The following is a 56,755-nucleotide window of genomic DNA, read 5'->3' on the forward strand; positions in this document are numbered from 1 at the left end:
TACGGACGCACCGACGCCGAACCCACCGCACGCTTCCACACCCTCTGGAGCGGTGACCGCACCGAAATCCAGGCCTAGAGACCGGGCCGCTGGCAATGTGACACGCCAGGTGGGGGGCCCAAAGACAGCGGAACTCCCAGCGGATGAACTGTCCTGCACGACACCATCTCAGCTGGGGGTTCCGCTGTCGGCTTTTGTATGGCGACCGAAAATCGGTGGCCACGACGTCCTCTCATGAGAACGAATTGTGCTGCCGCGGGCCGGAACTCGTCGGCGCCGCGGATCGACCTACCCAATACACACGGACCAAATCGGCCTTGCTGCACTGTTATTCGTGCGGCAAGGCCGATTCGGCGAACGCTCAGGATGCCCAAGTCCAGACTGGCTTGAGCGCCGTCCCCGCCCCAGCACTGCCCGTCCTGGACTGTGCTGGGGCGACGATCGGAATCAGCGCATCTGCCCTGCGCCGATGTACGGGAACGGGCTCTTCAGCAGCTTGCCTTCGGCGAACCGGGACAGGCGGAAGTCCTCGGCCGGGATATCGGCGTCGGAGCTCGTGCCGTCCACGACCAGGTCGGCGATGAGCTTGCCGACCGCGGGGGCAATCTTGAATCCGTGACCGGAGAAGCCCGCAGCGACGATCAGGCCGTCGACGTCGGTCTTCGAGATCGCGGGGTTGAAGTCCGGGGTCACGTCGTAGCAACCGGCGTAGGTCGATGCGATCGACGGGTTCTCCAGGCCGGGGAAGCGGGTGCCGATCTTGTCGACCGTGAGGTCGATGAAGTCGTCGTCGGCGCGGTTGAGGTAGTTGTCGGGGTCAGCCGGCTCGAGAACGTCGAGCGCGGAGTTACCGAACAGGATCTGGCCGTCGGAGCCTTCCGGACGCACGTACTGCAGCGACACCAGGTCGGAGAACACGGGAACCTTGCCGAGGTCCTGGCCCGGATCGAGGAGCACGATCTGCTCGCGGTGCACGGTGATGGGCAGTTCGATGCCGTGCTGAGCCAGCAGCGCGACCGACCAGGGGCCGGCGGCCAGGACGACCGTGTTGGCGGAGACGACGCTGCCGTCGGTCAGGCGCACGCCCGTAGCCTTGCCGTTCTCGACGATGATCTCGCTGACCGTGGTGCTCTGGCGCAGGCGGACGCCCTTGCGGCGAGCGGCAGCGGCGAAGCCCTGCGCGGTCTGGTAGGCGTCACCGTATCCACCACGCTCTTCCCATGCGAACGCGGCGAACGGCTCCAGGTCGGCAACCGGCCACAGCTTGGCGACCTCGGACTTGTCGATGTCCTCGGTGCGCACGCCGACGGCGCGCTGCGCGGCCATGGAGTCCTTGATGGCCTGGACGTTCTGCTCACCCACGCCAACCACGTAGCCGGTCTGGTGGAAGCCCACATCCTCACCGAGGATCTCCTCGGCGTTCTCGAAGAGTTCGAGGCTGCGGGTCGCCATGGCGGCCAGCGAGCTGACGCCGTAGTGGCAGCGCACGACGCCGGAGGACTTCCCCGTGCCGCCCGAGCCGACGGTGTCGCGCTCCAGGATGGTGACATCGGTGATGCCGCGCTGGGCCAGCGACCAGGCTGCTGAACAGCCTTCCAAACCGCCGCCCACGATTACGACGTCGGCCGTGGTGGGAGTTTCAGACATGATGATGACTTTCTGCCAGGGGTGTGTTGGGTTGGGTGCGGTCAGGGCTGCGTTGCGGACTCAACGGGTTGTGAGGGGTTATAGTCGGCGGGCGAACACGATCGAGCACACGATCGCGCGTTGCCCTCCGCCAACTGACGGGGTGAGTTGGCGGACGACACTTTCCAGAAGGACACGGTGATCAACGCCATGTCGCTTCCCTTCGCGCAGCGGTAGTACTGTGAGTTAACAAAATCCACCGTGAGTGGATTGGAGTTAACGCTACTACTGTTTCGCGGAAATAAACAGTATCTAATGGAGGGAAATCTTCTCTCAATCTCGCTTTCTTGTGGGCCGCCCAGATTCCGCTGTCACGCTCCCCCACCGGCCCGCAAGTTCAGATCCGCCTTCCTCCTCCCCCATCAGCCCTACTGACTCGGATTCGCGTGTGTGGCTGAGGTTTCCGACGGCATCACGCGTCGACGCCCTACACAAACGGGTAGATCGAACCATCCGGATTGGCGTTCCGCGTCGACGCTATTGGCGCGACTCTGGATAGACGTAAGGCCCCGACTTCTGGAGGAGGACGAATTATGACCGCCACGACGGAACCCACCTCGGAAGTACACCGGCACGCCCTCGTCAGGAACGCCCCGAGGGCGAGCCGGCCTGCCACGCTCCGCAACAACGGTGCCTGCACCGGGCGTTCGGCGGCGGCTTCCCGGGACGCCTCGATCGCCCGAATCGACGAAATGCTCTCGCGCAGAAACATCGTCAAGCTGAGCGATGACGACCTGGCCTGGCTGCGTCCCGGCGACCGACCGGCAGATGCGATCCGCTGGGTGATGTCCCGGGGCCCGGCGATCCTGATCGTCACCCATGGCGACGCCGCAGCCACGGGCTACATCAGGGGCGGATCCGTGCGCGTACGCGGGGCCGCGGTCAGTGATCCCGCGCAGTGGGCGGACGCCTTCGTGGCCGGCTTGCTACAGGCGCTGACGGCCCGCGATCTGTTGGACCGCGGGACCGACCAGAATCTGCGGTCCGTCAGCCTGGAAGACCTGCGAGGAATCCTGCACGACGCGAATCTGCATGCGGCACAGGCGATCACCTCGACCGTCGGACATTAGGGCGCTACGCGCCGCGCCAGGGGCCGCTAAACGTGCGTGTCGGGGAAAGTGATCACCGACAGGAACCTGATGGGCATCTGAATCAGGTCCACGGGCCCGTGCGTGCCTTCGCCATCGATCAACAGCGAGTCGCCGGGGTGCAACCGGTACACCGAGCGGCTGTGGCTGTAATCCATCACGCCTTCGAGCATGTAGATGAATTCGGTACCCGGGTGCTGAAACAGCGGGTAGGTGCGGCTTTTTCCGGTCAGCTCTACGTGCAGGCATTCCAGCCGCTTGTGTTCACCGCGCAGCGAGCCAAGCAGCTGGTACTCATGGCCTTCGCGCGTGCCGTCGCGCGCGATGCGTGCGCCGGTACCGGCTTCGACGAATGCCGCGGGGCGTGCCACGTCGGAGCCGCGGAACAGTGACGTCACGGGCACATCGAGGCCCTTTGCGAGCAGCGACAGCGTCGACAAGCTGCACGAGGTCTGGGCATTTTCGATCTTGGACAGCATCGCCTTCGAGATGCCTACGTTCGCAGCCATTTCGCCGAGGGTCAGCCCCTGTTGCTGGCGCAACTGCCGAACATTCCGAGCAATGGCCGTCTCGAGTTCGAGCTCCTCGATCGACTCGTCCGGACCGCGATCCCTCGCGATGCCCGAGACGTTACGCAAAAGCGGGGCTTCGGTCACCAGTTCACTGTAGTTTCTGCGACTATTCTCGCGGTAATACTGGTACGCACGCGACTGGTCCCCTCATCGCCGACGGCACAGGTTGGGGGCAGGTAACGGATGGTGCAGCAAAACACAATACCCCTCCAGAACTCGCCCCACCACTCCAGTTCCGTTCAATTGTGTTCCACCGCAGCCTGATTCATGAATCTCGACGCCGCGCGGTGCAAGCGCCGAAGGCGGTGATCTCACCGCCCGGGGTCAACCGGACGGTGAAATCACCAACCCTTGCTCAACTCAGTAGGCCGACGTTCCCGGGACCCACGAGGTTCCGGCGAGCGGGATGCGAGACATCGCCGCAGCCTCGACCGTCAAGGACACCATGTCCTCGGGCTCCAGGTGCTGCACGTGAGCCTTACCGCATGCGCGTGCGATGACCTGGAGTTCCAGGGTCAGCACCCGCAGGTAGTTCGCCAACCGACGACCACCCTCGATCGGGTCGAAGCGGGCGGCCAGCTCGGGATCCTGCGTGCTGATGCCCGTCGGATCCTTTCCGTCCTGGAAGTCGTCGTAGAAGCCGGCGGCACTGCCCAGCTTCTCGTACTCCTCGGCGTACCGAGGATCGTTGTCGCCCAAGGCGATCAACGCAGCGGTTCCGATGGCCACCGCATCGGCGCCCAGCGCCAGTGCCTTGGCGACGTCGGCGCCGTTACGAATACCGCCGGAGACGATCAGCTGCACCTTGCGGTGCATGCCCAGCTCCTGCAGCGCCTGCACTGCCAGCGGAATCGCTGCCAGCGTCGGGATGCCGACGTGCTCGATGAACACATCCTGGGTTGCCGCGGTACCGCCCTGCATGCCGTCGACGACGACCACATCGGCACCGGCAGCGACAGCCAGCTTCACGTCGTAGTAGGTGCGGGTGGCACCCACCTTGACGTAGATCGGCTTTTCCCAGTCGGTGATCTCACGGATTTCCGCGATCTTGATGGCCAGGTCATCCGGGCCGGTCCAGTCGGGATGCCGCGACGCCGAACGCTGGTCGATACCCTGCGGGAGGGTACGCATGCCGGCAACACGCTCGGAGATCTTCTGACCGAGGAGCATGCCGCCGCCACCCGGCTTGGCGCCCTGTCCGAGCACGACCTCGATGGCATCTGCCTTACGCAGATCATCGGGGTTCATGCCGTAGCGCGACGGGAGGTACTGGTACACCAGGTTCTTCGACTGGCCCCGCTCCTCCGGCGTCATGCCGCCGTCACCGGTCGTGGTGGAGGTGCCCACCGCGCTGGCGCCGCGGCCCAGGGCCTCCTTGGCACGTCCGGACAGCGCACCGAAGCTCATGCCTGCGATGGTGATCGGAATGTCAAGCTTCAGCGGGTATTTCGCGAACCGGTCACCCAGCACGACGTTGGTGGCGCACTTCTCGCGGTAGCCCTCGAGCGGGTACCGAGAAACCGATGCGCCGAGGAACAGCAGATCGTCGAAGTGCGGCAACTTGCGCTTGGCGCCCCAGCCACGGATGTCGTAGATACCCGTGTCAGCGGCCCGTTGGATAGCGGCGATCGTGGTCCGGTCAAAGGTGGCGGACTCACGCAGGCCGAGCCTGGCCCGGTCGTCGTCTGTTTGGCTCATCAGTATGCTCCGGCGTGATCGACGTGGAAGTGGTAGAGGTTGCGGGCAGACCCGTACCGCGTGTAGGAGGCAGTGTCGTCATCCTCGAACCCTGCCGCCTTCAGCAACTTGGCGAGCTCCTCGTGATGCTCGGCCCGCATCTCCTTGGCGATACAGTCAGCGCCCAGTGATGCGGCGTTGCCGCGCAGGTAGATTCGCGTCTCGTAGATCGAGTCGCCAAGTGCTTCACCCGCGTCGCCGCGGATGACCAGGCGTCCGGCCTGCGCCATGAAGGCGCTCATGTGGCCGACGTTGCCGCCCACCACGATGTCGACGCCCTTCATCGAGATACCGCACCGCGCCGAGGCGTTGCCCTCGATCACGAGCAGGCCGCCGTGCGCGGTCGCACCCGCGGACTGAGAGGCGTTGCCCTTGACCCACACGGTGCCGCTCATCATGTTCTCGGCGACGCCGGTGCCGGCGTTTCCGTTGATGATGATCTCGGCCTGCTGGTTCATCCCCGCGCCGTAGTAGCCCAGGTGTCCGTCGACCGTGATCTTGACCGGTGCGTTGACACCAACCGCGACGTTGTGCGCCCCGGCCGGGTTCTTGATGAGGAATTCACCGGACAGATCGGCTGCATGCAGGGCGGTGTTGACCTCCCGCAGCGGCGTCTTCTCCAGGTCGAATGTCAACGGCTCCATGCGTACACCACCTCGGGCTCCGGTTCCCAGATCTTTGCGTTCTCGACACCCGGCAGATGTGCCAGGGCGCGGTACTCACTCGCCATCGCGACCCAGTCGGGGGTCTCGGCGATCACGGCAGGCTTGCACGAGATCGCGTCGCGCACAACGGCGAACGAGTCATGGTTCGACACCAGCAGGGTGTAGAACCCGTCAAACGTCGCGCACAGTTCCTTCAGTGCGGTTTCGACGTCACGACCCTGGGCCAGCTGATGAGCCACGAAGCGGGCGCCCACCTCGGTGTCGTTCTCGCTGTCGAAGGTCACACCTTCGCGACGCAGATCGCGGCGCACGGTGGCGTGGTTCGAGAACGAGCCGTTGTGCACCAGGCACTGACCGGTACCCACCGCGTAGGGGTGGCACCCGGCCGGGGTGACCGCAGACTCGGTGGCCATGCGGGTATGGCCCACACCCTGCCAACCCTGAGCCTTCGGCAGGCCCCATGCGTCCGCGAGGGTCCGCGGAGCGCCAACGCCCTTGAGCACGGCGAGGTCTGAGCCGAAGCCGGCGACCAGCGCGGTGGGGAGGGCCTCGCGAGCGGCGGCGAGCAGCGCGTCGGACTCGATCGACGCGGTCAACAGGTAGGTCGCATCGAGGATGCGCACGTTGACGGCGACGCCTGCCTTCTCGCTGACGGCAGCCGCAACCTCGTCAGCCGGGGCGTCAACCTCGAGCAGCGACACGGCGCCCTGCCCGGCGGGTGTCCAGTTGGGGTCGCCGTAGACGGCCACACCCGCTGAATCCATTCCGCGGTCGGACATTTCGCACAACATCCCGGTGAGCAACTCGCCCAGCCTCGGATACAGTTCGGGGTTGCGCAGATGCAGCCCCACAATTCCGCACATTGTTGGTCTCCCTTCTTAAAATGCCGTCAGGTACTGATCGATTTCCCAGGAACTAACCTGGCTGTGATAGGTGAAGAACTCGTCGCGCTTGAGGTCGGTGAAGTACTTGGAGACACCGGCGTCACCGGCCGCATCCAGCACTTCCATGATCACGGGATCAGCCTCAAGCGTTTCCACGGCGTGGAGCAGAGTGACCGGCAGCGCGGGCCGCGAGGTCGCCTGCGCGCCCATCTCGCCCGGATCGGTCTTGTTGGCGATTCCGTCCAGCCCTGCGCCGATTGCCGCCGCGGCCGCCAGGTACGGGTTCGCCGATCCGCAACCGCCGCGCAGCTCGATGCGCTGGTTGTCGGGAATGCGGATGTAGTGGGTGCGGTCGTTGCCACCGAAGGTCGGGCTGTTCGGGGCCCAGGAGGCGCCGGAAGTCACGGCAACCGCACGAGTGCGCTTGTAGGAGTTGACCGTCGGCGCGATGACAGCCTGCAGGGCACTCGCGTGCTCCAGGATGCCGCCGATGAAGTTGTAGGCGGTATCCGAAAGGCCGAGGCCACGCTCGTCGGTGTCGGACGGGAACACGGGCGTCCCACCACTGGTCAGAGAGATGTGCAGGTGCAGGCCGCTGCCGGTGCGGTCGGAGAACGGCTTCGGCATGAACGTGGCGATCATGCCGCGCTCTTCGGCGCTCATCGCCAGCAGGTAGCGCAGCGTCACGACGCGGTCGGCGGTCACCAGGGCCTCGGCGTACTGGAAGTTCTGCTCGAACTGGCCGTTGCCGTCTTCGTGGTCGTTGGCGTAGTTGGACCAGCCGAGCTGGTTCATCGCCTTGGAGATGCCCGAGAGGTGCTCGTACATACGGGTCAGCCCGCGGACGTCATAACAGGGGTTCGCGGCCAGGTCGTTCCGGTCGGCGGTGTGCAGGGTGCCGTCGGCGTCGCGGTTGAGCAGGTAGTACTCGACCTCAGCGCCCATCCACGGCTCGAAGCCGGCCTCGGCGGCGCGCTTGATCATGGCCTTGAGGATGTTGCGGGGGGCGTACGGCCACAGCTTGCCTTCGACGTATACGTCGCAGTGGACCAGCGCCAACCCTTCCTTGACGAAGGGGATCGGGGTGAACGACACCGGATCGGGGACGGCGATCAGATCGGGGTCTTTAGGCTCCTGCCCCATGGCCCCAGCGGCGTAACCGGCGAAGCCGACGCCTTCCTTGGTAAGTTCGTCGATGGCTTCGACCGGCACCAGCTTGGCACAGGGCTTTCCCCGCAAGTCAACAAACATTGCGAGAATGAACTTCGTTCCTGACTGTTCGGCCAGGGTAGCAAGTTCGAGGTCAGGGGACATATTTATGCACCTTGTCTCGTGGTAGGAATCTTCGTATACCGCTAGTAAACACCCGCCGAAACGTTTGAGCAAGAGAGTTGGGCAAGGGAATTTCTCGGCCGCCCACCGGAGCTCCCAGTGCGGGGGATCAGGTCACGCGGCCGGCCACCATTTGATATACGCAAGCGCCCGAGTCCGTTGCGAAGCGCGTCGCCCGCAGGCCCGACGGCACACGCCTGACCTCGGGTTTAGCCGCAATCGCCGGACCGGCCGGTCCCCGGTGACGCAACGGCCGATGAGCCACCGCCAGGCCGCTCGACCACCGGTTCGGATCGCGTCGCCGGACCCAGGCCCAAAGGGTTCAGCGGGCACTCCCAGCAAACAAATGGCAGCCCATGACGGCAGCGGTCCTAGGTCGCTCGGCAGGGTCCGATATGCGTGAACATCGGTGTGCTACACCGCTTATCGCGTCAGATGTGAGTTGAGAACGGCCCAGCGAGGGCCGGTTCGCGTGGATGACGCATGCCATACCGCGTCTCAGGATGCACGAATATGCTTGCTGTACAACGCTATTCGATAGCTCCGCGGTTACGCTCGGCAGGCCGGGGGCCGCTTCGGCGACACACTTCCGAACCGCTGCGCCCAGCGGCGGTGTGCCGTGGGACACACCTACCCGCTGGTGTGCCCCACGCCACAGCGCGGGGCCACTGCATTGGTTCATTGATCATGCACCACAGTGCATCTCGACTCAAACAGGGCCGAGAAGCCGGCACGCAGCCGGATGTCCACGCGCAGCGCCGCGGGGCCGGCCGGATGCGCTTCGTGCGACTGTATTTCGTGCGCGAGTTCCGCCCGCTGCCGACGACTTTGGTTAACCGAGCGAGGCGGTATGGAAAGAGTTCCGCGGTGCCCTCCGGCCCGTGCCCGGCTCTGGCGTCGTAACTGCGCCGCAGGGCCACGGCGCCCTCCAAGGCAGCGCATCCGGCCCGCAGGTGCGGTTCAATAGGCGGCTTACACCCGCAGATGCGGTTGTTCTGCCTGGCAGTCGTCGCTAGGCTGGCGCCGTGCCGACCATCCGGATCCGAGAGGCAGCCGAGTTGCTCGGGGTCAGCGACGACACCGTGCGCCGCTGGATCGATGACGGTGCGTTGATCGCCGAACTCGACGCGTCAGGCCGCAAGGTGCTCGACGGCGCTGCCCTGGCAGCGTTCGCACGGGCCAATGCCAGTGCGGCACCGAAGGATCCGTTGGGTATCGGGAGCTCGGCACGCAACCGGTTCGCCGGGCTGGTCACGGACGTCATCGTCGACGGGGTGATGGCACAGGTGGAAATCCAGTGCGGGCCGCTGACGGTGGTGTCGCTCATGAGCAGTCAGTCGGTGCGTGAGCTGGGGCTCGAGCCCGGCAGCGTGGCTGTCGCGGTGGTCAAGGCGACCACCGTGATCGTGGAAACCCCGAAAGGAATCTGATGCTCCGTGCCTTGGCCGTCTGCGGTGTGATGGCGCTGGCAGTGACCACCGCCTGCCAGTCCAACTCCCCGTCACAGCCGAGCCCGTCCCCGTCGGGCGCCGCCATCACGGTGTTCGCGGCGGCATCGCTCAAGTCGGCGTTCACCGAGATCGCCGACCAGTACAAGACCGATAACCCGGGCTCATCGGTCGAGTTCTCCTTCGCGGGGTCCTCGGACCTGGTCACGCAGCTCACCCAGGGCGCCACCGCGGACGTGTTCGCCTCGGCCGACACCCGCAACATGGACAAGGCCGGACAGGCGGGCCTGCTCGCAGGCAACCCTGTCAACTTCGCCACCAACACGCTGACCATCGCCGTAGCACCGGGAAATCCCAAGGGCATCACGTCATTTCGTGATTTGACCAAACCCGGCGTCAGCGTCGTGGTGTGCGCCCCACCGGTGCCGTGCGGCGGAGCCACGCAGAAGGTCGAACAGGCCACCGGCGTCACACTGGCTCCTGTCAGTGAAGAGTCCTCGGTGACAGACGTGCTCAACAAGGTCACCACGGGCCAGGCCGACGCGGGCGTCGTCTATGTCACCGATGCGGCCGGTGCGGGCGACAAGGTGACGGCGGTGTCGTTCCCCGAAGCCGCGCAGGCCGTCAACACCTATCCGATCGCGGTGCTCAAGCAGTCGAAGCAGAGCGCGGCGGCTCAACGCTTCGTCGACCTGGTCACGGGCGAGGCCGGCCAGAAGGCGCTTGCCAAGGCGGGGTTCGCCAAACCCTGAGTTCAGGAGGTCGGCGGCGCCGCTGCCGGGGGCGCGTTGGGTGGCGGCGCGGACGGCGGTGGCTGCTTCGCGGCCGCTGACCTGGCCGCCAGCGCTCCGGCGATCGACGTCGTGGCGATGGTGATGAGCGCGCCGAGCATCATCGCCGACCCCTCGCCCGGCTTCAGCAGGTGCTGCTCGGTGCCCAGGGTCGCGGCGGCCACCGGCACGCCGAGTTGGGCGGCGGAGAACACCGCGAGCGGCAACGGCTGGCCCGTCAACCGGCCTGCCGCGTGGGCCAGCACGGCACCGAAACCCAGACTGGCGCCCAGCACGATGAGCCCGGGATTCTGACCGAGTTCGCGTACCTGCAGTGATGCGCCCAGCCAGACGAAGAACAGCGGGGCGAAGAAGCCGTCGGTGATGCCGAACAGTTGCCGGGCGAGCCGGCGTGGCTCTCCGATGGCCGAGATCACCAGGCCGAGCGCGAACCCGGCCAGCATGACCGAGACGTGCGTGGCGATGGCCACCGCCGCCAGGGTGAACAGCAGGATCAGGCTGATCCGCAATTCGAGGGCGAACTGGTGGTCCTCTGAATAGTGGTGCAGACGTTTGCGGTAGCCGGCCCGGTCTCCAGCGCGCAGAAGCACGAACAACACCACCGCGCAGCCGGCGATGGCCAGCGCCCCCAGCGCGGCCCGCGGGGCCCGCTGGATGTCGATCACCAAGGGCAGCAACACAATCGACGCCGCATCGGCGATGGCGATCTGCGCGGTGACCGACAGCACCTGGGGGCCCTGCAACCGCAGCCCGTCGATCACCGGCAAGGCCAGCGCCGCCGACGACGAGGCCATCAGCACGGCGTACAGGAGCGCGTGGCCGGTGCCGAATGACCGGGCGAGCACCACACCGAGGATCGCGGCCACCGCACCCACCAGCACCGCCCGGGCCAACGCCTTGGGAATCGCACTGTGCAGAGAGGTATCTCGCACCGGGACGTGAGTGCCCACGACGAACATCACCAGCGCGAAGCCGATGTTGGCCAGCAGCGAGAACGTAGGATCGGTGTGGTCGATGATGCCGAATCCGGTTCTGCCAAAGATGATCCCGGCGATCAGCTCACCGATGACCACCGGGATCCGCAGCCGCGGCACCGATGCCAGCGCCGGGCCGGTGAGCCCGATCACCACGATGAGTGCGAGCGTGCCGAAGCCGATGCCCGCCATGTCAGCGCGTCACGGTTGCCACGACACCAGACGGCACGGAATCCCGGTGTTCTCGTCGGTGAGGTAGCTCGCGCAAACCCGGTGATAGCCGTCGGCCACCTGCAACTGCGCGCCTTTGCGACCGTCGCCCCGCACCAGCAGGATCGGCGACAGCTTCTTGCCGCCGCTGATCTTGAACAGGTCAGCGCGGACATGCGCGTTGGTCTCCGGCAGCAGCGCCAGGCCGGCTGCGCGCAGGATGTCCTTGGCCTTGCGGGTCACGGGCGGCGCCTTCTTCAGCGCCGCCACCGTCTTGTCGACCGCGTCGCTCTCGGCCAGCAGCGACAGGTAGTCCGCGGCCGCGTCGAAATCATGATCTTCGGGCTTGTCGAGCCATTTCACCGCCATGGCCCGATACGTTACTTATCCGGTGATCCAGTTGCCGTGAAATCCATAGGGAACACGCTGCGGCAGCGCAATTTTCGCCACCGGCTTCCCAGCAAAGTCACAGGCATCGAGGATGACGAGATCGCTGCCGTCACGCTCGGGATCGTAGACGTAGCCGAGATACCACCCGTTGCTCTCGTCGGCTGCGCCCGCACCGGGAACGAACACCGCCTCGCCGGGGCCGCCGGACCCCAGGTCGTGGCGCACCCCGGTGCCCGTGGCCAGGTCGTAGCGGATCCAGCCATTCGAGCCGACCGCCACGGAATAGCGCGCATCGAGGCCTGCGAGCCGGTCGTCGATGCGCGGGAACTCGACGCCCGCATCGTCGAGTTGCCGCTCGGCGACTGTTCCGGCACTCAGGTCGATACGCCACTCCCACAACACGCCATCGGCGTCGAACCCGCCGTTGTCCCGCCACAGTTCCGGATACCGAACCGCCTGCAGCACAATCACATTCCCTGATTCGTAAGCATTGGCCACATGGAAGACGTAGCACGGGTCAATGTCGAACCAGCGGATCGGCGCGGTGGGGTCGTCACGTCGCATGACGCCGAAGCGGGCCCCGTAGTCATCGCTCCAGCGGTAGGGCATGTCCCCCTCGCCCTTGATGGCGACGTCGAGGTCGAACACCACTGGGAGGTCCATGAAGACGACGTGACCGGAGGTCATCGCGAAATCGTGCATCATGGTGTGCGCCTTGACATCCACGGGCTGATTCACGATCAGTTCGCCCGCGGCATCGGCCCGGTGATAGGTGACGAAGGGCTCGAAAATGCTGCCGTAGCCGAAGAAATGTAGTTCGCCCGTGGTGGGGCAGATCTTCGGGTGTGCCGTCATCGAATCGACGAGCTTGCCGCCGAAGTCGTAGGCGCCCAACGTTTCCAGCTCATTGGTGATCTCGTAGGGCAACGAGCTCTCCACCAGCGCGAGGGTGCGGCCGGCGTGGTTGACCACATGGGTATTGGCGACGGCGGCCCGAAGGTTGCGGCTGCCGTCGGCGTTGTAGAGCGGGAAGTCCTCGATGAAGCTGTCGGTGCGCACCCACCGGTTGCGGTACCACTTGGCGGCGCCGCCTTCGATGCGGACGCCGTGGATCATCCCGTCGCCGGTGAACCAGTGGGCGGTTGCCTGACGGGGATTGGGTCCGTTGCGCAGGTACCAGCCGTCCAACTCGGGCGGGATGGCACCTTCGACAGGCAGGTCGTATTCGGTGAGTTCGCCTGCGACGGGCGCGTAGTTGCCGCGCCGGAAGAAGTCGGTTTCGCCGATGGGCAGGGCTGAGGTCATGCCATCTACGGTGACATTCCACTTCTGACATGTCAATAGTGGAAGCTAAGCTGTCGCCATGAGTTTGCGAATGGCCGCGCTCGGCCTGCTGGCGAAGCACCCCGGCAGTGGATACGACCTGCTCAGACGGTTCGAGAAGTCGATGGCCAACGTGTGGCCCGCCACCCAGAGCCAGCTCTACGGCGAGCTCAACAAGCTGGCCACGGCGGGCCTGATCGAGGTGTCTGCGATCGGTCCGCGCGGGCGCAAGGAGTACCGGGTCACCACGGCGGGCCGCGACGAGCTCATGCGCTGGATCCGCAACCCGGCCGACGACCCACCCGAGCGCAGCGCCGAACTCCTCCGGGTCTTCCTTCTCGGCGAACTGCCCCCCGACCAGGCGCGCGAGCACCTGCTGACACTGGCTGACCATTCCACCGCGGAGATCGAGCGGCTCACAGCGCTCGAGGCGTCGATCCCCTGCATCGAGGACGACCTCTACGGGCATGCGGCGTTGGTGTACGGCCTGCGCTTCAACGCCATGCAGGCCCAGTGGGCGAAGTGGGTCGTCGACCGACTCGATGAACGCGACTAAATCGACCGTTGCATCGCGATAGATTCCGATATATCGTTACTGCATCGGAAGCGCGTACGGCGCTTCCCGTCGAAAGAGAGAACCTCACCTATGAACACCCCATTCACACCACCCAATCCCCCGTTCGGCCCCGGCGGCTTCGGTTTCGGCTTCAGCCCCGACGACCGCCGCGCCCTGCACGATGAGCGGCGCCGCGCCCGGCGCGAGTTCCGCGATCACGTCCGCGAAGAGTCCGCGGGACATCACGGCCCGTTCGGCCGCGGCTTCGGCGGCCCCGGTTTCGGTCCCGGCTTCGGCTTCGGCCCCGGATTCGGCCCTGGCTTCGGTCCCGGTTTCGGCGGCGGACCCCGTGGCCGCGGCCGAGGCGGACGCGGCGGCAGCCGTGGCCGACGCGGTGACGTCCGTGCCGCGATCCTCAAGCTGCTCACCGAGCGGCCGATGCACGGCTACGAGATGACCCAGCAGATCGCCGAACGCAGCAACAACCTGTGGCGGCCCAGCCCCGGCTCGGTCTACCCCACCCTGCAACTGCTCGTCGACGAGGGCTTGATCGCCCCGGCCGCCGAAAGCGAAGGCAGCAAAAAGACTTTCGAGCTGACCGATGACGGCCGCGCAGCCGCCGATCAGATCGAGACCGCACCCTGGGACGCCATCGCCGAAGATGCCGACCCCAATGCCGTCAACCTGCGCGCCGCCATCGGACAGCTGATGGGCGCCGTCGCACAGTCGGTGCACACCGCCAGCGACGAGCAGCAGCAGCGCATCCTCGACATCGTCAACGGCGCACGCCGCGAGATCTACCAGATCCTCGGCGAGGAGTAAGTCCACGGGGACGGTCTGCGTAGGCTGACCGGCATGCAGACCTTCCCCCTGGGTTCGTTCGCTGTGTCGCGCGTCGGGTTCGGTGCCATGCAACTGCCCGGGCCCGGCGTGTTCGGCCCGCCCCGAGACCGCGAGCAGGCTCTGTCGGTGCTGCGGCGGGCAGTCGAATTGGGCGTCAACCACATCGACACCGCACAGTTCTACGGGCCCGCCGTCGCCAACGAGTTGATCCGCGCGGCGCTGCACCCGTATCCGTCCGACCTCGCATTGGTCAGCAAGGTCGGCGCGCGCCGCGACGAGCAAGGGCAGTGGCTACCCGCCCAAGAGCCCGACGAATTGCGCCGCGGGATCGAAGAGAACCTGCGGACCCTGGACACCGACCGGCTGGCGGCGGTGAACCTGCGCGTGCACGACGGTGACGGCATCGGCGTTCCCACCGCCGTCGACCATGACCTCTTCGAGCGGCAACTCACCACGATGATCGCGGCCCGCGACGAAGGCCTGATCGACGGCATAGGCCTCAGCAACATCTCTGCTGAGCATCTTCGGATTGCCTTGGGCCACACCGCAATCGCGTGCGTGCAGAACGCGTACAACCTGGTCGACCGCAGCGCGGCGCCGGTGCTCGAGCGCTGCGTCGAGCACGGTATCGCCTTCGTCCCGTTCTTTCCGCTCGGCTCGGCTTTTGATCCGAACAGTCCTGTGCTCGGCAACGACACTGTCCGGCAGGCCGCGGCGGACCTCGGCCACACACCCGCACAGATCGTGCTGGCGTGGACGCTGTCGGTCGCACCCAACGTATTGCTGATTCCCGGAACGTCGTCACCGGCGCACCTGGAGGAGAACCTGGCAGTGGCGGACATCTCGCTACCCGACGACATCAAGAGCCGGCTCGACGGGCTGGGCGGATAAGGGCATGACCGAAGAGATCACCGCATACGTCGTTCCCGCGCTCGTGGCCGTGCTTGCGGCTGCCGGCTCCACCATCGGCATCCAGTTCCGCGATGTCGACGCCTACGAGCGTCGGCGCGGATTCTGGCAGTGGCTGCTGGTGTTGCTCGCCGCGTTGGCGACCTTGGGGGCCACCAACTCGGCATCCGGTGCCGGGAACCTGCTCGAGGCCAGCTTGTTGTCGGTGCTGGCGATGGCAGCCGTGATTCTCGGGCACGTGATGTGGCGCAGGCGAGTTCCCGATGCCGAACCCCGCACCCAGCGGCTTGCGGTGGCGGCCTCAGCCCTGGCCGTTGTCGTCGTCGCGGCTTCGGTGACACTCACCTACATCTCCGGCAAGGGCTGTCGCCAGGCCCAACCCCTGGTGGAGTCCAGCCGGGCAAGCTCTGGCCTGATCCTGCCGTCGTTCGCCGCCAACCAGGGCCCGACGGTCGGCGACTTCAACGAGTGGGCCAAGGTGATCGGCGATCAGGCCAAGCAGGTCACCTCGGGCAAGGCCGCCGAGCATGCCCACCGGCTGGGTGAGTTGGCCGGCCAGATCGCCGACGCCGAGCGGACCAACGACAAGGGTCGCCACGCCATGCTGGGCGTGCAGTACTACGACGAACTCAAGGGTCTGCTGATGACCTGCCCGCCGCCCCGGTGACTCAGTCGATATCGACCCAATCCAGCGTGCGCTGAACGGCTTTCTGCCACCCGGCGTACCCACTGGAACGCTGATCGTCATCCCATTGCGGGGCCCAGCGTTCGCCTTCCTGCCAATTGGCGCGCAGATCGTCGGCGTTGCGCCAGAACCCGACCGCAAGCCCGGCCGCATAGGCCGCACCGAGCGCGGTGGTCTCGGCGACCACGGGCTTGACCACGTCGACACCGAGCACGTCTGCCTGGATCTGCATGCACAACCGGTTGGCGGTGATACCGCCGTCGACCTTCAAAACCTCAAGGTGCACACCGGAATCGGCCTCCATCGCGTCGACCACGTCGCGACTCTGGTAGCAGATGGCCTCTAGCGTCGCGCGGGCCACGTGCGCGTTGGTGTTGAACCGCGACAGCCCGACGATCGCGCCCCGTGCGTCCGAGCGCCAGTACGGCGCGAACAGGCCAGAAAACGCGGGCACGAAGTACACGCCGCCGTTGTCGGCGACCTGCCGGGCCAGCGCCTCGCTCTGCGCAGCACCGCTGATGATGCCGAGCTGATCGCGTAGCCATTGCACGGCCGATCCGGTCACCGCGATCGAACCTTCCAGGGCGTAAACGGGTTTCGCCGGGGTTCCATCGGCGGACGCGAACTGGTAGCACACCGTGGTCAGCAGGCCGTTCTCGGACCGGACCATCTTCTCGCCGGTGTTGAGCAGCAGGAAATTGCCGGTGCCATAGGTGTTCTTGGCCTCACCGGCATTCAGGCACACCTGCCCGACCATCGCGGCCTGCTGGTCACCGAGGATGCCCGTCACCGGCACTTCACCGGCCAGCGGCCCGTCGGGGCGGGTCAGACCATACGGGGTGGGTGACGAGGACGGCCTGATCTCGGGCAGCATCTGCCGCGGAATCCCGAAGAACGACAACAGTTCATCGTCCCAGTCGAGGGTCTCCAGGTTCATCAGCATGGTGCGGCTGGCGTTGGTGACATCGGTGACATGGACGCCGCCGCGATGGCCGCCGGTCAGGTTCCACACCAGCCAACTGTCGGGGTTGCCGAAGATCGCGTCACCGTTCTCGGCGGCGGCCCGCACCCCGTCGACGTTCTCCAGGATCCACTGGATCTTGCCGCCGGAGAAGTACGTCGCGGGCGGCAGCCCGGCCTTGTGCCGGATCACGTCGCCGCGGCCGTCGCGGTCCAGCGCGGCGGCGATGCGGTCGGTGCGGGTGTCCTGCCACACGATGGCGTTGTGGTACGGCCTGCCGGTGTGGCGGTTCCACACCAGCGTGGTCTCCCGCTGGTTGGTGATGCCGAGCCCGGCGAGATCCGCAGCGGAGAGTCGGGTTTTGTTCAGCGCCGTCATGATGACTGCCGCGGTGCGTTCCCAGATCTCCACCGGATTGTGTTCGACCCATCCGGCGCGCGGCAGGATCTGCTCGTGCTCGAGCTGGTGGCGGCCCACCTCGGCACCCGCGTGGTCGAAGATCATGCAGCGGGTGCTGGTGGTGCCCTGGTCGATGGCTGCGACGAAATCGGCCACTGTGGTCCTTTCCCGAGTCGCTGTCGCTCCTACCCTCCGAAGCGTCCATCATGGCTTACGTGGCACCCAGATCTGATTCTCTTCGTCCTCGCGGCACGTCGGCCAAAACCGGTATCGAGCGCATGCCGCGCGGTGGCTACGACGCATCCTGCCTGGACCGGCTGCTGGAGACCGACCGGTTGGAGTACATCGACCGGGATGACGGTCTCGATTCGCGCAGGCAACAGGTCATCGATGCCCTGGATTGGACCGGCCGGATCTTCCGCAATCACGAGAAGTTCGCCCGCATCGCTCTGGACCTGGTCGCCGACGTGCCCGATCCACGGATTCTGGAGCTTGGCGCAGGCCACGGCGGACTGTCACGTCAGCTGCTGGATGACCATCCGTCGGCCCGCCTCACCGTCTCCGACGTCGACCGCGCATCGGTGGACGCGCTGGCCGCGGGCGAGCTCGGCACCCACGCCAGAGCGCAGGTTCGCGTACTCGACGCGACGGAGATCGACGCCGCCGACGGCAGTTTCGACCTGGCCGTGTTCGCGTTGTCGTTTCATCATCTGGCTCCCGCGCAGGCGTCGAGGGTGTTCGCCGAGGGCACCCGCGTCGCGGACACGCTGCTGATCATCGACCTGCCGCGCCCGCCCGCGCCGCTGCATCTGCTGAGGCTCGCGACGATGCTGCCTGCCGCGCCGTTCATCCCGTTCATCCACGACGGCGTCATCAGCTCGCTGCGCTCCTACAGCCCCTCGGCGCTGCGCAGCCTCGCCCTGCACGCCGATCGGAACATCCAGATCGAACTGCGCAGCGGACTCACGCAGCCCCAGATCGTGATCGCGCGCCGCGGCTAGCGTCGCGGCCGGGTCAACCGGTGCAGCAGCCAGGCCGGCGGCACCGTGGCCGCCAGCGTGGCAGCGAACAGCACGACAGCCGATCCGGTGTAGACGGGCCACCGCAGCACGAGCGCCATCACCAGGTCCATGACCACCACGTGCAGCAGAAAAATCTCGTACGAGATCTCCCCCAGCCACACCAGTGGCCTGCTGCCCATCAGCCGGGCATACCAGCCGGAATCACCCAGCGCGAGCGGTGCCACCACCAACGTGGCGATCACGGCGTAGAGCACCGTCTTCGACACATCTTCGGACAGGGTCAGCGTGACGGCGGTGGTCCGACCGGCGATCGGCGTAGACACCACCAGATAGCAGGCCATGGCCAACGGCAGCACTGCCAGCGCGTAGCACCGCACCCCCATGGCCGAAAGCACCGCGAGCATCATGCCCCCGGCGAACCAGGCCAGGTAATGCGGCAGCCACGTTCCCGCGCCGACCGGCAACCAGTGGGTGTTGTGCAGGATCACCAGCCAGGCCGGGCTCACCGCGGCCATCACCACCAGGCTCGCCAGCAGCAGCACCGGCCGGAACCGGCGTCGGCACAGCAGCACCAGCAGCAGGTAGGCCAGCAGTGGCAGCACCGCGTAGAACGCGACCTCCACGGCCAGGCTCCACATCTGCGACAGGCCCTGATGCAGGTAGGCGGTGAAGTAGTCGTCGCTGTATATCTGGGTCAAGGTCAGGTTGCGCAGCAGGCCGGTCCAGGTGTGCCCGGGGTTGGGGTGCACGGGACGCACCTGGTAGATCCCGAACACCAGCAGCACCGTCACCACGTACGAGGGCGCGATCCGGCGCACGCGGCTGCGGGCATAGCGCGGTACCGACGGCTGCCGGCCACCGGTCACCGCGGCGCGCACCCAGGGGCGGAACAACAACAAGCCGGACAGCACGAAGAAGATCGGCACCCCGATCTCCAGCCGCGCGCCCAGCAGCCCCACGTAGCCGTGGGTGAGCAGCCCGGTGCCGTAGGACGCGTGGGTGCCCATCACCGTCATCGCGGCGACGGCCCGCACCCCGGTCAGCGCGGCGATCCGGTCGACGCTGCCGACCTGTTCGAGCCCGCCCTGGTCCTCGTCAGCTTGTCGGGCACACAATTGCCGAGCCTATTACGCAATTTTCCTGCGCACGTCGTCCCCGACGTTGTTGCATCGGCGTGTGGGCGAAGAGGTCAGCAATACCGAGTACACCCGGGCGCACCGGCAGGAGTACCGCCGCAAGGTGCAACTGTGTCTCGACGTGTTCGAAACCATGTTGGCGCAGTCCCGCTTCGAGTTCGAGCGGCCGTTGACCGGGATGGAGATCGAGTGCAACCTGGTGGACAACGCCTACCAGCCGGCGATGATGAACCAGGATGTCCTGACCTCCATCGCCGACCCGGCGTACCAAACCGAATTGGGCGCCTACAACATCGAATTCAATGTGCCACCACGGCCGTTGCCCGGGCGTGCGGCGCTCGACCTCGAATCCGAGGTGCGTGACAGCCTCAACGCCGCGGAGATCAAGGCCAACCAGAACGGCGCCCACATCGTGATGGTCGGCATCTTGCCGACGCTTATGCCGGAACATCTTTCGGCCGGTTGGATGAGCGAGTCGACGCGGTACCAGGCTCTCAACGACTCGATCTTCACCGCGCGCGGCGAGGATATGACGATCGACATCGGCGGCCCGGAGCGGCTGTCGCTGCAGGCCGCGTCCATCGCCCCGGAGTCGGCATGCACCAGCATGCAGTTGCACCTGCAGGTCTCACCTGCCGATTTCGCCCGCAACTGGAACGCCGCCCAGGTGCTGGCGGGCCCGCAGTTGGCCGTCGGCGCCAACTCGCCGTATTTCTTCGGCCACCACCTGTGGGCCGAGACGCGCATCGAACTGTTCGCCCAGGCCACCGACACCCGGCCCGACGAACTCAAGACCCAGGGCGTGCGGCCGCGGGTGTGGTTCGGCGAGCGATGGATCACCTCGATCTTCGACCTGTTCGAGGAGAACGTGCGGTACTTCCCGTCGCTGCTGCCCGAGCTGTCCGACGAGGATCCGGTGGCCGTGCTGGCCGCGGGCCGCGCCCCGCGACTGTCGGAGTTGCGGCTGCACAACGGCACCATCTACCGGTGGAACCGGCCCGTCTACGACATCGTGGACGGCCTGCCGCACCTGCGGGTCGAGAACCGGGTGCTGCCCGCCGGGCCGACCGTCGTGGACATGATGGCCAACTCGGCGTTCTACTACGGCCTGCTGCGCACGCTGTCCGAGGAGGACCGGCCGATCTGGACCAAGCTGAGTTTCGCCGCCGCGCAACACAATTTCGAATCCGCTGCGCAGCACGGCATGGAAGCCCGGCTCTACTGGCCCGGCGTGGGCGAGGTGACGCCCGACGAACTGGTGCTCCGTCAGCTGTTGCCGATGGCGCACGAAGGGCTGCGCCGCTGGGGTGTTGCCGGCGAGGTGTGCGACCGCTATCTGGGGGTCATCGAGGGACGGGCGAAAACCGGGCAGACCGGTGCGGCGTGGCAGGTCGCGACCGTCCAGAAAATCGAAGAAGGCGGCGTGTCCCGGCCCCAGGCGTTGGCCGAAATGTTACGGCTGTACGTCCAGTGGATGCACAGTAATGAGCCCGTCCACAGCTGGGAATGACTCGCGTACGTTGGATTGCATGGCATCTGATCAGGTTTTGGATTGGGACGGCGCCTATCGGGGTGTAGGTGATTTCGAGGGTCCGCCACCGTGGAATATCGGCGAGCCGCAGCCCGAGTTGGCGGCGCTGCACCGAGCCGGGAAGTTCCGCAGCGACGTGCTCGACGCCGGCTGCGGGCACGCGGAACTGTCGCTGGCCCTGGCCGCCGACGGCTACACCGTGGTGGGCATGGATCTGAGCCCGACCGCGATCGCCGCGGCCAACCGGACCGCGCAGGAACGCAACCTGAGCAACGCCAGCTTCGTGCAGGGCGACATCACGTCGTTCCGCGGTTACGACGGCCGGTTCAACACCGTCATCGACTCGACGCTGTTCCACTCCCTGCCCGTGGCAGGGCGCGACGGCTACCTGAGTTCGATCCACCGGGCCTCGGCTCCCGGCGCGTCGTACTACGTGCTGGTGTTCGCCAAGGGCGCATTCCCGGAAGGGCTTGAGACCAAGCCCAACGAGGTCGACGAGGACGAGCTGCGGGCCGCGGTGTCCCAACACTGGGTGGTCGATGAGATCCGCCCGGCGTTCATCCACGCGAACGCGGCGGCCATCCCCGGCACCCCGGTTGAGCCACTCCCGCACGATCAAGACGAGAAGGGCCGCATCAAGTTCCCGGCCTTTCTGCTGACCGCCCACAAGGGCTGAGCCAGCGGCCACTGGCCGTACCCCCTGGCCGACCGGGTAGTGATCGCCCGCCCGGTCGGCCCACAATCCCGCCCGGTTGGTGCGGGCGCGAGCAGGTCTGCCACCAATAGCCTTGTGTGGCATGACAGTTGCACTGCTCGACCGCGTAGAGGTCGACCCGCTCGCGCCCGCACCGCGCGGAACGTGGAGTGCCCCCGGAGTTCAGGTGCGACGCCGTCGCGGGCCCCACCGACCGCATTCCGGCACGTGCACTGCCCGGTTCTGCGCGCGGCGTCGCGGCGACTGTTTGACCGTCGATCACGATTTCACTCCTGCCGAGCTCTCCGATGAACTCGCCGTCCTGCTGACCGATCAGCTCGGCGGGATACTGCGCGGCCAAGCGGATTTCGAGCTGGTCTTCACCGGCATCGTACGGTCCACGATCGACGGAGCGCTCCCGGCCTGGGTGCGGTTCTACCGCAATTCCCTCACCGCACTCGAATCAGGTGCCGCCGCGTTCGCTCCCGTTCACCGGCGCGCAGGCGAGCTGGCGACCGGGCCCAAGCTGCTGGATCTCGGCTCGTGCTTCGGGTTTTTCCCGCTGCGCCTGAGCCGGCTCGGATTCGAGGTGACCGCAAGCGATCTCAGTGCCCCCACGATGGACCTGCTGGCCCGGGTCAGCGGGCGGCTGCACCGCCCGGTGCGGACCCTGGCCTGCGACGCCACGCGGGTTCCGTTGCCCGACAACGTAGCCGACACTGTCACCGCACTACACCTACTGGAACATCTGCCCGCCGCCGCGGGTGATGCCGTGCTCGCCGAGGCCCTGCGCCTGGCGCGCCACCGCGTGGTCATCGCAGTGCCATTCGAAGACGAACCGCAGGCCTGCTACGGGCACATCCGGCGGTTCGACACCGCCGAGCTGGTCCGATTGGGTGAGCAGGCACGCGAACTTCACCCGGGCGTGCGCGTCACAGTGTCCGAACATCACGGCGGCTGGCTCGTTCTGGATTTGAGCTGACCCGCACCGCGAGGTCCCCTAGCACCGCGAGCGTGCGCGTCTGTTGCCCGACGCGCCGTGAACCATCGGCATTTTCGTCACCCTCGCGCGCCGCGAGGTTGTGCCTTGTGTCGACACGCGGCGGCGTGTTGCCCAGCAGACACGCACGCTCGCGGTGCTAGGTGCTAGATCAACCCGCGCTTGCTGGCCGCGTAGACCGCCTCGGCGCGACGGCTGACCTGGAGCTTGCGCATGATGTTGCTGACGTGGAACTTGGCTGTGGTGGCCGAAATATACAGTCGCTCACCGATCTTCACGTTGGACAGGCCCGCGGCCAGCAGCCGCAGCACTTCGAGCTCCCGGTCGGTGAGTTGCTCGCGGGGCTCGCTTCTGCCGCTCAGCGTGCGGACCACCGCGGCGGCACTGCGGGAGTCGAATGCGCTCTCGCCCGCGGAGATGGCCCGGATCGCACGCACCAGCTCGGTGGTGTCGACGTCCTTGACGACGTAGCCACGCGCTCCGGCATGCACGGCGCGAACCACCAGATCGTCGTCGAGGAACGTCGTCAGCACCAGTAGCCCGACCTCGGGATGAGCCGCGGACAGCTTGGCGCACAACGACAAACCCTCGAAATCGGACCCGGCGGACAGCTTGAGGTCCAGCAGCACCACGTCGGGCCGCATGGCGGCGACCATCGCCTCGGCCTCCGGCTCGGAGGCCGCCTCACCGACCACCACGAGGTCGTGCTCGCGCTCCAGTACCGATCGCAGGCCCTGTCGCAGGATGGCGTGATCGTCGACCAGCGCCAGCCGGATCGCTCTGATTTTGGTGTCAACCGTCATCGCGGTCTCCTTCCGATCCGTCCCTGGGGATGGTGGCGACCACCCGTACCCCGCCGAGGCGGGACCGTTGCACGACGAAGGAGCCACCCCGCTCGCGGCACCGGGCCTGCATGTTGGCCAGTCCGCGATGGTGGCCGTCGACGTCCGTGCCGTCGGCCAGGCGCAGCATCAGCCGCATCTTGTCGGGGTCACCGGTGCCGTCGTCGGATATCGACAACGTGACGGTGGTGGGCCGGTACCGCAGCCGCACGATGGCCCTGGTGGCGTGCCCGTGCATGGCAGTGTTGAACAGGGCTTCGCCCGCCACCCGCAACAGCGCATGCTCTGCCGCACTGGGCAATTCGGTGGCAGCGCCCTCGACCTTGAGGGTCACCCGGAGATCCTCGGGCATATGTACGGTCGCCAACTGTTCCAGCATCTCCGGCAGGGTAGACCGGCCCGCGTCGCCGGGCTGGTTGAGCGCGTAGATCGCTGACCGGAGCTGTTCGGTGGCCGAGCGGGTGAGGGTCTTGGCGGTGTCCAACCGTTCGACGAGATCGGGTGCCCCGGCCAGGGACTGAATCTCGCTGCGGCACACCTCGATCTGCATGCCTGCCGAGAGCACCGTCTGTGCGACGCTGTCGTGCAGTTCGCGTGCGATGCGGTGCCGCTCGGAGTCGAGAACCTGATGGCGTTGTGCCGCACCGAGTTCCCGCTGAGTCGCCAGCAGTTCGGCGTTGCGGGCTTCGGACTGGGCCAGCAGCGCCTGCAAGCGCTGGAACAGTTCGCAGTTGTGCAGCGCGACGGCGGTCTGGCTGGACAGGATCCGCATGACGGTCTCGTCGGTGCCGTCGAGCATGCGGTGGCTGGGCGTCCAGGCCGCGAACGCCCCGATCACGCCTCCGTCCAACTCGATCGGCACGTGCGCGTGGTGAGGTTCGATGACCGGTAGCCGGAACTGGGCCAACTGGCCACGCAGGATGTCGTTGAGCCGGTTGAGCACCGCGTCGGGCAGGTGCGGCACCGGATGCTTTGCGCCGGAAAGCCCTTCGAACGAGTAGGCGTTACCGTCGGCGTCGAGGATCAGGTGCCGCGGGCGCGCCCCGGGCAGCGCGCCGTCGGCCAGCGCCAGCAGCACCCATTCGGCACCGAGGTGCGTTCGGGCAGCCTCGGCCACCGCACGGACCAGCTTCTCTGGGCCGTTCACGGTCTGTACCAACGCATGTGAGATCGTGTCGAGCGCCGCGATCACACGCTCGGTGCGCTGCGCGGCCACCCGGAACTCGGAATAGAACGTGGACTTGCCCGAGCGTATGCCGGTGAGACGTTCCAGATCGGGCGCTCTCACAGCGCCGCCCGGAAAAGTGCCCGCAGCGCCGCCTCGTCGGCGGGACGCGGATTGGTGGTGATGCACGCGTCAGCCATCGCGTTGTGCGCCAGCACCGGCACGTCCTCGTCCCGCACGCCCAGCTCGCCCAGGCCGCGCGGCACCCCGACCTGCCGGGCCAGTTCCTGTAACCGATCAGCAAGGGCCAGTGCGGATTCCCGTGCCGGGGCACGCTTGTCGGCGATGCCGAGGCAGGCCGCGATGGTGGCGAACGGCGCCGGGTCGGCCTCGGCGTTGAACCGTACGACGTGCGGCAGCAGCACGCCGTTGATCACGCCGTGCGGCAGATCCAGCAGTCCACCGACTTGATGGCTCATCGCATGTGCGGCACCGAGAATGGCGTTGGTGAAGGCCAACCCGGCCTCGAGGGCGGCCTGCGCCATGAGCACCCGCGCAGGCATCTCATTCGGACGTTCGATGGTGGACACCAGATTCTCGGTGACCATGACGACCGACCGCAGCGCGTGATGGTCGGTCAGCTGGTTGTGGCCCAGCGATACGAACGCCTCGATGCCGTGCGTGAGAGCATCCAAACCCGTTGCGGCATTGAGCCATTCCGGCATGGTGGTGAGCAACCGCGGGTCGATGACGGTGATGTCGGGGACCAGGGCCCGGCCCAGGATGGTGATCTTGGTGTTGCGGGTGGTGTCGGTGACGATGCAGAACTGAGAGACGTCCGCGCCGGTGCCCGACGTCGACGGCAACACCACGAGCGGCGGAATGGGCATGGTGGCCTTGTCCACACCGGCGTAGTCGAGAATGTCGCCGCCATTGGCGGAGAGGATCGCGATGCCCTTGGCGGCGTCGATCACCGAGCCGCCGCCCAGCGCGATGAGGACGTCGCACCCGTGTTGGCGGTAGAACTCGTGCCCTGCGGTGATCTCGTGGTCCTTCGGATTGGGCGTCAGCGCGCTCCAGACCTGCGCCTCGACGCACTGTGCGCGCAGGTGCCCGACGAGTTCACGCACCCAGCCGGCCTCGATCAGCCCAGGGTCGGTGACCAGCAGCGGCCGCAACCCGCCGAGCCGCACAGCGGCGTGGGCCGCCTCGGCCATCGAGTCGATGCCGAACACGATCTCGGGCGCATGGAACTTCAACAGCCGGGTGGGCAGCCCGTCGGGTGTGGCCGTCGGAACGGCCATGGGCGTGATCTCCGCCTGTGCTATCACGTCGCACTCCCAAGTCATGTGATCCAGGTAACACTGCCACCCTACGGCTCCTCTCGCCCGCCGCCAATGTGCAGGTGGGCAGCTGCCGACCTGGCCGATCGGGCAGGTAGGCGGTCAGGACAGGGCGTGCGCGAGCTCCCCGGCGTGCGCGCTGAGCGCGGCGGCGTCGCTGGCGACCACGACACGATCGCAGACCTGTGCGTACTGGGGCATCGCGCAGGTGGCCTGGTGCCAGTACCGCCGCGGTTCGGGCGTCACCCAGGCCAGCCGATGCACGCGGCGGCGCAGCGCGCGCAGCTGCTCCACACCGGCGGGCAGTCCGCCGCTGCGGCCGTCGCCGACGATCAGCACCGCGGTGCGGCGGTCGAGAGCGTCGGCCTGCCCGCGCATCATGTCGTCGAACACCTGCCCGTAGTCGCTGCTGGCGTCGAGGTCTAGCTGTGCTTCGGCGAGCACCGCGGCCAGCGCATCGTCGCCGCCGGTGCGCAGCAGGATGTCCGTCACGTCGACCGCGCGGTCGACGAACGCCATCACGCGACAGCGATGCGCGCGCCGATGCATGGCCTGGGCCAGCCGCAAGGTGAACGCGGTGACGGGCCGCACGGACAGCGACACATCGGCGATCACCAGCAACCGGATCCGGTCAGGCAGCGGGGTACGGGTCACGAGGTGGAACGGCACGCCGTCGGTTCGGAGTGCGGCCCGCGTCGTACGGCGCATGTCGAGCCGGCCGCGCCCGCGCTCACGGGGGCGTGGCCGCGGCGCACCCCGCATCCGGCGCAGCACCTCGTGGCAGGCCAGGTCTACGTCGACCGACAGCCCGGCATCCGTTGCGGTATCTGGGTTTTCGGCTTCGGCGGTGAGCCCACAGCGGTCCGCCAGGGCAGCGACGAACCCCTCGACCGCCGCGCTCAGCTGGCCGAGCTGTTCGGCGGTCAACGGCTGTTCGCCCGCGTCGTCGCCGTAGGTGCGGCTCGGGTCGTAGGCGTCAAGCCAGGCCAGAATCGACTCGGGGTCATCCCAACTCAGCGCCCCGGCCACCACGGGAGCCACCACGTCTGCGAGATCTCCGGCCATGCTCGCCGACGCCCGATCCACTTCGACGGTGTAGCGGACACCGCGCCGGCCGGTGTCACTCTCGGCCGACACCGTCAGCTGGTTGTCGGCACCCGTGACGCTGTAGTCGTCGTCGTCCTTGTGCGGGTTGAATCCCTTGTCGGCGTCCGGGGTGTCGAAGTGGTCGCCGACCTCCGCGGCGCGTTCGTTGTATTCGGCGTAGCGCCCGATCTCCTGGTCCTCGCCGACGTCGAGTTGATCGGGCAGGCCCGAGCCGGTATGGGCACGGCTCGGGCCCGGGTCGTGACGCGCGATCTCCGCGGCGGCGAACAACGCGTCGAAGGCGCGGTCGAATCCTCGTTGTTCCCGGCCATATTTGGCGCACGTCGCCCGCAACGCGGCCCGCAGCGCGGGGAGGTCGCGGGCCCCGAGCAGGCCCAGCACCCGGCGTACCTCGATGACCTCGGCAGGTGACGCCGCCAGCCCTGCGCGGCGCAGCAGCGCACCGAACATCGCGGCGACGATGTCGAGCACACGCGAGGGCGTCACGTCCTGCCGCCCCGCCCCCGGAACACCGAGGTGGTGGTGTTGGCCGGGCGCGATGCCACGGTGGCCCGTTGCAGTTCGGCATGCACCGGGCCCGGGGCGTCATCGAGGTGGCGCAGCGCGATGTCACGGTCGCTGGTGAACTTCACCAGCGTCGACAGCAGAATCGATTGCGCCGCATCTGATGTCGTGTCACCGAGGATCGCTGCGGCGCGTGCGGCGTCGATCACCTCGGAGATCGACGGCGCCTTCCGCAGTGGCAGCTCACGCAGCGTGCGTGCGAGCTCGACCACGTCGGCCACCACGGCGGGTTCGACGCGCGGTGCCCGCACCCCGACGATTTCCCGTTCCCGTTGCGGCGTGGGGAAATCCAGGTGGTAGTGCAGGCAGCGACGCTTGAGCGCAGCCGAGAGCTCACGAGTGTCGTTGGACGTCAACACCACCCACGGCACCGTGCGGGCCACGAAGGTGCCGATCTCGGGGATGGTGACCTGACGTTCGGCCAGCACCTCGAGCAGCAGCGCCTCCATCGCCTCTTCGGTGCGGTCGACCTCGTCGATCAGCAGCACCACAGGTTGTTCGGAGAGCACAGATTCCAGCAGCGGGCGCACCGACAGGAAGGCCTCGGAGTAGATGTCGGTGGCGATCTCACCGGCATCGCTCGTCTGGTCGCGCATCATCTGCACGTGCAGCAGCTGTTTGGCGTAGTCCCATTCGTAGAGCACCCGGTTGTCGTCGAGACCCTCGTAGCACTGCAGCCGGATCAGCCGGCGGCCGCCGGCGGCGGCCAGCGCCTTGGCCAGTTCCGTCTTCCCGACGCCCGCGGGCCCCTCCAGCAGCAGGGGCCGGTCCAGCGCTGTCGCCAGGTGGACCACCGTGGCCAGGTCGTCGTCGGCGATATAGTCCTGCTCCCGCAGCGCTTCGGAAAGCGCTGCGGGACCGGCGAATACGTCGACCTCGGACTCAGTAAGTGCCATTAATCGCATGGCCGACCACCGGGATCATCGATTCCACCGTCACCTCACGCGGGTTGCCCGGCGTGCACCAGTCGCCCTGAATGTGTTCGGAGATGGCCAGTACGGACTTGTCGTCGCCCTTGATGACGTCGCCCCGGCCTGCGTACTTGCCGGTGTTCATCCGGTTCTTCTCGTACGAGTCGGTGCGGACCTGCGAGAAGTTGTCCGGGATGCCGACGTCCTGCGACAGCCGGATCGCGGCCTCGACCGCTGCGTCGGCGGCCTGCACAGTGGTCATGTTGCGGGTGTCAACACCCATGGCGGTGGCCAATTGCGCGTACCGCTCGTAGCGGGCCGGCAGGTTGTACTCCCACACCCGCGGCAATGCGATGGCATTGTTGAGGCCGTGGTGGCTGTCGAAGAACGCACTGACGGCGTGGCTGATCGAGTGCACGATGCCCAGCCCGCCGGAGTTGAACGCCTGCCCGGCGATGTACTGCGCGTTCATCATGCCTTCGCGAGCCTTGAGGTTGCGCGGCTCGAATACGGCCTCACGCAGGTTCTTGGCGACGAGTTCGACTGAGTACAAGGCATTTCCGAGCGATGGCGCGAAATCCAGCCGCGAGACGTATGGCTCACTGCCGTGCGCGAGAACGTCGAAGCCGCAGTACGCGGTGAAGTGCTGGGGGCAGGTGTAGTACAGCAGCGGGTCGTCGATGGCGAGGGTGACGATGGTCGCCTCGTCGAAACCGACCCATTTGTGCGGGTGCTCCATGTCCGAGGTGTCGGTGATGACGTAGGCCCAGGACGTCTCCGAACCCGTTCCAGCCGTGGTGGATACGGCGATGTGCGGCGGATTCTGCTTGTTGGTGGATTTGGCGAAACCCTCGAATTCGTTGATGTTGCGGCCGTCGTGGGCGATGACGACGCGCGCGCCCTTGGCCGCGTCATGGCTTGAGCCACCGCCGATGGAGATGATGCTGTCGCATTTCTCCTGCTGATACAGCGCCGCGGCCTCCATGACGTTGTAGTCCTTGGGGTTGGACTCCACCTTGTCGTAGAGCACCACCTCGACACCCTGATACTCGATCTTGCCGGTGAGCTCCTCGATGATGCCCGAGCCACGCAGGCCCGTCGTCATCAGCAGGGTGCGCTTGAAACCGAGGTTCTTGGCCTCGACGCCGATGATGTCGTGCGCGCCCACCCCGAGCAGGGCCCGTGGGAACGGGTGGAACTCCTTGATCGGAAAGTCCCAAATCTGGTTCAGCTCAATGGCCATCGGAAGCCTCCTTCTGTCGTGTGACACCACCGTGAACCTTGGTGGCGCGCGTCACAACGATTCGGAGGCACTACCGGCCGACCGGACCGCCAGAACTCTCCGATCGGGCAGGGGTGGCGTGGCGGCCTATTGCCGGGAGTTGACCTGAACCGCGAGGAATTCGGTCCTCTGGGCGGCCACGATGTGCTTGATCATGGCAATTTGCGCGCCGATGTCACAGATGACCAGGCCGTTGCGCTACTGCAGGTAGAACACGCCGGCACCGAACTCGACGCAATCCTGGCCCGGCTCCAACTCGGCAATGGCTAACTCATGGCGAGATTTATCACCGCAGACATTCAGTCACTCGCCAGGCGCGCCGCAGCTTCGAGCGAATTTTGACGCGGTGGTTGATGGAAAACACTGGTGCCGACCATCGGTCCCGGTGGAGCATCACTGCGACTGGGCAGTTTGGCGCGCAAGCGTCGGCAAAGCGACTAGGTCCGGCGCAGCATCCGCCCGCGTCATGCCATAACTACGCCTATGCATATTTGCCATAATCGCGCAATAGCTACATGTAAATCAGGCTGACCGGCCATCCAGCCATCTTCACTGGATGTGGAGCGGGGAGCCACTGACCGAGCCTCAGCGTCAAACAATCCTGTTGAAGGCAACTCTTCGGACTCCGTTGGATACCGGACACACTCTTCCTGTACCGATACCGGCGGTACTAGCAAATAGGATGTGGTCACGCACACATGGACTGCCGAACATAGCCGAACATTGCTAGAGTCCCGCAAGATACTTGCAAATTCAAGATCGGGGCGGTCATGACAGCCAGCTTCGTAACGACTGGTTACAACACCGGCAACGCTGATATAGAGCGCGGCTGGCATGATCCGAAGCGCTATCTGTGGCTCCTCGGCGCCACGGTCCCGTGCTTGGTGACGGTGTCCTGGCTGGCTGTGAAACTGACCGGTTTCGGCGGGTTCTGGTGGCTCGGACCGATTCTCACGTTCGTATTGATCCCACTGCTCGACTACGTCGTCGGGACCGACCGCAGCACCGCGCCCGATGACGTCTACATCGACCTCGACAGCGACCGCTGGTATCGCTGGGCGACGTACCTCTACCTGCCTAATCAGTACCTGTCGCTGATCTTCGCGTGCTGGTTGTGGAGCGGTGGCGGCTGGGTTGTCCTGTCGTCGATCGACCGCGCAGGACTACTGCTGACGGTAGGGATCGTCGGCGGTATCGGGATCAATGCCGCCCACGAGTTGGGGCACAGAAGCGCCCGCCTCGAACGACGGCTGAGCAAGATCGCGCTCGCCCAGACGTGTTACGGCCACTTCTTCGTCGAACACAACCGCGGTCACCACGTACGTGTCGCGACGCCGAACGATCCCGCTAGTTCGCTGATGGGCCAAAGCCTTTACCGCTTTATCCCGCGCTCGGTGACCGGCGGCCTTCGATCCGCGTGGGCGCTGGAGGCACGTCGATTCACGCGCCGCGGCAAGACACCGTGGACATCGAAGAACAATGTGCTCAACGCGTGGTTCGTGAGTTTCGTATTGTTTCTCGGGCTCGCCGTGTGGTTCGGGCCGGTGGTGCTTCCGATGCTCGTCGGCCAGGCGGCCGTCGGCATCTGCCTGCTCGAAGCCGTCAACTACCTCGAGCACTACGGATTGCGCCGCGAACGCCTGCCCAACGGCCGGTACGAACCCGTGTCCCCGCGGCACAGCTGGAACAGCAACACCCTGGTCGCCAACGTGTTCCTGTATCACCTACAGCGCCACTCCGATCATCACACCAATCCCCAACGGCGCTATCAAACCCTGCGGGGTCTCGACGAGTCTCCTCAGTTGCCCAGCGGATACGGCACCATGTTCGTGCTGTCGTTGGTTCCCCCTCTGTGGCGTAAAGTCATGGATCCGAAGGTGATCGAGCACTATTCGGGGCATATCGAGTCGGCTGCGCTCGACCCACGGCACCGTGAACAGCTCATCCGCAGACACCAGACACGTGCCGCATGACCGTCATGTCGCGGAGGCGGTTTCTGGGCACCGGCGCGGCGGCCGCACTGGGCGCTTGCGGTGCAGGCTGGTGGGTACAGCGAGGCGTTGATAGATCCGAGCCCCGCGCGCACTATGCCGCGATCGTGATCGGAAGCGGCTACGGCGGTGGGGTGTCCGCACTTCGCTTGGGCGAGGCAGGCATCGAGACCCTCTTGTTGGAGAAGGGCCGACTGTGGGACACCCCTGACACCGACGGCAAACGGTTCACCAAGATGCTGCCCGCTGATACCCGCGCAGGCTGGTTCAGTTCGATTCCCCCGAGCCTGGTGACCTCGTTCCAGGGGTTCTCCATCGACGCCGTCGCGCGTAATTCGCCGTCGCCGCAGCCCGTTCAAGCGGGCATCTGCGACAAGACAACCCACGGCGCTCACCATGTGTTTCGTGGAATCGGGGTCGGCGGCGGCTCACTGGTCAACGCCGCCGTGGCCGCCGTGCCCACTGCGAGGCAGGTCGCCGAATGCTTCCCCGACATCGGGGTGGAGGAGTTCCTGGGGACATACATCGAGCGCGCCAAACGCACCCTCCGGATCAGCTACCGCGACATGGATTGGTTCGAACGTACGCCGTGGTTCCAGTTCGCTCGGGTCGGACGCGAATATGCCTCCGCGGCAGGATATCCGGTCGACTACAACGGCAGTGCCTACTCGTTCGACTATATGAAGGACGAGGAGGCTGGAAAGGCCGAGCGCTCGGCCTTGGCGTTCGAGCAGCAGTTCGGCAACAACTACGGCCGGATGGGCAGTGTCGACCAGACTTATGTCGCATCAGCCCTGGCCACCGGAAAGGTCACGTTGCGGCCGCTGACCGAAGTGATCGCCATACGCCGAGAGGGCCGCGAGTACGTGGTGTCCACCAGATCGATCGACCGCTGGGGCAATGAGACCGCCCGCGAAGAGATCGGCTGCGAACGGCTCTTTTTGAGCGCCGGCGTAGTGGGTACCAATCACATTCTGTTGCGTGCCCGCGAAACCGGCGCCCTGGCCGACCTGAACGATGCGCTTGGATCCGGATACGGCAACAACGGTGATGTGATGGTGGCGCATTGGCTCAAAAACAGCGATCCCGCCGGAACCCAGCAGTCACTGCTCGGGCTGATCAACCTCGACGGTCGGGCCGATACCGAGAACCCGGTTTATGCCACCATGTTTTCCCTCCCGCTGCCGGTAGAGACCTTCATGCTCGGCTACTACGTCATGGTCAAGTCCGGTGATCGCGCCGACATCACCTATGACCGCGCATCGGATTCGGTCACCATCGACTGGCCTGCCACCTACAACGAGCACCTGACCGAGCGGGCCCGGTCGGTGTTCGACAAGTTGACGCGGGCCAACGGGGTGGAATATCGCGATGACATCTTTTCGGGGGAGGTCTTCGCCCCCAACACTGTTCATCCGTTGGGCGGTTGTGTGCGCGGTGACGTCACCGATGCGTTCGGACGTGTCAAAGGTTACGACAACCTCTATGTCAATGATGCGTCGCTGATACCCGGCTACCTCGGATGCAACCCGTTCATGACGGTCACGGCGTTGGCCGAACGCAACATCGAGGCAGTGCTGCAAGGCCGCCACTGAGAACCGGACTTCGGGCGTCGCGCTGAAAGCGCATCGCCATCCATCGGCGACCGCCCCAACTCAGTAGGGACGGCCCCCTTCCGGCATCACGTATTCGGAGATCGGCGCCGCGGCCCCGTTGACCGTCGTTCCGCCGTTGATGATGGCCGGCGCCATCTCCAGCATGTTGTGCGGGAACCCGAAGGTCGGTTTGGTCAGCGCATCGAGCCGATCCAATTCGTCTGCACCGAGATTGACGTCGACGGCTCGGACATTGTCGTCGAGTTGTGAGAGCCTGCGCGCCCCGATGATGACGGACGAGACCCCAGCCTGCGCGCGCACCCATGCCAACGCGACGCTGGCCACAGTAGTTTCGTGCGCCTTGGCGATGCTCTCCAGCTCGTCGATCAGTGCGTAGGTCGTCTCGTTGAGGAAAGCATCGACCATCGCGCCACGGTCGGCACTGTGCTGGCCGGCGTTGCTGCGGGTGTACTTTCCGCTGAGGACGCCACCCTTGAGGGGCGACCACGGTGTGATCCCCAAGCCGAATTCGCGCGCCAGCGGAACCAGCTCCTGCTCGACGTCGCGCTCGAGGAGCGAATACTCGATCTGCAGGCCGATGAAACTCGACCAGCCACGGAAGCGGGCAATGAGGTTGGCCTGGGCTATCTTCCACGCCGGAGTGTCCGAAACGCCGATATAGCGCACCTTTCCGGACCGGACGAGGTCGTCGAGCGCGGACATGGTCTCGTCGATCGGGGTGTTCTCATCCCAGATGTGCAGCCAGTAGAGGTCGATGTAGTCGGTCTGCAGGCGCCGCAGCGAGTTGTCGCACGCGTTGATCACCGATTTGCGTCCGGAACCACCGCCGTTGGGATCGCCGGGGTACAGGTTGCCGCTGAACTTCGTGGCGATCACCATGCGGTCGCGCTTGGCGGCGTGGCGTCCGACGTGGTCGCCGACGATCTTCTCCGAATGGCTCCTGGTGTAGAAGTTGGCGGTATCGATGAAGTTGCCGCCGAGTTCGAAGTATCTATCGATGATCTGCTCAGACTCTTCGACACTGGTGCCCCAGCCGAGGTCTTCGCCGAATGTCATGGCACCGAGGCACAGCGGGCTCACGCGCAGGCCGGAGCGTCCGAGTGTCACGTAATGATCCAGAGGCATGGTGGCCACTTTCTGATAGATTGTTCGGTTATGTATTTGTTCACTTTTAAACTAGTACAGTTCTGAACGATCTGGCAAGTAGATGTCTACAGAAGATGCGGCCAAGATCTGGTCGTTGAACTATCAGGTGGTGTTGTCGGTCATCTCCAGCGCCGAGACCGGCATCCGCGCGCTCGGGCTCGAATCCAAGGAACTGTTCCTGCTCGCGGAGATCGACGAGCACCCCTACCCGGCCGAGCTCGCCACGACACTGAGCATGCCAAAGGCAACGGTGACGGCTTACCTCAAACGGCTCGAGGCGGCGGCTTTCGTGCGACGCGAAATCGACCCCTCTGATCTGCGCCGTCATCGCCTGTTGCTCACCACGGCCGGCCGCAAGGCCGCCGCCGACGGCATGGCACTGTTGTCCGACGAATTCACCAAGCGCCTCGAACGCCTCACCGCCACCGAGCGGAAGACTCTCACGGCCCTGCTCGAGAAGATCGTCTAGCCAACGGCCGCCGTCACCGGCGCGGACGCCCGCTGGTCGCGAACAGCGAACGCGTCGACTCGACGTAGTCCTCCACGGTGATGGGCTTGACCCCGCCTATCACCTCGACGAGGTTGTTGGCGCCGGCGAAGACGCCATCGCGATAGTCCTGTGCGACGTTGCTGAAGTGCTGCACGAAATGGGGTGAGGCACCGGCCTCGGCCATGTCTGCCGCGAAGGCGGCAATGTCCATCGGCTGATAGCGGACTGGGATGCCCAGTGTAGCTTCAACTTTCGCGGAGATCTCATACCAGTCGAGGTCTTCCGCACCGGACAGTTGATAGATCTGGCGGTCATGCGGTTCGGGGTTCTGCAGGATGGCGGCGATGACGTGGGCTTGATCAGCGGCGTCGATCGGGGCGTGGCGCCCGTCGGCGAAGGGCAACCGGTAGACCCCTTCATCATTTTCGCGAACCCAGAACATGTTCATGAAGAACGTGAAGAACGTCGGACGGAGATGGGTGGTCATCAGCGCGCTGCGGTCCAGCAGCCGCTCAGCGATCCAATGATGGCGCGCTGCATTGCTTTTCGCTTCGCGGCGGGCCGAGATCTGAGACATGTTGACCACCGATCGGACGTCGGCCTCGCTGGCCGCCTGCACGAAGTTGGCGGTGGCCTCGATCAAACCCGGGGCGACGGGGTAGTTGAAATACGCCCCGCTCACGCCGACCGTGGCCGCACTGACCGAGGGAAAGTCCAGGAGATCTCCTTGAACGACTTCGGCACCCAGGTCCCGCAATCGGTCCGCGCGTTCGTCGACGCGGTGCACGAGCGCCCGTACGCGTTGCCCGCGTTCCCGCAACAACCGCACGGTGTGAGCGCCGGTGTTGCCGGTGGCGCCGGTGATCAGGAACAGCTTGTCGGTGTCAGACATGGGGCGCCTTTCTCGCGGACGGATCGCCGATAGAGACGCCCGGCACAGTTCGAGAATTTCCGGGCGACGGCCGCGAACCTGACCCGGGTGATCCTGGTAGCGGTGGGAACAGGGTGATGCGCGCTCCAGGCGGCCTTTACATCTGTCACATCCGTCGTATCTGTCACCTCAATCACACCCGTCACCGCGCGGCGACCATGTGACGTCTTGCCCGGCTGTTAGCGACAATGTCGCAGAAATCGCCACATCGGCACCGCAGGCACCAGTGGTTTCAGCTCAGACAATCCCGTACGCCCGTCTGGCACCACGAGATCGGTTCTGCCCCAATGGTTGTGTGCCCGACTGCGAGCGACACTGTCGCTAATAGCCGGGCAGGCCGAACTCTGGTGCCGATGTGGTTGCAGTTACTGGAGGACTCACTGTGGTTCTGCAGGTCGCGCAAGCCTGGTGCAGCAGTGAAAGACGTTGCCGCTGAGGCGGTTTCCGCGACTTTGTCGCTAACAGGCGGGCAAGACGTCTCATGGTCTTCGAGCGGGGACGGGTGTGACAGATGTGGCGACGAAAAGCGACCGGGCGGCGAGCCGGCGGGCGGCGACCGGGCGGCGAGCCCGCGGCGACCGGCCGCCTGAACCACAGCCGTAGCCGCAGGCCTAACCCACAGCCCTCGCCTGAGCGTTAACCCACAGCCCGCAACGCCTGCGCGAACTGTTCGAGCTCATCAACCCCGGTATCGACATGCGGCGAGATCCGCAGCACCGGTTTGGTCATCTCGAAGGGCGCGCGCACCAATTCGCACGCTGTGGTCACGATGCCGTGTTCGGCGATCAGCCGCGCCCGCACGGTTGCCGGGGCAGCTCCGTCGACGGGTTCAAGCGTGGTGATGGCAGTGGGCTCGTCGACCGATTCCACCACGCTCCATCCGGGTGTATCGGCGAGTACCTGCCGGGACAGGCCGCCCACCTCGGCCAGTCGGGCGCGCACCTGCTCTGGGCCCGCCGCCAGATGCTGCCCGATCGCGACCGAAAATCCGATTCGCGCAGCGGCATTCGACTCGACGCCGTCGAGTGTCTGCACGGCCGCAAGACCGAGACCCCAGGACGGCGGGGGTACCCGAGGCTGCAGCCGCTGGGCCAGCTCATCGGACAGCGCGAGCACACCCACCCCGCGCGGGCCCGCCAGCCATTTGCGTGACGACGAATACAGCGCTGCGGCACCGACATTGCAGTCGAGGTGGCCGAGCGCCTGTGCTGCGTCCACCACCAACGGGATGCCCGCCGCCCGACACACCGCGGCGAATTCGGCCAGCGGCTGGGCCACCCCGCGATGGCTGGCCAGTGCGGTCAGGTGAGCGATCGCGGGCGGGGCGGCGGCGAGTTGGTGGGCTGCCGCGTCGACGTCCAATCGCCCGGCGCCGTCGACAGGCAACGCCCCCACCTGAAATCCGTTGGCCGCCATCACCGCAAGGTTCGGACCGTACTCACCCACCAGACAGGCCACCGTGCGCTCCCCCGGCCAGCTGCTCAGCAACAGATCCAGGGCGTTGCCCGATCCGGAGGTATAGATCACGTTGGCCGCGGGCAGCCCCGTCAAGGCCGCAACCGCAGCGCGGCCCGCGTCGAGCGCAGGCGCCGCGGCGTCGAGCGCGACGTAACCACCGACCTCGGCCTCATGACGGGCATGCGTGGCTGCCGCGTCGATCGCCGCGAAGCTCTGCCGCGAACAGGCTCCGCTGTCGAAGTGCAGCCCGGCCACCTTCGGGCGGGCGTCGCGCCACTGCTGAGCGAGGCTCATTTGACGGCCAGCGACAGCCCGAAGTCATCGGCCGCGTCGGTCCACCAATGTGTTTGTCGCAGCCCGGCTTTCGTCAGCTCCGCCGCCACGCCCTGCCGCCGGAACTTGCACGACACCTCGGTCAGCATCTCCTCGCCCGCGGCGAACGCCACGTCGAGGTCCAGTGCCGCCACCCGCACCCGCTGTGCACTGCGCGCCCGCAGCCACATCTCGATGCGCTCCTCCACTGAGTTCCACCGGGCCACATGTTCGAAGGCCGTGATGTCGAAGTCGGCGCCCAGCTCACGGTTCACCACGGCCAGCACGTTGCGATTGAATTCTGCGGTGACGCCGGCACTGTCATCGTAGGCGCGGACCAGGCGCGCAGTGTCCTTCACCAAGTCGGTGCCCAGCAGCAGACTGTCCCCTGGCTGCAGGGTATCGGCCAGCGTGTCGAGGAACTCGGCGCGCGGCCCTGGCGTCAGATTGCCGATGGTCGATCCCAGGAAGACCACCAGCCGACGACCCACCTGCGGAATCTTGCCGAGGTGCTCCTCGAAATCCCCACACACCGCGTCGATTTCGACACCGGGATACTCGCGACCGATGGCCTTACCAGCGGCACGCAGCACACCGGCGTCGACGTCGAACGGGATGAACCGGCTGAGCATACCGGCGTTGCGCATCGCGTCGAGCAGCGTCCTGGTCTTCTCCGAGGTGCCACTGCCGAGCTCTACCAGGGTGTCTGCGCCGGCGGCCGCGACGATCTCCGCGGAGCGCTCACGCAGGATCTGCGCTTCGGTGCGCGTCGGGTAGTACTCGGGCAACCGGGTGATCTGGTCGAACAGATCGCTGCCCACGGCATCGTAGAACCACTTGGGCGGCAGGGTTTTCGGTGTCTGGGCGAGTCCGGCGCGGACATCGCGGCGCAAGGCTTCCGCGGCGGAATCGGCGGCCAGGTGGTTCGACAGCGAGAGCGTCATGCCGGTCCTTTCAGGGGGGTCAGCTCGACGTGAGAATCATGGACGTGCACCAGGTGGCGGTCCGGGACGTCGTGCCATTGCGGATCGTCGTCGTACGGTTCGCTGGCCAGCACTACGCCGTCGGGCAGCCGCAGTATCGACAGGGTGTCGCCCCACGTGGTGGCGAGCATGCGGGAACCGTTGGCGGCCAGGATGTTCAGCCGGGCATTGGGGTCACGCCCACCGACCTCGGCGACCGTGTCACCCAGCGCGTCCAGCCCGCGGGCGAAAATCAGCGCCGCGAGCACCGCGCTGTCGACCGTGGATTCGGCGTCTGCGGTCACCGGCAGCACCGCCCGGTCCACCACGCCGTTGTGCGACAGCAACCACTGCCCGTCGGTGAACGGGGCGCAGGCCGACGGTTCGATGGGCATGCCGACGGTCGCCGAGCGGACCGCAGCGACAACGCATCCGCTGCGCAGCGCGGGCGCCACCGACGCGAACGACGCGTCACCCCACAGCGGTTTGTCACTGCGCCAGCGCCGGGCCACCCCGTCGTCGAAAAAGCCTGCACCCCAACCATCGGCGTTGACCAGTCCGTGCTTCTGCCGCCTGGGCGCGTAGGACTGCACCAGCAGCCCCTGCGGCGGGTCGAGCATGAGTGCAGCCACGGATCGGGGCGCCCCGAGCCAACCCAGGTGCCGACACATCAGGCGGCGTCCCAGGCAAGCCGGACCCCGGAGAAGATCTGCCTACGAATCGGATGATCCCAGTTGCGGAAACTGGGGCGCAGGATGCCCGCGGCCACTGCCCACGATCCGCCGCGCAGCACGCGATAGTCGCCGTCGAAGAACGGCTGCGTGTAGCGCTCGTAGATCATCGGTGTGAAGCCGGGCCACGGCCGCAGCGGGGAGCTGGTCCACTCCCACACGTCGCCGAGGAGCTGCTCGACGCCGTAGGCCGAGGCTCCCGCGGGATACGCGCCCACCGGCGCGGGACGCAGCGCATCACCGCCGAGATTGACCAGCGCCGAGGTGGGTTCGGAAGCGCCCCAAGGGAATCGGCGGCGCGAGCCAGCCATCGGGTCCCACGCGCAGGCCTTCTCCCACTCGATCTCGGTGGGCAGCCGGGCACCGGCCCATGCCGCGTAGGCCTGCGCCTCGAAGAACGTCACGTGCTGCACGGGTTCGTCGCCGGGGATCGCCTCGACATGGCCGAACCGGGTGCGGGTGCCGTCAGCGTTCCAGAACTGCGGCGCGACAAGGCCCGCCTGCTGCCTATGCGCCCAGCCGCGCTCGGACCACCACCGCGACTGCTGGTAGCCGCCGTCGTCGATGAACTCACGCCACTCGGCATTGGTGACCGGAACCCGGCCGATCCGAAAGGACGGTACGTCCACGACGTGCGCGGGACGCTCGTTGTCCAACGAGTGTGGTTCGGTGAGCTCGTCGACACCGAGCGTGAACGGTCCGCCGGGGATCAGCACCGAGGTGCCAGCCACCCCGGGCCTGCCGCCAGGCAACCCGCTGCCGGCGCCCAGTAGCGGCGGGCCCACGCGCAGGCTCAGTGCCTGCAGCATGGTTTCGTCGTGCTGGTTCTCGTGGCTGATAACCAGGCCGAAATTGAAGGCCGACGCATCGTCGGGCAACGAGTCGAGCGCGTCAAACGCCTTGGCGCGCACCGTGGCGCAGTACGCCCTGGCATCGGTGGGCGGCAGCAGCGGCAGCTCGACACGGCTGGCACGCGAATGCTCGAACGCGTCGTAGAGCTGTTCCACCGCGGGCGCCAGCATCCCGGGCCGATCCGGGTTGCCGTCGCGCAGCAGCCACAGCTCCTCTTGCTGCCCGATGTGCGCGAGGTCCCAGACCAGCGGGCTCATCAGCGGGTCGTACTGGCGGTGTAGCTCGGCGTCGTCGAAATCGACCAATCGCAGCGTGCGCTCCCGAGCGCGCGTCAGCTCCTGCGCCAGTGTCTCGCGTGTGATCAAGACTCACCTTTCGCCAGTTGGCTCACCGCCGAGGCGATCCCGTAGCGCACGGCACGGTCGGCGAAGTCGTCGGCCGGCGAGCGGCCCTTTTCGACCGAACGCATCAAGTGCCGCATCGATTCCGCGAGTTCGGTCGGAGCGCGTTCCGCCGCGGCCCGCACGCACGTGACCGCGGCCTCATGAAGCCTGCGATCGGCAAGGCCCAGCCGGGCCGCCCGGTCCCATGCCGTGGCCACCGGCGCGGTCGCCGCCGCGGCGATCGCAGCGGCCTCCGGATCGTCGAGCAGCGTGGTGAGCATGAACACCGCAGCAGGCCACAGCCCGTCGGGAAGGCTGTCGAGGTACCTGATCTCCAGCCACCGCCGCGGCCGCACCGGCGGGAACAGCGTCGTCAGGTGATAGTCCAGATCGGCGGAGGTGGGTCGCCGGCCGCCGAGCACGGCACTGCCGTCGGCCCAGTCCGCGAATGGCACCCAGTTGACGACGGGCACTGCATCGTCGGAGGTGTTCACCAGCATCACCGGCGCCCGCAACGCATAGCGCGCCCAGTCGTCAGCCGGATCGGTCCCGTCAGCGCCGAGGATGGGGCCACAACGCGCCGAGTCCAGCTCACCCCACACCCACTGCCGGGTGGAACGCCAGCCGGTGAACTCGCCGCCCAGTAGCGGCGAATTGGCCGTGACGGCGATCATCGTCGGCCCCAGCGCATGCGCCAGCCGCACCCGGTCACCCCAGCCGGCACGCGGGCCTGCATCGAGGTTCACCTGCACGGACGCGGTAGAGGTCATCATCGCCGCGCCCGCCGCGCCGGTACCGCTCGCGGCGAAGAACCGCTCCATGGCCTGATAACGCGCACCGGGATTCACCCGCTGAGGCGGGCGCAGCGGGTCGGTGCCCAACAGCACCAGGCCCAGGCCCCGGCGGGCGAAGGCCGCGCGCAGTGTGGCGCGGTCGGCGATCAGCCCGGTGATGGCGGCGAGCGGGCCGTCGGCCGGTGGCCCCGACAGTTCGACGGCGCCGCCGGGCTCGACGGTGATCCGGCTGCCTCCGGGCAGATCGGGCACCGTCGCGATGACGGCGGTCAACTCATCCCAGGTGGGACGGCGCATCGGATCGGTCAGGTCATAACAGTGGGCCTCGATCTCGAGCCCCACCTTGCCGACCGCACCGTCGTGCAGGCAGTGCTCATCGATATGAGCCGCGGCCTGCTCGGCGCTGCTGAATTCGATGAGCGGTTGGGGGCCGGGTTCAGCCCTGATGGGAACTGCCATGGCAACAACCCCTCCCGGTCCTCTACCGGTTTCGGACCGTCTGGTTCTTTCCATCTTCCAGACAGCACCGACAAAGTCGGCCTCTGCGCGGGTTACGCCAACGTGACGGCCAACCCAACTTCGTCCTGCTGTTATTGCCCGAGCGAGTTCTGCATGGCGCCGGCCAGCACATTGACGGCCGGGCCACCGTTGCCGGACTGACACACCTTCGCCTGCAGCAGCACGTTTTCCCGTTTTCGAGTGGTCGTGAAACATCTCCGGTCGGTGCCCGCTTCCTGCTTCACCCAGTCCGCGTCGGTGGCAGTGGCCGGCCCGCCGGTAAAAGTCCACACCTGAGTGACGAAGTTGTCCAGGTGCATCGCGCTGGTCAGTCCGGAACACCCCTGCGTACGATCCACCACGCGGTGGAACGCCCGATCGGCTGCATCTGCGGTAGCGAACACCCCGACCGCCTGTTTGACGTAGTGGCTGTCGTCATTGGCCGAGGTCTGCGTCGTCGCACTGTTGAACGACGCCAGATCCGGATCGTTGTACACCTCGGGCAATCCGATGTCGGCCCAGTTGTTGCACACCGGATCGTCGACCCCGAACGCCTGGAACGGAACCGTGGAGTCAGACGCCCACGTCATCGGAGCGCCGACGATGTTGCCGACCGAACCCTTCGGCAGGACCGCGTAGGACACCACCCCCGGATCCGACGGGCGGGCACCCGCTGGTGCCGCCAAGGCCAACGCGAGACCGGCCACCCCGAAACCCACAGTCAGAGCGCGCATTCAACTGATCATGCCATTCAGTACAGCGTGCGAGTGCAGTAGGTGCGGGCCGGTGACGGGTAGCGCCAGGCATATTCGCCGCTCGCCTTCGGGCAGCTGGAGCCGTCCTGTACGTCGTCGAGTCGCTGTGTGACCTGGACGAGTACACCGTTGCCGCGCGAGGTGCAGTCCGCCAGGCCCATGACGCCGGCGGGCACGCCCAGTTCATAGCAGTGGTACGTCACCAGATTGGGTACCAGGCACAGCCGGGCTGTGGACGGGTCGGCCAATTTGGCGGGCAGGTGCTGGTACTCGTCGCTCGGGCAGGCACCCGTGGCGTCGGCGACCGCCCCGACGGTGTAGCTGGGATCAGCGCTGCAGGCCACCTTGGCGGCGCGGGTGACATCGGGGGCAGACGGGGTGCCCGCCGGGAAGCTGACACAGTCGCCGACGGCGAAGAGTACGGCCGCGTTGCGTTCGGCTTGCCTACTGCCACAGCCGACGGCACCCGCCAGGACGGCGATCAGCACGGCAACCAGCACCCGATTGCGCGTCATGGTTAGGCAGAATCTCACGATTCACGGCGACACGCCCACAAAATCAGACGTCCCGGCCACCTGATGTGGTAGCCGGGACGCCTGCGGACTGCAGATGTGGCCTAGCGCGATGGCGTGGTCGTCGGGGCACCCGGCTGACCACCCGGGCCCGCGGGGCCTCCCGGGGCGAACCCGGGGCCACCCTGGCCGCCCTGACCGCCCTGCCGTTCGGGGCCGCCGCCCTGGCCCCATCCGCCGTGGTGGTGGAACATCATTCCGGGACGTTCCCAGCCACCTCCGCCGTGGTGATGATGTCCGCCGCCCGAGTGTGCGCCGAGGAAGAATCCGGTGCCGAACACCACGAGCGTGATGAAGACGATGCCGGCGACGATGCCGACCCAGGCCACCGCCTGGAACAGTCGATTGGGCCTGCGCTCCTCGACAACGGCGGGTGCCGGCGCAGGCTCGGCGAGCGGCGCGGCCGTGGCGACCGGGCCGGTGGGTTCGGAAGATGTGTCAGTCATGTAACCCAGCTTGCGAGTGTCATCCAAGTGCCGATCATGAATTGGCTATGTATTAGCTGTGTATGCTCACCAGGGCTTTACCGGGTTTACCGCGTACTGAATCACACGGTACGGCGTGGCGCCACCGCCCGGCGTGGTATTCCACTGGCTGACGAACACGCGCACTTCGTCGAGCGTCGAGCCCGGGGAGATGTAGCCGCCGTACGGCTGCGCCAGCCGGTTGTCCTCGGGCGGCGGTAACGCGTCGGCCGGGTCCGGCCAGTCCACGCCGCCCACCACCACCGTGGTCACCGGTGCCGTGCCGAGACCGGTGGGGTCGTAGGCGACCCGGATCTCCATGTTGCCTGTGCTGGCATTGAAATACGACAGGACGGGCTTGCCGTCGACCTGCTTGATGCTCATCTCGCCGACCCGATCGGACCACAGCGGCGTCGGCGGCTTGCCCCAGCCCCCTTTTGCCGACCACCCCTGCCAGCCGGCGCGGTCGGTGAACGCCTGCGGCGTGGTTCGGTAGAGGAACACCTGCCCGCTGCGGTCGAAGTTGTTGGCGACGATGTACACCCAGCCGCTCTGCGATTCGGCGGTCGGGACGGGGTCGTAATAGCCGCTGATCTGCGACTGTCCGCCGCCCTGATAGCTCGCGGGCCGCACTGAACCCGCGACGGTCTGCCAATTGCCCCGCGAGGCATCGGCTTTCACCAGCCTGGAGTTCTGCGGACGCAGGTTGGCCGTGGTGCTCACCATCAGGTAGTTGTCCCGGTTGATCGAGACCACACCCGCGGGCAACTGCGAGCTGCCCGGCGGCGTCTTGTCGGCCAGCAACGGGGTGCCCACCACGGCTCCGGTCACGCCGTTGTAGCGGACGCCCGCTGGGTCGTCGACCGAATCCGGGTCGACGTGCAGGGCTATCGGTGCGTGCCAATTGCCGAAGCCGACGGCCTGCCCGGCGAAGCTGTCACCGCAGACCTGCAGCAGCCGCGCCGGGAACTCCATGAACTCACACAGGTCGGTCGCGCCGATCCCGTAATCCCCTGTGGGAGTGCCCGTTCCGGCCGCCGGCGCGATCCGCAGCACCTGGCCGGGGGCCAGTGGCGCCAGCACCGGACCGGGAGCGGGCGACGGTGGATCGGCGTAGGCCGTCGGCACCTGCCACAGCGACACGGCAACCGTCGCTGCGGCCGCGAGCCTCAGCAGGGCGGCGGACACGCCGAGCTCAGAGCTCGGCGGCCAGCAACTCGGCGATCTGAATCGTGTTCAGCGCCGCACCTTTTCGCAGGTTGTCACCGGAGACGAAGAGGGCGAGACCACGCCCGTCGGGCACCCCGGGATCCTGGCGGATGCGGCCCACCAACGACTCGTCGACGCCGGCGGCGGCCAGCGGCGTCGGCACGTCGACCAGCTTCACGCCCGGCGCATCGGCCAGCAGCTCCTTGGCGCGCTCGACCGAAAGCGGTTGGGCGAACTCGGCATTGATCGACAGCGAGTGTCCGGTGAACACCGGCACCCGTACACAGGTGCCTGACACCAGCAGATCGGGGATGCCCAGGATCTTGCGGCTCTCGTGGCGCAGCTTCTGATCCTCGTCGGTCTCCCCCGAGCCGTCGTCGACCAGCGAGCCGGCCAGCGGGACCACGTTGAAGGCAATGGGCGCAACGTATTTCACCGGTGCGGGGAATGCCACGGCCGAGCCGTCATGCACCAGCGCCTCGGCACCGTCCACGACCGCGCGGATCTGGGAGGCGAGTTCATCGACACCAGCCAGGCCACTGCCCGACACCGCCTGGTAGCTGGACACGACGAGCCGGGTCAGGCCCGCTTCTTCGTGCAGCACCTTGAGCACCGGCATCGCGGCCATGGTGGTGCAGTTCGGGTTGGCGATGATGCCTTTGGGACGGGTACCCGCGTCGCGCGAGAAATTGACCTCGGAGACCACCAGCGGTACCTCGGGGTCCTTGCGCCACGCCGAGGAGTTGTCGACGACGACGGCACCCGCGGCGGCGAACCGCGGCGCCTGCACGCGCGACATCGTCGCTCCGGCGGAGAACAGGGCGATGTCCAACCCCGACGGGTCGGCGGTCTCGCTGTTCTCGACCTCGATCTCCTGGCCCCGGAACGTCAGCTTCCTGCCCTCCGAGCGGGCCGAGGCGAAGAACCGCACCGAGGTCGCGGGGAAGTCGCGCTCCTCGAGCAGGGTGCGCATGACCTGTCCGACCTGGCCGGTCGCGCCGACCACACCGATGTTGACCATTTACCTACCGCCCTGTTCCGCCGTAGACCACAGCCTCGTCGTCGGTGCCGAGGCCGAATGCCTCGTGCAGCGCGGCGACAGCCTTGTCGAGCTCAGTGTCCTTGACCAGCACCGAGATTCGGATCTCCGACGTGGAGATCAGGTCGATGTTGACGCCGACCTCGGCCAGCGCCTCACAGAACGTGGCGGTGACCCCGGGATGGCTGCGCATACCGGCACCCACCAGCGACACCTTGCCGATGTGATCGTCGTAGAGCACCTGGCTGAACCCGATCTCGTCCTTGAGCGCGGTCAACTTCTCCACCGCGCCCGGGCCGTTGTCCCGCGCACACGTGAAGGTGATGTCGGTCTTACCGTCCTCGATCTTGGAGATGTTCTGCAGCACCATGTCGATGTTCACGTCGGCGTCGGCGACGGCGCGGAAGACCTTGGCGGCGTAGCCCGGCACGTCGGGCAGGCCGACCACCGTGACCTTCGCCTCGCTGCGGTCGTGGGCTACTCCGGTCAGGATGGCGTCTTCCATAGGGATGTCCTCGATCGATCCTTTGACGATGGTGCCCGGCTTGTCGGAGTACGACGAGCGGACATGGATGGGCACGTTGTAGCGACGCGCGTATTCGACGCACCGCAGCATGAGCACCTTTGCACCGCACGCCGCCATTTCGAGCATCTCCTCGAAGGAGACGGTGTCGAGGTGCCGGGCGTTGGGCACGATGCGCGGGTCGGCGGTGAAGATGCCGTCGACGTCGGTGTAGATCTCGCAGACGTCGGCGTGCAGCGCGGCGGCCAGCGCGACGGCGGTGGTGTCCGAGCCGCCGCGGCCGAGCGTGGTGACGTCCTTGCTGTCCTGGCTGACCCCTTGGAACCCGGCGACCAGCACGATCTGCCCCTCGTCGAGCGCGTCGCGCAGCCGGCCGGGGGTGACATCGATGATCTTGGCGTTGCCGTGGGTACCGGTGGTGATCACACCGGCCTGCGAGCCGGTGAAGGAGCGGGCCTGCGCGCCCAGGGACTCGATGGCCATCGCGACCAATGCGTTGGAGATGCGCTCACCGGCGGTGAGCAGCATGTCCATCTCGCGAGGCGGCGGCGCTGGCGAAACCTGGCGGGCGAGGTCCAGCAAGTCGTCGGTGGTGTCGCCCATCGCGGAGACGACCACGACGACGTCGTTGCCTGCCTTCCTCGTCTCCACGATGCGCTCGGCGACGCGACGGATTCGCTCGGCATCAGATACCGAGGATCCGCCGTATTTCTGTACGACGAGCGCCACTGTCAGTCCTTCGAGAATGCGGGAATGAGTCGCATCAAGGATAAGGGAGACGTGCAGCTGGTTTTTTGTCGCCCGGTCAGGGCACCGTCATGAAGGTGAACGGTCGCGCCGGCTGGAACTGCGAACTCGCGTCGCCGGCGTAGACGGTCTTCTCCCCCTCGCCGAGATCGAGCCGCAGGGTGGGCGCGCCAACGCTGAAATCCAGGTTCGCCAGCTCCACCCAGAACGTGTTCGGGGACAGTGCCGACTCGAAGAAGTAGCGCCGCGCCTTGTGGTCGACGACCGTGCGCCAGCGGGTCGAGGAGATGTTCGGTTCGTCGGAGGTTGCGATGCCGTACGGGGTCGACGCGTTGCGCACCACGCTGAACACCGCGGCGACCGACAGCACCGGATCGTCGGATTTGGGAATGGCATTGATGTAGAAGGACGCCCGCACGAACCGGTCGGCGGCGCGGTTGGTGCCGGGCAGCATGACGGTGCCGCCGATCTCCTCCCAGTACTCGGTGATGGCGAGTTGCTTGGAGAAGATCGGCGAGTTGGTCATCACCTGGTACTGGCGGCCGTGGTGGATGGTCTGTCGCCCGTCGACGTACTCGACGATCGCGCTGTCGCCCGTGCCGTCGGACATGGCCAGGTGCAACGTGGCCATCCGCTGCTCACCGGGCACGTCGGCGGTGGCGACCCGCAGCGGCGTCGCGGTCAGGGCCGCGACGGCTTCAGCGACCGAGCCGAAGTTGTCCAGCACGTACTGGCCCCACAGCGCCAGCGATATGGCCGGGCCGGCAGCGTCGGCGGCTGGGTACTGCGATTCGGCGAGCCACAGCAGGTTCACCGCCAGGCCCGCCTCGTTGACCCCGTCGGTGGTGCAGATGTCGTAGCCGGTCGCCACCACGCTGCCGTACTTCGCGGTCCATTCCACCGACTCCGGTCCGGCCTGTCCGGTGCGTGCGACCCCGCGGGGCAACACCCACAGATTGGTGCCGATCTCCAGTTTCCAGTCCATCGAACGGCCGGTGACGACGCGATCACCGGTACCGAGATAGACGACGCGGGTGCACATGCGCCCAAAGGCTAGCCAGCTCGGGAGCCGGTCAGGCGTAATCCGCCCGCAACACGCGAATCCCGTGCCCGTAACAGAAGCGTCGTCTATTGACGGGGATCGGCCCGACGGGCCGCCACCCTCAGGAGATATTTGATGGACACAGGAACCACGGCGTTCATGCTCTGTTGCATCATCGGGCTGACGATGATGATCCCCGGCCTTGCGCTGTTCTACGGCGGCATGGTCTCGGTGAAGAGCTCGACCAACATGATGATGATGACGTTCGGTGCGGTCGCTGTCGTCGGTGTGCTCTGGATCCTTTTCGGGTTCTCCATGACGTTCGGCACGTCGTACGGCGGGTTCGTCGGCAGCTTCACCGAGTTCCTCGGCATGAAGAATCTGCTGGAACCGATGACCACCATCAACGGCCTGCCGGTCAGCCTTTTCTCACTGTTCCAGGCCTTGTTCGCGGCCATCACCGTGGCGCTGATCTCGGGCGCGGCCGCTGACCGGATGAAGTTCGCCGCATGGATGGTCTTCGCGACCGTCTGGGCGGTCCTCGTCTACTTTCCCGTCGCGCACTGGGTGTTCGCGGTCGACGGCACCGTGACCAAGGACTCGGTCGGCGGCTGGATCGCCAACAAGCTGCACGCCATCGACTTCGCGGGTGGCACGGCAGTGCACATCAACGCAGGCGCCGCCGCGCTGGCGGTGGCCATCGTGCTCGGCAAGGGCGCCAACTGGGGACGGCTGCGCAAGCCGCACAACGTGCCGTTGACCCTGCTGGGAGCGGGGCTGCTGTGGGCAGGCTGGTATGCGTTCAACGGCGGGTCGGCGCTGGCCGCGGGCAATTCGGCCGCCATCGTCATGGTCACCACGTTCGTCGCGACGTGTGCGGCCACGCTGGCCTGGCTCGCGGTCGAGAAACTCAAGGACGGACACGTCACGGGCGTCGGTGCCGCGGCCGGTGCCATCACCGGTCTGGTCGCCATCACCCCGGCCTGCGGTGCCGTCACACCAGTCGGTGCGATCCTGCTCGGCCTGATCGCCGGCGCGATCTGCCCGCTGGCCGTGGGCCTGAAGGAGAAGTTCGGCTACGACGACTCACTCGACGTGGTCGGGGTCCACCTTGTCGGCGGCGTCATCGGCACACTGCTCATCGGCCTGCTGGCCAGTGACACCATGCCCAACAAGGTCAACGGCCTGTTCTACGGTGGCGGCCTCGACCAGCTGTGGCGCCAGGCCATCGCGGCAGCAGCAGTGATGGTCTATTCGTTCGTCATCGCCTACGTCATCGCGCTCGCGATCAAGAAGACGATCGGCATCCGCATCTCGCCGGAAGACGAGGAACTCGGCATCGACACCAAGGTCCACCGCGACGCCGCCTACGAGCTCGAACTCGTCTGACCCACTACCGAGGAAAAATTGTCCGCAGCCCCACGCCGGCACGTCGGCGTGGGGAAATGCGGCAGGATCTGGAGGGAAATACGTTAAACAGGTACCTGTGAGCGCCAGCCAGAATCCGAAGGCGGATTGCGCATGAGTGAAGTCCCACTACTTCGCAACAAGTCCGGCACTGCCCGTGACCGCGATCCGCAAGCCTTGGCCGATGAGCTGGAGTTCGAGGCGGCGATCGGGCGCAACGTGCGCCAGCTGCGCCAGCAGCACGGCCTGACCGTCGCCGACATGGCGGCCCGGGTCGGGATCTCCAAAGCGATGTTGTCCAAGATCGAGAACGCGCAGACCTCGTGCAGCCTGTCGACGCTTGCGTTGTTGGCCAAGGGCCTGGACGTGCCGGTGACCAGCCTGTTTCGCGGCGCGGACGTGGAACGCCCGGCCGCGTTCGTCAAGGCAGGGACCGGCGCACGGATCGTGCGCGAAGGCACGCGCGAAGGCCACGAGTACCAGCTGCTGAGCTCGTTGCGCGGCGAACACAAGCGGCTGGAATGCCTGCACGTGACGTTGTCGGAGAAGAGCCAGACCTATCCGCTGTTCCAGCATCCCGGCACCGAGTTCATCTTCATGCTCGAAGGCGTGATGGATTACAGCCACAGCCGCTCGGTGTACCGGTTGCACCCCGGCGACTCGCTGCAGATCGACGGCGAGGGCGCCCACGGTCCGACCGATCTGGTGGAGTTACCGATCCGGTTCTTGTCGGTCATCGCGTTCCCCGATTCGCAGGTCTGACCGAGAACACCTCTGCCAGCTAAATTTTCGCGCGCGTAAGTAACGGATTTCGCCATGCGCGGGTGGCACGGTCACTAAAGTTTGGAACCGTCTGCTCGACAGTGCCCGCCGAGGGGAACTCCCATGAGCACAGCCGCCGAACGCGCCGCCCACCTGGAATTGGTCGGACGGCTCAAGTCCGCCTATCCGGAGATGCCCGACGCGCCACCACCGGATCTCCTCGATCACGAGCGCTTCCTGGCGTACATGAAGACCGTCCACGACGTGGGCGGGGAGCCCGACGCTCCGATGAAGTACGAGAACAAGGATTACGAGTACTGGGAGCACATGACCTACGTCATCTGCGAGGTGCTCGCGTGGCGCGGGATCTGGCTGTCGGAGGAACGCCGCCGCATCGGCAACGTCGACGTCGGGCGCGCGGTCTACCAGGGGTTCCCCTACTACGGGCGGTGGCTCTGGGCCGTCGCGCGGGTGTTGGTGGAAAAACACCACATCAGCCTCGGTGAGCTCACCCAGCGCATGGTCGAGGTCCAGGCCCGCTACGAGGGCGGGCTGGCGGGCCGCAAGCTCGAAGCGCAGCCGAAGTCGCAGGGCGACGGCGCGGACGTCGCACGCAACGAGCACCACATCCGGGCGGTCGGCAAGGGCGACCCGCAGGTGTATGCCGGGCAGGCGGGCGAGCCCAAGTTCCGCGTGGGCGACGCGGTGAAGGTCCGCGAACTGCCGATCCTGCTCTACACCCGCACACCCGAATACGTCCGAGGCGCCCTGGGGGAAATCGCCGAGGTCACCTACGAAAGCCCGGCGGCCGAGGACGAGACGTGGGACCGCGCCGACGCCACGCCCGAGTGGTTCTACATCGTGCGCTTCAACCAGTCCGAGCTCTGGCACGGCTACACCGGCACGGCGACCGACACCCTGCAGACCGAGATTCCCGAACGTTGGCTGGAGAAGGCATGAGCGACGATCACGATCACGATCACGATCACGATCACGACCACGACCACGACCACGACCACGACCACGACCACGACCACGCGCGCACGGTCAAACCCATGGTGGACGAGATCACCGATTTCGAAGTGCTCGAGATCGCCCTGCGTGAACTGTGCATCGAGAAGGGCATCTTCACCGCCGAGGAGCACCGCCGGTTCACCGAGTTCGCCGAGCAGATCGGCCCGACACCGGCCGCCCGCCTGGTCGCGCGGGCCTGGTTGGACCCGGAGTTCAAGCAGCTCGCGCTGACCGACGCGCTCGCCGCGAGCAAAGCTGTCGGCGTCGACTGGCTCGAACCGACCGGTTTCGGCACTCCGAGCGATTTCACCGCGTTCAAGATCCTCGAAGACACCCCGACCCTGCACAACGTCATCGTGTGCGCCCTGTGCTCGTGCTACCCGCGGCCGATCCTGGGCAATTCGCCCGAGTGGTACCGCACCCCCAACTACCGCAGGCGCCTGGTGCGGTGGCCGCGCCAGGTGCTCGCCGAATTCGGCCTCTACCTGCCCGACGACGTGGAGGTCCGCGTCGAGGACTCCAACCAGAAGCATCGTTTCATGGTCATGCCCATGCGCCCGGAGGGCACCGAAGGCTGGGATGAGGATCAGCTCGCCGAGATCATCACGCGGGACTGCCTCATCGGCGTCGCGCTACCCAAGCCCGGCGTCACCACGAATGTGATCGTCGACACCCGCGCTGCGGTCCACCCGGCGGAGTGACGATGACTGACGACATCTCGACGCTGAAGAACATCGTCGAACGCAACCAGGTGTGGCCCCGGATGGCCGCCAAGTACGGGGTCGAGAACCCCGTGCCGCCGTGGAAGACCAGCCTCGACGGCCTCTGCGACGCCCTTGACCATTCCGCTTGCGGCACAGGCAGACTCAGCTTCAAGGAACGTCGCGACGAGGAAGACGAACTCTCGGCGACGCTATACGCGGACCTGCCCTACCCCGAGAATCAACTGGTGTCGCTGGCGCATTCGCTGCTCGTGCGCGGCGTCATCGACGAGACCGAACTGCGGCACCGCCTCGACGCGGTGCGGGCCAGGCTCGAGGCCTGAGCCCGGCCGCTGCGGCATTACTGATCCTGCAGGTTGGTGATGCGCCAGGCGCCGTGGTGGTTGTGCCAGCCCGGCATGACGCCCGGCGCCGGCGTGGCGTAGGTGTCGGGGCTGTACACGTGGCCGGGGCCGGTGGGGCCCTGTGCGGATGCGGTGCCGGCCAGGCCGAGCGCGACCGCGCCGACAGCTCCGGCGGAGAGGATCGGCAGAGCGGCGAACCGGATGATGCTCTTGGTGGTGATCATTTCGAATTCCTTTGCGTCAGTGGCTATTTCGATTGTTTCTTCGGCTTGTTTCGCCGTTGAGACAAGAATGCCGCGCAACGCCGCCCGGGTCTGTCGAGCGACTGGAGGATGTGCAGGCTGAATGTGCCGTCCCCCGATCGGAGGACGGCACCGCACGCTCAGGTTTGGGGTCGGACCGGGACGCGGAGTACAGTCAGCGATGATGTTGACTGTGCAGCGGGTGCTCCTTCTCGGACGCCGCGACGGGGTCTGATCCAGACTGGCCTCCCGTCGCGGGTTTTCGCGATGCGCCGGTCTGAATCCCCACCGACCCGGAGCAACCATCATGACCACGCAAGAAACCTCTGTCGACGCCTACAGTTCCGTACGCGCCATCAAGACCCCCGCAGGCCCGCGCCGCGACGGCCAACCCTCCTGGAACACCCAGCGCGCATCGTCGATGCCGGTCAGCCGGTACCGCACGTTCGCCGCTGAGGTCGAACCGGTCACCCTGCCCGACCGCACCTGGCCGGACAACGTGATCGAGCACGCCCCCATGTGGTGCGCGGTCGACCTGCGCGACGGCAACCAGGCCCTGATCGACCCGATGAGCCCCGAGCGCAAGCGCCGCATGTTCGACCTGCTGGTCCGCATGGGCTACAAGGAGATCGAGGTCGGCTTCCCGTCGGCGAGCCAGACGGACTACGACTTCGTCCGCGAGATCATCGAGCAGGGCGCCGTTCCCGACGACGTGACCATCCAGGTGCTGACGCAGTGCCGCCCCGAGCTGATCGAGCGCACCTTCGAGGCCTGCGCCGGAGCGCCCCGCGTCATCGTGCACTTCTACAACTCCACCTCGATCCTGCAGCGCCGCGTGGTGTTCCGCGCCGACCGTGAGGCCGTCAAGAAAATCGCGACCGACGGTGCCCGCATGTGCGTCGAGGAGGCCAAGAAGTACCCCGGCACGCTGTGGCGGTTCGAGTACTCGCCGGAGTCCTACACCGGCACCGAACTGGAGTACGCCGTCGACGTCTGCAACGCGGTCGCCGAGGTGGTCCAGCCGACCCCGGAATGGCCGCTGATCGTCAACCTGCCCGCCACGGTCGAGATGGCCACCCCCAACGTCTACGCCGATTCGATCGAGTGGATGAACCGCCATCTGGCTCCGCGGGACTCGATCATCCTGAGTCTGCACCCGCACAACGACCGCGGAACCGCCGTCGCCGCAGCGGAATTGGGCTACCAGGCGGGCGCCGACCGGATCGAGGGCTGCCTGTTCGGCAACGGTGAGCGCACGGGCAACGTATGCCTGGTGACGCTGGGCATGAACATGTTCTCCCGCGGCGTGGACCCGCAGATCGACTTCTCCAACATCGACGAGATCCGCCGCACCGTCGAGTACTGCAACCAGCTGCCCGTACACGAGCGCCACCCCTACGGCGGCGATCTGGTGTACACCGCGTTCTCGGGCAGCCACCAGGACGCCATCAACAAGGGTCTGGACCAGATGAAGGTCGACGCCGATGCTGCGGACTCCGACGTCGACGACATCCTGTGGCAGGTGCCGTACCTGCCGATCGACCCGAAGGACGTCGGCCGCACCTACGAGGCCGTCATCCGGGTCAACTCGCAGTCCGGCAAGGGCGGCGTCGCCTACATCATGAAGGCCGATCACGGGCTGGTGCTGCCGCGCCGGCTGCAGATCGAGTTCTCCCAGGCGGTCCAGAAGATCACCGACGGCGAGGGCGGGGAAGTGTCACCCAAGGAGATGTGGGACGTCTTCTCCGACGAGTACCTGGCTCCGATCACGCCGCTGGAGCGCATGCGGCAGAAGGTCGTCGCCTCCGAGGTCGACGGCGGCACCGACACCATCACCGCGATCGTGAAGATCGACGGCGTGGAACGCGAGATCGTCGGCGCGGGCAACGGCCCGCTGGCGGCGTTCGTGGACGCCCTGGGCGCCGTGGGTTACGACATCAACGTGCTGGACTACTCCGAGCACGCCATGTCGTCCGGCGAGGAAGCCCAGGCCGCGGCCTACGTGGAGGTATCGATCGGCGGGAAGACCGTGTGGGGCGTCGGTATCGCGACGTCGATCACGACTGCGTCACTTCGGGCCGTCGTGTCCGCCGTGAACCGTGCCGCGCGTGGTTAACTGACGGAAGCGTAGATCAGCTACGCATCCGACAATTCCAAAGGAGCCACCCATGGACTGGGGATCATCGTGGGACTTTCTCTGGCACTTCCTGATCATCTTCGCGTGGATTGCATATTTGCTGGTGCTGTTCCAGATCCTGGGGGACCTGTTCTGGCGCGATCATGAGACCTCCGGCTGGATCAAGGCCGTGTGGGTGATCTTCCTGATCGTGTTCCCCTGGCTCACGGCGTTCATCTACCTGATCGCCCGCGGCAAGGGGATGGCGCAGCGGGCGGCCACGGCCGCCGCTGCGGCCAAGCAGGAGACCGACGCCTACATCCGCGAGGCGGCCGGCCGCACACCCGCCCAGGAGATCGCCGACGCCAAGGCACTGCTCGACGCGGGAACCATCAACCAGGCCGAGTACGAGGCCCTCAAGGCCAAAGCGCTCAGCTAGAACAACGTGAACTGGTCGCCGTCGGGCGGGCTGTCGACGAACTCCTCGACGTCGGTCCCACCCACGACGTGACCGATGAGGGCCATGAACTCCCCGTCGGCGACCAGTGGCACGCCCAGTTCGCGCGCCTGGTATCCCTTGCCCTGATCCGGGGCGGTCTCGTTGCAGATCACCAACGAGGTCTGCTGATCGACCGCGTCGGTGTAGGCCAGGCCGGCATCGAGGATGCGCTCGATGACCTCCTCGTGCGTACGCGTCATCTCCGCCGACAGCGCGACCCGCATGCCCTGCACCAGCGGCCGGCCGGGCACGTACGCCCCCGGGTTGGCGTACAGACACGGCAGCCGGGACGCCAGCACCTTCAACGGCCGCAGCTCGTCATGCGTGACCTGGCCGTTGGGCCAGCGCTTGCGGCCGACCTCGCGCAGCGGCAGCCACACCTTGCGGTCGCGGGCGCGGGCCAGGGTCGGCTTGAGGATCTGCGCCAGCACCTGAGCGTCGTCGAGCGCATCGTGCGGGCGCATCTGGCTGACGCCCCAGTGCGCCGCCAGCGTCTCCAGCCGCAGGTTCTCCGTGCCCAGCTCCAGCCGGCGGGCCAGCTCGACAGTGCACATCACGGAGTCGATGGGCAGCTCGGCGCCGACCAGCTCGGCCTCGGCGGTAAGGAAGCCGTAGTCGAATCCCACGTTGTGAGCCACCAGCGTGCGTCCGCGCAGCACGTCGATGAGTTGGTCGACGACATCACCGAAGGTCGGCTGGCCTTCGAGCATCTCCGCGGTGAGGCCGTGCACGTGGGTGGGGCCCGGATCGACGCCCGGATTGAGCAGGCTGGCGACACTGTGCTCGACACTGCCGTCGTCACCGACCGCCAACGCGGCCACGCTCACGATGCGGGCCTGCCCGGGCCGGAAACCCGAGGTCTCGACGTCGACCACGGCCCAGCCCGCGCCCGGCTCAGCTGCCGGTCGACCCCACGACGGGCGGGCCGTCAACGGCGGTGCGGTGCTCATAGTCGCCAGGATGGCACGCAAGTCCGACAACCTCGCTCGGCGGGCCAGCGTGTCGTGCACCTAAAATCGCCGGAATGCTGACCCTGCGCGGACGTGCCGCACTCGCGGCCGGAGCATCCGCACGCTGGGCGTCG

55 protein-coding genes (1 of these 55 cut by a window edge) are annotated in these 56,755 nt (G+C 66.6%); 22 read left to right on the forward strand and 33 right to left on the reverse strand.

Annotation, left to right across the window (positions count from 1 at the left end):
* Positions 1–447: 447 nt before the first annotated feature.
* On the reverse strand, positions 448–1,647 hold the full coding sequence (locus A5784_RS05645; protein WP_064943180.1) for an NAD(P)/FAD-dependent oxidoreductase: 1,200 nt from the start codon (positions 1,645–1,647) through the stop codon (positions 448–450).
* A 572-nt stretch (positions 1,648–2,219) separates the two neighbouring features.
* On the opposite strand from A5784_RS05645, the gene A5784_RS05650 reads away from it, so the two are divergent.
* Complete coding sequence (locus A5784_RS05650; RefSeq protein WP_064943183.1) at positions 2,220–2,756, forward strand: carbohydrate kinase family protein; 537 nt, start codon at positions 2,220–2,222, stop codon at positions 2,754–2,756.
* A 26-nt stretch (positions 2,757–2,782) separates the two neighbouring features.
* On the opposite strand, the gene A5784_RS05655 is transcribed toward A5784_RS05650, so the two are convergent.
* The 5 genes from A5784_RS05655 to glnT form a co-directional block, all read right to left on the reverse strand.
* The gene (locus A5784_RS05655; protein ID WP_064943184.1) at positions 2,783–3,430 is read right to left on the reverse strand and encodes a helix-turn-helix domain-containing protein; all 648 of its coding nucleotides are present in this window, start codon (positions 3,428–3,430) and stop codon (positions 2,783–2,785) included.
* Positions 3,431–3,706: 276 nt separating this feature from the next.
* Entirely contained in the window at positions 3,707–5,044 is a 1,338-nt protein-coding gene (locus A5784_RS05660) for an FMN-binding glutamate synthase family protein (RefSeq protein WP_029373460.1), read from the reverse strand.
* Positions 5,044–5,727, reverse strand: coding sequence for a GltB/FmdC/FwdC-like GXGXG domain-containing protein (locus A5784_RS05665; protein ID WP_064943185.1), 684 nt, complete (start codon positions 5,725–5,727; stop codon positions 5,044–5,046). Before A5784_RS05665 ends, A5784_RS05660 begins: the two co-directional genes overlap by 1 nt.
* Positions 5,715–6,611: a class II glutamine amidotransferase domain-containing protein gene (locus A5784_RS05670; protein ID WP_064943186.1), complete on the reverse strand. Its 897-nt coding sequence runs from the start codon at positions 6,609–6,611 to the stop codon at positions 5,715–5,717. The genes A5784_RS05665 and A5784_RS05670 overlap by 13 nt, the downstream gene beginning before the upstream one ends.
* Positions 6,612–6,626: 15 nt before the next feature.
* The gene (gene glnT, locus A5784_RS05675) at positions 6,627–7,946 is read right to left on the reverse strand and encodes a type III glutamate--ammonia ligase (RefSeq protein WP_064943187.1); all 1,320 of its coding nucleotides are present in this window, start codon (positions 7,944–7,946) and stop codon (positions 6,627–6,629) included.
* Between the two features lie 1,043 nt (positions 7,947–8,989).
* Here glnT and A5784_RS05680 point away from each other — a divergent pair.
* Both A5784_RS05680 and modA read left to right on the forward strand, forming a co-directional pair.
* Positions 8,990–9,394: a TOBE domain-containing protein gene (locus A5784_RS05680; protein WP_064943188.1), complete on the forward strand. Its 405-nt coding sequence runs from the start codon at positions 8,990–8,992 to the stop codon at positions 9,392–9,394.
* Positions 9,394–10,164 carry a molybdate ABC transporter substrate-binding protein gene (modA, locus tag A5784_RS05685; protein WP_064943189.1) on the forward strand — a complete coding sequence of 257 codons (771 nt, stop codon included), beginning with the start codon at positions 9,394–9,396 and terminating at the stop codon, positions 10,162–10,164. Before A5784_RS05680 ends, modA begins: the two co-directional genes overlap by 1 nt.
* Positions 10,165–10,166: 2 nt before the next feature.
* Here modA and A5784_RS05690 read toward each other — a convergent pair whose 3' ends face one another.
* The 3 genes from A5784_RS05690 to A5784_RS05700 are packed head-to-tail and all read right to left on the reverse strand — an operon-like array spanning position 10,167 to position 13,082.
* Complete coding sequence (locus A5784_RS05690; protein ID WP_064943193.1) at positions 10,167–11,369, reverse strand: cation:proton antiporter; 1,203 nt, start codon at positions 11,367–11,369, stop codon at positions 10,167–10,169.
* A gap of 9 nt (positions 11,370–11,378) precedes the next feature.
* Positions 11,379–11,756, reverse strand: coding sequence for a hypothetical protein (locus tag A5784_RS05695; RefSeq protein ID WP_064943194.1), 378 nt, complete (start codon positions 11,754–11,756; stop codon positions 11,379–11,381).
* Positions 11,757–11,771: 15 nt separating this feature from the next.
* Positions 11,772–13,082 carry a carotenoid oxygenase family protein gene (locus A5784_RS05700; protein ID WP_064943195.1) on the reverse strand — a complete coding sequence of 437 codons (1,311 nt, stop codon included), beginning with the start codon at positions 13,080–13,082 and terminating at the stop codon, positions 11,772–11,774.
* A 58-nt stretch (positions 13,083–13,140) separates the two neighbouring features.
* Here A5784_RS05700 and A5784_RS05705 point away from each other — a divergent pair, with 58 nt between their 5' ends.
* The 4 genes from A5784_RS05705 to A5784_RS05720 all read left to right on the forward strand — a co-directional run bounded on the left by A5784_RS05705 (position 13,141) and on the right by A5784_RS05720 (position 16,075).
* Complete coding sequence (locus A5784_RS05705; protein ID WP_064943196.1) at positions 13,141–13,656, forward strand: PadR family transcriptional regulator; 516 nt, start codon at positions 13,141–13,143, stop codon at positions 13,654–13,656.
* A 90-nt stretch (positions 13,657–13,746) separates the two neighbouring features.
* The gene (locus tag A5784_RS05710) at positions 13,747–14,478 is read left to right on the forward strand and encodes a PadR family transcriptional regulator (protein ID WP_064943198.1); all 732 of its coding nucleotides are present in this window, start codon (positions 13,747–13,749) and stop codon (positions 14,476–14,478) included.
* A gap of 33 nt (positions 14,479–14,511) precedes the next feature.
* Complete coding sequence (locus A5784_RS05715) at positions 14,512–15,390, forward strand: oxidoreductase (protein ID WP_064943199.1); 879 nt, start codon at positions 14,512–14,514, stop codon at positions 15,388–15,390.
* Between the two features lie 4 nt (positions 15,391–15,394).
* On the forward strand, positions 15,395–16,075 hold the full coding sequence (locus A5784_RS05720; protein WP_064943200.1) for a hypothetical protein: 681 nt from the start codon (positions 15,395–15,397) through the stop codon (positions 16,073–16,075).
* A 1-nt stretch (position 16,076) separates the two neighbouring features.
* On the opposite strand, the gene glpK is transcribed toward A5784_RS05720, so the two are convergent.
* A complete protein-coding gene (gene glpK / locus A5784_RS05725; protein WP_232005958.1) occupies positions 16,077–17,558 on the reverse strand; it encodes a glycerol kinase GlpK in 1,482 nt (493 codons plus the stop codon).
* Between the two features lie 173 nt (positions 17,559–17,731).
* Between glpK and A5784_RS05730 the strand changes: the two genes are divergently transcribed.
* Positions 17,732–18,454 (forward strand): class I SAM-dependent methyltransferase, encoded by a 723-nt coding sequence (locus tag A5784_RS05730; RefSeq protein WP_064943205.1) that lies wholly within the window; start codon positions 17,732–17,734, stop codon positions 18,452–18,454.
* Here A5784_RS05730 and A5784_RS05735 read toward each other — a convergent pair.
* Positions 18,451–19,590 carry an acyltransferase family protein gene (locus A5784_RS05735; protein ID WP_064943207.1) on the reverse strand — a complete coding sequence of 380 codons (1,140 nt, stop codon included), beginning with the start codon at positions 19,588–19,590 and terminating at the stop codon, positions 18,451–18,453. The genes A5784_RS05730 and A5784_RS05735 overlap by 4 nt on opposite strands.
* 61 nt (positions 19,591–19,651) lie before the next feature.
* On the opposite strand from A5784_RS05735, the gene A5784_RS05740 reads away from it, so the two are divergent.
* The 3 genes from A5784_RS05740 to mftM all read left to right on the forward strand — a co-directional run bounded on the left by A5784_RS05740 (position 19,652) and on the right by mftM (position 22,818).
* Positions 19,652–21,121, forward strand: a complete 1,470-nt coding sequence (locus A5784_RS05740; RefSeq protein ID WP_064943208.1) for a glutamate-cysteine ligase family protein — start codon at positions 19,652–19,654, stop codon at positions 21,119–21,121.
* A gap of 19 nt (positions 21,122–21,140) precedes the next feature.
* Positions 21,141–21,818: a class I SAM-dependent methyltransferase gene (locus A5784_RS05745; RefSeq protein WP_064943209.1), complete on the forward strand. Its 678-nt coding sequence runs from the start codon at positions 21,141–21,143 to the stop codon at positions 21,816–21,818.
* A gap of 121 nt (positions 21,819–21,939) precedes the next feature.
* A complete protein-coding gene (mftM, locus tag A5784_RS05750; protein ID WP_064943210.1) occupies positions 21,940–22,818 on the forward strand; it encodes a mycofactocin oligosaccharide methyltransferase MftM in 879 nt (292 codons plus the stop codon).
* Between the two features lie 164 nt (positions 22,819–22,982).
* On the opposite strand, the gene A5784_RS05755 is transcribed toward mftM, so the two are convergent.
* The 6 genes from A5784_RS05755 to mdo form a co-directional block, all read right to left on the reverse strand.
* Positions 22,983–23,639 carry a MadR family response regulator transcription factor gene (locus A5784_RS05755; RefSeq protein ID WP_064943212.1) on the reverse strand — a complete coding sequence of 219 codons (657 nt, stop codon included), beginning with the start codon at positions 23,637–23,639 and terminating at the stop codon, positions 22,983–22,985.
* Positions 23,629–24,966 (reverse strand): MadS family sensor histidine kinase, encoded by a 1,338-nt coding sequence (locus A5784_RS05760; protein WP_064943214.1) that lies wholly within the window; start codon positions 24,964–24,966, stop codon positions 23,629–23,631. The genes A5784_RS05755 and A5784_RS05760 overlap by 11 nt, the downstream gene beginning before the upstream one ends.
* On the reverse strand, positions 24,963–26,147 hold the full coding sequence (locus tag A5784_RS05765) for an iron-containing alcohol dehydrogenase (protein ID WP_064943216.1): 1,185 nt from the start codon (positions 26,145–26,147) through the stop codon (positions 24,963–24,965). Before A5784_RS05765 ends, A5784_RS05760 begins: the two co-directional genes overlap by 4 nt.
* A 141-nt stretch (positions 26,148–26,288) precedes the next feature.
* Positions 26,289–27,743 (reverse strand): MadC family VWA domain-containing protein, encoded by a 1,455-nt coding sequence (madC, locus tag A5784_RS05770; RefSeq protein WP_082944685.1) that lies wholly within the window; start codon positions 27,741–27,743, stop codon positions 26,289–26,291.
* Between the two features lie 32 nt (positions 27,744–27,775).
* The gene (locus A5784_RS05775) at positions 27,776–28,753 is read right to left on the reverse strand and encodes an AAA family ATPase (protein ID WP_232005956.1); all 978 of its coding nucleotides are present in this window, start codon (positions 28,751–28,753) and stop codon (positions 27,776–27,778) included.
* Positions 28,740–30,011, reverse strand: coding sequence for an NDMA-dependent methanol dehydrogenase (mdo, locus tag A5784_RS05780; RefSeq protein WP_062831316.1), 1,272 nt, complete (start codon positions 30,009–30,011; stop codon positions 28,740–28,742). Before mdo ends, A5784_RS05775 begins: the two co-directional genes overlap by 14 nt.
* A gap of 809 nt (positions 30,012–30,820) precedes the next feature.
* Between mdo and A5784_RS05790 the strand changes: the two genes are divergently transcribed.
* Positions 30,821–32,023 (forward strand): alkane 1-monooxygenase, encoded by a 1,203-nt coding sequence (locus tag A5784_RS05790; protein WP_064943224.1) that lies wholly within the window; start codon positions 30,821–30,823, stop codon positions 32,021–32,023.
* Positions 32,020–33,636, forward strand: coding sequence for a GMC oxidoreductase (locus tag A5784_RS05795; RefSeq protein ID WP_064943226.1), 1,617 nt, complete (start codon positions 32,020–32,022; stop codon positions 33,634–33,636). Before A5784_RS05790 ends, A5784_RS05795 begins: the two co-directional genes overlap by 4 nt.
* 60 nt (positions 33,637–33,696) lie before the next feature.
* Here the strand turns inward: A5784_RS05795 and A5784_RS05800 are convergent, their stop codons facing one another.
* Positions 33,697–34,791 carry an aldo/keto reductase gene (locus tag A5784_RS05800; protein WP_156750403.1) on the reverse strand — a complete coding sequence of 365 codons (1,095 nt, stop codon included), beginning with the start codon at positions 34,789–34,791 and terminating at the stop codon, positions 33,697–33,699.
* A gap of 73 nt (positions 34,792–34,864) precedes the next feature.
* Between A5784_RS05800 and A5784_RS05805 the strand changes: the two genes are divergently transcribed.
* Positions 34,865–35,272: a MarR family winged helix-turn-helix transcriptional regulator gene (locus tag A5784_RS05805; protein ID WP_064943228.1), complete on the forward strand. Its 408-nt coding sequence runs from the start codon at positions 34,865–34,867 to the stop codon at positions 35,270–35,272.
* A gap of 13 nt (positions 35,273–35,285) precedes the next feature.
* Here the strand turns inward: A5784_RS05805 and A5784_RS05810 are convergent, their stop codons facing one another.
* The 13 genes from A5784_RS05810 to A5784_RS05870 form a co-directional block, all read right to left on the reverse strand.
* Positions 35,286–36,185 (reverse strand): NmrA family NAD(P)-binding protein, encoded by a 900-nt coding sequence (locus A5784_RS05810; RefSeq protein ID WP_064943229.1) that lies wholly within the window; start codon positions 36,183–36,185, stop codon positions 35,286–35,288.
* Between the two features lie 675 nt (positions 36,186–36,860).
* Positions 36,861–37,976, reverse strand: a complete 1,116-nt coding sequence (egtE, locus tag A5784_RS05815; RefSeq protein WP_064943231.1) for an ergothioneine biosynthesis PLP-dependent enzyme EgtE — start codon at positions 37,974–37,976, stop codon at positions 36,861–36,863.
* A complete protein-coding gene (gene egtD, locus A5784_RS05820; protein ID WP_064943233.1) occupies positions 37,973–38,938 on the reverse strand; it encodes an L-histidine N(alpha)-methyltransferase in 966 nt (321 codons plus the stop codon). Before egtD ends, egtE begins: the two co-directional genes overlap by 4 nt.
* The gene (gene egtC, locus A5784_RS05825) at positions 38,935–39,627 is read right to left on the reverse strand and encodes an ergothioneine biosynthesis protein EgtC (protein WP_064943235.1); all 693 of its coding nucleotides are present in this window, start codon (positions 39,625–39,627) and stop codon (positions 38,935–38,937) included. The genes egtD and egtC overlap by 4 nt, the downstream gene beginning before the upstream one ends.
* Entirely contained in the window at positions 39,627–40,904 is a 1,278-nt protein-coding gene (gene egtB, locus A5784_RS05830; RefSeq protein WP_064943237.1) for an ergothioneine biosynthesis protein EgtB, read from the reverse strand. Before egtB ends, egtC begins: the two co-directional genes overlap by 1 nt.
* Positions 40,901–42,175 carry an ergothioneine biosynthesis glutamate--cysteine ligase EgtA gene (gene egtA / locus A5784_RS05835; protein WP_064943239.1) on the reverse strand — a complete coding sequence of 425 codons (1,275 nt, stop codon included), beginning with the start codon at positions 42,173–42,175 and terminating at the stop codon, positions 40,901–40,903. The genes egtB and egtA overlap by 4 nt, the downstream gene beginning before the upstream one ends.
* A 131-nt stretch (positions 42,176–42,306) precedes the next feature.
* On the reverse strand, positions 42,307–42,948 hold the full coding sequence (locus A5784_RS05840; RefSeq protein WP_064943241.1) for a sensor domain-containing protein: 642 nt from the start codon (positions 42,946–42,948) through the stop codon (positions 42,307–42,309).
* A 17-nt stretch (positions 42,949–42,965) separates the two neighbouring features.
* Positions 42,966–43,484: an LppU/SCO3897 family protein gene (locus A5784_RS05845; protein WP_064943243.1), complete on the reverse strand. Its 519-nt coding sequence runs from the start codon at positions 43,482–43,484 to the stop codon at positions 42,966–42,968.
* A gap of 101 nt (positions 43,485–43,585) precedes the next feature.
* A complete protein-coding gene (locus tag A5784_RS05850; protein WP_064943245.1) occupies positions 43,586–43,987 on the reverse strand; it encodes a hypothetical protein in 402 nt (133 codons plus the stop codon).
* Between the two features lie 66 nt (positions 43,988–44,053).
* Positions 44,054–45,193, reverse strand: a complete 1,140-nt coding sequence (locus tag A5784_RS05855; RefSeq protein ID WP_082944683.1) for a DUF4185 domain-containing protein — start codon at positions 45,191–45,193, stop codon at positions 44,054–44,056.
* A 7-nt stretch (positions 45,194–45,200) separates the two neighbouring features.
* Positions 45,201–46,235 carry an aspartate-semialdehyde dehydrogenase gene (locus tag A5784_RS05860; protein WP_064943247.1) on the reverse strand — a complete coding sequence of 345 codons (1,035 nt, stop codon included), beginning with the start codon at positions 46,233–46,235 and terminating at the stop codon, positions 45,201–45,203.
* A gap of 4 nt (positions 46,236–46,239) precedes the next feature.
* On the reverse strand, positions 46,240–47,505 hold the full coding sequence (locus A5784_RS05865) for an aspartate kinase (protein ID WP_064943249.1): 1,266 nt from the start codon (positions 47,503–47,505) through the stop codon (positions 46,240–46,242).
* A 76-nt stretch (positions 47,506–47,581) separates the two neighbouring features.
* Positions 47,582–48,565 carry a linear amide C-N hydrolase gene (locus tag A5784_RS05870; RefSeq protein WP_064943251.1) on the reverse strand — a complete coding sequence of 328 codons (984 nt, stop codon included), beginning with the start codon at positions 48,563–48,565 and terminating at the stop codon, positions 47,582–47,584.
* Positions 48,566–48,700: 135 nt separating this feature from the next.
* On the opposite strand from A5784_RS05870, the gene A5784_RS05875 reads away from it, so the two are divergent.
* The 5 genes from A5784_RS05875 (at position 48,701) to A5784_RS05895 (ending at position 52,793) form a co-directional block, all read left to right on the forward strand.
* On the forward strand, positions 48,701–49,954 hold the full coding sequence (locus tag A5784_RS05875) for an ammonium transporter (protein WP_064943253.1): 1,254 nt from the start codon (positions 48,701–48,703) through the stop codon (positions 49,952–49,954).
* A gap of 132 nt (positions 49,955–50,086) precedes the next feature.
* On the forward strand, positions 50,087–50,734 hold the full coding sequence (locus A5784_RS05880) for a helix-turn-helix domain-containing protein (protein WP_064943255.1): 648 nt from the start codon (positions 50,087–50,089) through the stop codon (positions 50,732–50,734).
* Between the two features lie 123 nt (positions 50,735–50,857).
* Positions 50,858–51,694 carry a nitrile hydratase subunit beta gene (locus tag A5784_RS05885; RefSeq protein WP_064943257.1) on the forward strand — a complete coding sequence of 279 codons (837 nt, stop codon included), beginning with the start codon at positions 50,858–50,860 and terminating at the stop codon, positions 51,692–51,694.
* The gene (scnC, locus tag A5784_RS05890) at positions 51,691–52,449 is read left to right on the forward strand and encodes a thiocyanate hydrolase subunit gamma (RefSeq protein WP_064943259.1); all 759 of its coding nucleotides are present in this window, start codon (positions 51,691–51,693) and stop codon (positions 52,447–52,449) included. The genes A5784_RS05885 and scnC overlap by 4 nt, the downstream gene beginning before the upstream one ends.
* A 2-nt stretch (positions 52,450–52,451) precedes the next feature.
* The gene (locus tag A5784_RS05895; RefSeq protein WP_064943261.1) at positions 52,452–52,793 is read left to right on the forward strand and encodes a hypothetical protein; all 342 of its coding nucleotides are present in this window, start codon (positions 52,452–52,454) and stop codon (positions 52,791–52,793) included.
* Positions 52,794–52,810: 17 nt separating this feature from the next.
* Here the strand turns inward: A5784_RS05895 and A5784_RS05900 are convergent, their stop codons facing one another.
* A complete protein-coding gene (locus tag A5784_RS05900) occupies positions 52,811–53,038 on the reverse strand; it encodes a hypothetical protein (RefSeq protein WP_064943262.1) in 228 nt (75 codons plus the stop codon).
* A gap of 325 nt (positions 53,039–53,363) precedes the next feature.
* On the opposite strand from A5784_RS05900, the gene leuA reads away from it, so the two are divergent.
* Positions 53,364–55,172, forward strand: a complete 1,809-nt coding sequence (gene leuA, locus A5784_RS05905) for a 2-isopropylmalate synthase (RefSeq protein ID WP_064943264.1) — start codon at positions 53,364–53,366, stop codon at positions 55,170–55,172.
* Positions 55,173–55,224: 52 nt separating this feature from the next.
* Complete coding sequence (locus tag A5784_RS05910; RefSeq protein WP_064943266.1) at positions 55,225–55,611, forward strand: SHOCT domain-containing protein; 387 nt, start codon at positions 55,225–55,227, stop codon at positions 55,609–55,611.
* On the opposite strand, the gene A5784_RS05915 is transcribed toward A5784_RS05910, so the two are convergent.
* Entirely contained in the window at positions 55,608–56,621 is a 1,014-nt protein-coding gene (locus A5784_RS05915) for a DEDDh family exonuclease (RefSeq protein WP_064943268.1), read from the reverse strand. The genes A5784_RS05910 and A5784_RS05915 overlap by 4 nt on opposite strands.
* Positions 56,622–56,695: 74 nt before the next feature.
* Here A5784_RS05915 and A5784_RS05920 point away from each other — a divergent pair, with 74 nt between their 5' ends.
* Positions 56,696–56,755 carry the beginning of a Mur ligase family protein gene (locus A5784_RS05920; protein ID WP_064943270.1) on the forward strand. It continues 1,161 nt past the right edge of the window, so 60 of the gene's 1,221 nt are visible here — the first part of the coding sequence; it begins with the start codon at positions 56,696–56,698; its stop codon lies beyond the right edge, outside the window.

The sequence above is a fragment of the Mycobacterium sp. 852013-50091_SCH5140682 genome, from assembly GCF_001665685.1.
GTDB lineage: Bacteria > Actinomycetota > Actinomycetes > Mycobacteriales > Mycobacteriaceae > Mycobacterium.

Bases quoted from the DNA above. Each gene is read 5' to 3' on its own strand.
- A5784_RS05645 (WP_064943180.1), bottom strand. From the start codon at position 1,647: ATGTCTGAAACTCCCACCACGGCCGACGTCGTAATCGTGGGCGGCGGT.
- A5784_RS05650 (WP_064943183.1), top strand. From the start codon at position 2,220: ATGACCGCCACGACGGAACCCACCTCGGAAGTACACCGGCACGCCCTC.
- A5784_RS05660 (WP_029373460.1), bottom strand. From the start codon at position 5,044: ATGAGCCAAACAGACGACGACCGGGCCAGGCTCGGCCTGCGTGAGTCC.
- A5784_RS05665 (WP_064943185.1), bottom strand. From the start codon at position 5,727: ATGGAGCCGTTGACATTCGACCTGGAGAAGACGCCGCTGCGGGAGGTC.
- A5784_RS05670 (WP_064943186.1), bottom strand. From the start codon at position 6,611: ATGTGCGGAATTGTGGGGCTGCATCTGCGCAACCCCGAACTGTATCCG.
- glnT (WP_064943187.1), bottom strand. From the start codon at position 7,946: ATGTCCCCTGACCTCGAACTTGCTACCCTGGCCGAACAGTCAGGAACG.
- modA (WP_064943189.1), top strand. From the start codon at position 9,394: ATGCTCCGTGCCTTGGCCGTCTGCGGTGTGATGGCGCTGGCAGTGACC.
- A5784_RS05690 (WP_064943193.1), bottom strand. From the start codon at position 11,369: ATGGCGGGCATCGGCTTCGGCACGCTCGCACTCATCGTGGTGATCGGG.
- A5784_RS05695 (WP_064943194.1), bottom strand. From the start codon at position 11,756: ATGGCGGTGAAATGGCTCGACAAGCCCGAAGATCATGATTTCGACGCG.
- A5784_RS05700 (WP_064943195.1), bottom strand. From the start codon at position 13,082: ATGACCTCAGCCCTGCCCATCGGCGAAACCGACTTCTTCCGGCGCGGC.
- A5784_RS05705 (WP_064943196.1), top strand. From the start codon at position 13,141: ATGAGTTTGCGAATGGCCGCGCTCGGCCTGCTGGCGAAGCACCCCGGC.
- A5784_RS05710 (WP_064943198.1), top strand. From the start codon at position 13,747: ATGAACACCCCATTCACACCACCCAATCCCCCGTTCGGCCCCGGCGGC.
- A5784_RS05715 (WP_064943199.1), top strand. From the start codon at position 14,512: ATGCAGACCTTCCCCCTGGGTTCGTTCGCTGTGTCGCGCGTCGGGTTC.
- A5784_RS05720 (WP_064943200.1), top strand. From the start codon at position 15,395: ATGACCGAAGAGATCACCGCATACGTCGTTCCCGCGCTCGTGGCCGTG.
- glpK (WP_232005958.1), bottom strand. From the start codon at position 17,558: ATGATCTTCGACCACGCGGGTGCCGAGGTGGGCCGCCACCAGCTCGAG.
- A5784_RS05730 (WP_064943205.1), top strand. From the start codon at position 17,732: ATGCCGCGCGGTGGCTACGACGCATCCTGCCTGGACCGGCTGCTGGAG.
- A5784_RS05745 (WP_064943209.1), top strand. From the start codon at position 21,141: ATGGCATCTGATCAGGTTTTGGATTGGGACGGCGCCTATCGGGGTGTA.
- mftM (WP_064943210.1), top strand. From the start codon at position 21,940: ATGACAGTTGCACTGCTCGACCGCGTAGAGGTCGACCCGCTCGCGCCC.
- A5784_RS05755 (WP_064943212.1), bottom strand. From the start codon at position 23,639: ATGACGGTTGACACCAAAATCAGAGCGATCCGGCTGGCGCTGGTCGAC.
- A5784_RS05765 (WP_064943216.1), bottom strand. From the start codon at position 26,147: ATGGCCGTTCCGACGGCCACACCCGACGGGCTGCCCACCCGGCTGTTG.
- madC (WP_082944685.1), bottom strand. From the start codon at position 27,743: ATGTTCGGTGCGCTGCTGCGCCGCGCAGGGCTGGCGGCGTCACCTGCC.
- A5784_RS05775 (WP_232005956.1), bottom strand. From the start codon at position 28,753: ATGGCACTTACTGAGTCCGAGGTCGACGTATTCGCCGGTCCCGCAGCG.
- mdo (WP_062831316.1), bottom strand. From the start codon at position 30,011: ATGGCCATTGAGCTGAACCAGATTTGGGACTTTCCGATCAAGGAGTTC.
- A5784_RS05790 (WP_064943224.1), top strand. From the start codon at position 30,821: ATGACAGCCAGCTTCGTAACGACTGGTTACAACACCGGCAACGCTGAT.
- A5784_RS05795 (WP_064943226.1), top strand. From the start codon at position 32,020: ATGACCGTCATGTCGCGGAGGCGGTTTCTGGGCACCGGCGCGGCGGCC.
- A5784_RS05805 (WP_064943228.1), top strand. From the start codon at position 34,865: ATGTCTACAGAAGATGCGGCCAAGATCTGGTCGTTGAACTATCAGGTG.
- A5784_RS05810 (WP_064943229.1), bottom strand. From the start codon at position 36,185: ATGTCTGACACCGACAAGCTGTTCCTGATCACCGGCGCCACCGGCAAC.
- egtE (WP_064943231.1), bottom strand. From the start codon at position 37,976: ATGAGCCTCGCTCAGCAGTGGCGCGACGCCCGCCCGAAGGTGGCCGGG.
- egtD (WP_064943233.1), bottom strand. From the start codon at position 38,938: ATGACGCTCTCGCTGTCGAACCACCTGGCCGCCGATTCCGCCGCGGAA.
- egtC (WP_064943235.1), bottom strand. From the start codon at position 39,627: ATGTGTCGGCACCTGGGTTGGCTCGGGGCGCCCCGATCCGTGGCTGCA.
- egtA (WP_064943239.1), bottom strand. From the start codon at position 42,175: ATGGCAGTTCCCATCAGGGCTGAACCCGGCCCCCAACCGCTCATCGAA.
- A5784_RS05840 (WP_064943241.1), bottom strand. From the start codon at position 42,948: ATGCGCGCTCTGACTGTGGGTTTCGGGGTGGCCGGTCTCGCGTTGGCC.
- A5784_RS05845 (WP_064943243.1), bottom strand. From the start codon at position 43,484: ATGACGCGCAATCGGGTGCTGGTTGCCGTGCTGATCGCCGTCCTGGCG.
- A5784_RS05850 (WP_064943245.1), bottom strand. From the start codon at position 43,987: ATGACTGACACATCTTCCGAACCCACCGGCCCGGTCGCCACGGCCGCG.
- A5784_RS05860 (WP_064943247.1), bottom strand. From the start codon at position 46,235: ATGGTCAACATCGGTGTGGTCGGCGCGACCGGCCAGGTCGGACAGGTC.
- A5784_RS05870 (WP_064943251.1), bottom strand. From the start codon at position 48,565: ATGTGCACCCGCGTCGTCTATCTCGGTACCGGTGATCGCGTCGTCACC.
- A5784_RS05875 (WP_064943253.1), top strand. From the start codon at position 48,701: ATGGACACAGGAACCACGGCGTTCATGCTCTGTTGCATCATCGGGCTG.
- A5784_RS05880 (WP_064943255.1), top strand. From the start codon at position 50,087: ATGAGTGAAGTCCCACTACTTCGCAACAAGTCCGGCACTGCCCGTGAC.
- A5784_RS05885 (WP_064943257.1), top strand. From the start codon at position 50,858: ATGAGCACAGCCGCCGAACGCGCCGCCCACCTGGAATTGGTCGGACGG.
- scnC (WP_064943259.1), top strand. From the start codon at position 51,691: ATGAGCGACGATCACGATCACGATCACGATCACGATCACGACCACGAC.
- A5784_RS05895 (WP_064943261.1), top strand. From the start codon at position 52,452: ATGACTGACGACATCTCGACGCTGAAGAACATCGTCGAACGCAACCAG.
- A5784_RS05900 (WP_064943262.1), bottom strand. From the start codon at position 53,038: ATGATCACCACCAAGAGCATCATCCGGTTCGCCGCTCTGCCGATCCTC.
- leuA (WP_064943264.1), top strand. From the start codon at position 53,364: ATGACCACGCAAGAAACCTCTGTCGACGCCTACAGTTCCGTACGCGCC.
- A5784_RS05910 (WP_064943266.1), top strand. From the start codon at position 55,225: ATGGACTGGGGATCATCGTGGGACTTTCTCTGGCACTTCCTGATCATC.
- A5784_RS05915 (WP_064943268.1), bottom strand. From the start codon at position 56,621: ATGAGCACCGCACCGCCGTTGACGGCCCGCCCGTCGTGGGGTCGACCG.